A 55621-nucleotide genomic window follows, 5' to 3' on the forward strand; every position below is an offset into this window, starting at 1 on the left:
ATACGAGCGCCGCTCGTTCCGGACCTGGTTCGACCATGAGGGCGTACGGCACGCCTCGGCGGTCTTCGACGACGAGGGCGGAGCTTTCGTCGATGCGGTCTTCGCGTCTGCACTGCGTCCGCGCCGGGGCGGCCCGCGGTTCGTCGACGCCGACGAGAACGCACGAGCGGCGGACCTCACCGCCGACCCCCGCACGAACGAGCAGCTCTCCTACGTCCTGCTGCTGGATCTGATCCGCGCCGGCGCGCTCGCCGAACCGGAAGGCGTCTTCGGCACGCGCCAGGCCGGGCTGCGACTGGTGCAGACCGTCGACCGGCACGGCGATTCTGCCCCGATCGCGATCAGCGAGGACGGACTGACGGCGCTGCCGGCGGCCGTTGCAGAACGGCGGATCTGCGAGTCCGGCACCGTTCCCGTGACCGTAGACGAGTGCGGGAATCCCCTCGACGTCGGTCGCGAATCGCGGCTGTTCACGCCCCGGCAGCGCATCGGCCTCGCGATCCGCGACGGCGGATGCCGGTGGACCGGCTGCGATCGGCCCGCGTCATACTGCGAGGCGCATCACATCGACGAGTGGGCACGCGATAACGGACGCACCGACATCGACCGCGGGATCCTGCTCTGCCGCTTCCACCACATGCGGTTGCACCACGGCGGATGGCGGATCACCCGTATCGGGACGGACGACTTCGTGCTGCACGACCGCGGCGGTGAACGCACCACGCTCCGACCGCGGGTCCCCGTCCGCTACGCCTGGGGCGACGTGGATCCTCCTCCGAGGCGGTTCCACCCCGCCGCCTGACGCGCCCCGGCACCCAGCGATCCGACGGCCGGCTCAGACCTCGTCGAGCGCGTCGGGCGTGTCGACCGCGCCGCCGAAGCGACGGTCGCGGGAGAGGTAGATCCCGATCGCACGCCACAGCTCCTCGCGCGAGAAGTCCGGCCAGAGCGTGTCCAGGAAGACCATCTCCGCATACGCCGACTGCCAGAGCAGGAAGTTCGACGTGCGCTGCTCCCCCGAGCTGCGCAGGAAGAGATCGACGTCCGGCATGTCGGGGATGTACAGGTGCCGGCGGATCGCCTTCTCCGTGATCGCACTCGGGCGCATCCGCCCGGCCTTCACGTCCTCGGCGATCGCGCGCATCGCATCCACGAGCTCCACCCGGCCGCCGTAGTTGATGCACATGGTCAGCGTGAGCGTGTCGTTGCCGCGCGTCAGCTCCGACGCGTACTCCAGCTCCTTGATGACGGATCCCCACAGGCGCGGTTTGCGCCCCGCCCACCGGATCCGCACTCCCCACTCGTTGAGCTGATCGCGGCGCCGGTGCAGCACGTCGCGGTTGTACCCCATGAGGAAGCGCACCTCCTCCGGGGAGCGCGCCCAGTTCTCGGTCGAGAACGCGTACACGCTCAGGTGCTTGACGCCGGCCTGGATCGCCCCGGCCACGACATCGAGCAGCACTTCCTCCCCCGCCTTGTGCCCCTCGATGCGGTTGAGTCCGCGTCGGTTCGCCCATCGGCCGTTGCCGTCCATGACGATCGCCACGTGGTTCGGCACCGCCGGGAACGCAGGCGGTTGAACGCCGGTCCAGTCCAGCGGACGGTACGGGACGGCGTCCTTGTGCGTGTACGGCTTGGGGCTCAACGGTTTCCCTCCACGAGCGAGAGCGAGCGGATCCCCCGCTCGAGATGCCACTGGGCATAGGCGGCGATGACGCCGGACGCGGCCGCGGTCTCACGGTCGGACGCGGCGTCCACGCGCTCCCAGTCCCCGGCGAGAAGGGCGCGGAGCACCTCGATCGCCGTAGCCGGGATCCGCGGACTGCCGACGGGAGCGCACTCGTCGCAGACGATGCCCCCCATCTGCGCCACGAAGACCGTGTGCGCGCCGGGCTTCGCGCACCGGGCGCAGTCGCTGAACGACGGGGCCCAGCCCGACAGCGCCATGACGCGCAGCAGATACGAATCGAGGATGCTGCGGCTCGCGTGCTCGCCCCGGGCGAGGGCGCGCAGGCCCCCGACGAGCAGCAGATACTGCTCGGGCGTCGCCTCCGCGTCGTTGAGCCGGTCCGCCGTCTCGACCATGGCGTTCGCCGCCGTGTAGCGGTCGTAGTGCAGCGCGATGTCGGCGCCGTAGGAGCCGAGCGACTCCGCCTGCTGCACGATGTCGAGCGAGCGCCCCTGGTACAGCTGCACGTCCGCGACCATGAACGGCTCGAGGCGCGAGCCGAACTTCGACGAGGTGCGCCGCACCCCCTTGGCCACGGCCCGGACCTTGCCGTGCGCGCGCGACAGCATCGTGACGATCCGGTCCGCCTCACCGAGCTTGTGGGTGCGCAGGATCACCGCTTCGTCTCGGTAGGTGGGCATTCCTCGATCATCCCACTCCCGGGGACAATAGAGCTGTGACCGAACCGACCTTCACCATCCCGCTCTGGGCCGATCTGCTGGGCGTGGGCCTGGGCGGCGTGCAGGGCGCGATGTTCGCGAGCGGCTTCCGGGGCGAGCGCCGCCTGGACCTTCTCGGCGTGGCCATCATCGGCATCATGATCGGCATGGGCGGCGGACTCATCCGCGACATCCTGCTGGGGCAGCCGCCCGCATCCCTCCAAAGCAACGGGTATCTGCTCACCGCCGGCGGGGCAGCTCTCGTCGGAATGCTGCTGGCCGGGCTCTTCCAGCGGCTCAACGCCGTGGTCGTCGGGCTCGACGCTGTCGTGATCGGCATGTTCGGCGCCTTCGGGACGAGCAAGGCGATCGCGTTCGGTTTGCCGGAGGTCCCGGCGATCTTCATCGGGGTGTGCGCCGCCGCCGGCGGCGGAGTGCTGCGCGACGTGCTCATGGGCCTTCCGGTGTCGATCATGCACGTGGGTTCGCTGTACGCGGTCGCCGCAGGCGCGGGCTGCGCCTTCATCGTGATCGCGCACGGTCTGGGGATGGGGATCGTGCTCGCGGCCGTCATCGGGATCGTCGTGACCGCCGTGATCCGCGTCCTCGCCGTCGTCTTCGATCTGTCACTGCCGGAGCAGCGCGCCCTCTACCGTCGCCGTGTCGCGGCCGAGACGGGCATGATCCCGATCATCAAGCCCTGACCCGCGTCGCGACTCTCCGGGAGCAGCCCGAAAGACCAGGGCAGACGTCTGCGCCCCGGTCCCGGCAGATCTGCCGGGACCGGGGCGCAGGCGCAGTCACGCGGGCTGTGGCGCCGCGGACGTGTCCTCCGCACACGGGGTGACGGTGCGGAGAAGCGTGGTGGGGCCGCTCAGGCCGTGACGAGGTCGGCGTCGGCGGCGACCCGGGCGCGGATGGAGCGGTTCACGCAGGAGACGATGGCCTTGAGCGACGCCGTGGAGATGTCGCCGTCGATGCCGACGCCCCAGAGGCGCTGATCGCCGACCTGCAGCTCCACGTAGGCCGCAGCCTGCGCGTCGCCGCCGGTCGAGAGCGTGTGCTCGACGTAGTCGTACAGCGAGATGTCGAAGCCGCGCTCACTCAGCACCTCGATGAACGCCGCGACCGGACCGTTCCCCCGACCCTGTGCCTCCACGCGCTCCTCGTCGTCGCGCAGCACCACATCCAGGCTGACCTCGCCGGACATGTCGCTGTTCGTGCGGGTGCCGAGCAGCTCGAACCGGCCCCACTTCGCCTCGTCGGCGGACGCGGGCAGGTACTCGTCGGTGAAGATGTCCCAGATCTGCTCGCTCGTGACCTCGCCGCCCTCGGCGTCGGTCTTCGCCTGCACGACACCGGAGAACTCGATCTGCAGCTTGCGCGGCAGATCCAGCGCGTGGTCGGTCTTCAGCAGGTACGCGACACCGCCCTTGCCGGACTGCGAGTTGACGCGGATGACCGCCTCGTAGGAGCGGCCCAGATCCTTGGGGTCCACCGGCAGGTAGGGCACGCCCCACTCGATGTCGTCGACCGTGACGCCCTGCGCCTCGGCCTGCGCGGCCATCGCCTCGAAGCCCTTCTTGATCGCGTCCTGGTGCGAGCCGCTGAACGCCGTGAAGACGAGGTCGCCGGCCCAGGGGCTGCGCTCGGGCACGGGCAGCTGGTTGCAGTACTCGACCGTGCGCTTGACCTGGTCGATGTCGCTGAAGTCGATCTGGGGATCGATGCCCTGCGTGAACATGTTGATGCCCAGCGCGACCAGATCGACGTTGCCGGTGCGCTCGCCGTTGCCGAACAGGCATCCCTCGATGCGGTCGGCGCCGGCCATGTAGCCCAGCTCGGCGGCGGCGATCGCAGTGCCGCGGTCGTTGTGCGGGTGCAGCGAGAGGATCACGTTCTCGCGGTGGTTCAGGTGCCGGCTCATCCATTCGATCGAGTCGGCGTAGACGTTCGGCGTCGCCATCTCGACGGTCGCGGGCAGGTTGATGATGACCTTGCGTCCCGGGGTGGGTTCCAGGATCTCCAGCACCTCGTTGCACACCTCGACCGCGTACTCCAGCTCGGTGCCGGTGTAGCTCTCCGGCGAGTACTCGTAGTACACCTCGGTGTCGGGGATGCGCTTCTCGAACTCGCGGCACAGCCGGGCGCCCTCGAGGGCGATCTGCTTGACGCCCTCCCGATCCGAGCGGAACACGACCTCGCGCTGCAGCACGCTCGTGGAGTTGTAGAAGTGCACGATGGCCTGCTTCGCGCCGGCGATCGCCTCGTAGGTGCGCTCGATCAGGTGCTCGCGGCACTGCGTCAGGACCTGGATCGTGACGTCGTCGGGGATCAGGTTCTCGTCGATGAGCTGGCGCACGAAGTCGAAATCGGTCTGGCTCGCCGACGGGAAGCCGACCTCGATCTCCTTGTAGCCCATGCTGACGAGCAGCTCGAACATCACGCGCTTGCGCTCGGGCGACATCGGGTCGATGAGGGCCTGGTTGCCGTCGCGCAGGTCGACCGCGCACCAGCGCGGCGCCTCGGTGATGCGGGCCGACGGCCAGGTGCGGTCGGGCAGGTCGACGCGGATCTGCTCGTGGAACGGCCGGTACTTGTGGACCGGCATGGCGGTGGGGCGCTGATTGTTCTTCATGAGGGTGTGCTCTTCTCGTCGCTTCAAGTGTGGGGGCGGGCCAACACGAACACCGCGACGAGTGGGGCCCTCAGATACGGGACTCGTCGCGGCAGCTAAGAAGGAGCAGACCGCCTGCGCGCATGCGGCCATGCTAGCACGGCCTATCGGGTGCCCCTCCCGAGGCGTCACGCGGGGAGAGAAGGACCGAGGAACCTGCGACAATCGATGGACGCGGATCCGCGCGCGTGCGGACGGATCCGAGACGCCCGACTTTTATCGAGGAGCAGCCGTGCAGTACATCTCCACCCGCGGCGGCGGGGAGCCGAAGACCTACAGCGAGGCGCTCCTGGAGGGCCTCGCCATCGACGGCGGCCTGCTCGTGCCGGAGCGTCTTCCGGTGGTGGACGCCGCGACGCTGGAGTCCTGGCGCGGGCTCGGCTATGCGGAGCTCGCCACCGAGGTGCTGGGGCTCTTCGCCACCGACATCCCCCGCGACGACCTCGCCGCGCTGTGCGCCGCCGCCTACTCCCCCGAGGTCTTCGCGGCTCCGGTCCCGCTCACCCCGATCGCGGACGGGATCTCCCTCGTGGGTCTTTCCGAGGGGCCCACACTCGCGTTCAAGGACATGGCGATGCAGTTCCTCGGGCAGGCGCTCGAGTACGCGCTGGAGCGCACCGGCGGCGTGCTGAACATCGTCGGCGCGACCTCGGGCGACACCGGTTCCGCGGCCGAGCACGCGCTGCGCGGCAAGGACCGGATCAGTGTGTTCATGCTCTCGCCGCAGGGACGGATGAGCGCGTTCCAGCGTGCCCAGATGTACTCGCTGCAGGACGCGAACGTGCACAACATCGCGGTCGACGGCGTCTTCGACGACTGCCAGAACCTCGTCAAGGACCTCGCCGGCGATCTCGACTTCAAGAACGCGCAGCACCTCGGCGCCGTGAACTCCATCAACCTCGCCCGGATCACCGCCCAGGTCGTCTACTACTTCTGGGCCTGGCTGCGGGCCACCGACGCCGTCGCACCGTCCGAGCGGGCCGGCTTCGAGGTGTCGTTCGCCGTGCCGTCCGGGAACTTCGGGAACATCCTCTCCGGCTTCTTCGCCCGCGGGATGGGCCTGCCGATCCGCCGGCTCGTGCTCGCCGCGAACGAGAACAACGTGCTGGACGAGTTCTTCCGCACCGGGGTCTACCGTCCGCGCAGCGCGGCGCAGACGCTCGCGACATCCAGCCCGTCGATGGACATCTCCAAGGCGTCGAATCTGGAGCGCTTCATCTACGACCTCGTCGGCCGGGATGCGGAGCGCGTCCGCGCGGCGTGGAGCGATCTCGCATCGAGCGGCAGCTTCGACTTCACCGCGGATCTCGACCGCTTCGCCGACGAGTTCGGGATCGTCAGCGGCACCAGCACGCATGCCGACCGGCTCGCCACGATCCGCGCCGTACACGAGGAGACCGGCACGATCATCGATCCGCACACCGCGGACGGCGTGAAGGTCGCGCGGGAGTTCGTCGAGGACGGCGTGCCCATGCTCGTTCTGGAGACCGCGAAGCCCGAGAAGTTCGGGGAGACGATCACCGAGGCGCTCGGGATCGAGCTGCCGCTCTCCGCAGAGCTGCAGGCTCTGCTCGCCGCCCCGCAGCGCGTCACCGAGATCCCGAACGACGAGGCCGTGCTCCGCGAGATCATCGAGACGAGCGCTCTGCACTGATCCTCGCCGGGGCGGTCCGGAACCGGGAGCGACTCTCGGGCCGACGGGATCCCGCGGCGGCGGGCGCGGCGGATAGTCTGGCTCGCATGACGGCTCGATCGCGCGCCCGCCTGCTCGCCCTGCTCGGCGCCTTCGCGCTCATGCTGGCCCCTCTGCTCGCGGTCCCGGCCGCGCACGCCGACGCGAACGACTTCTCCTACGCCTCCTGGGACGCCCGGTACGACCTCGGTCGAGACCCCTCCGGCCGGGCGACCCTCGCGGTGACCGAGACCCTGGTGGCGGACTTCCCGGAGTTCGATCAGAACCACGGCATCATCCGCGGCCTGCCGACCTGGTACGACGGCGCACCGCTCGGCTTGCACATCGTCTCGATCACCGACGGCTCCGGTCGTGCGCTGCCGTACGACGACGGCGACACGGAGAACGGCGAACGCCAGATCCGGATCGGCGATCCCGACACCTTCCAGCACGGTCCCACCACCTACGTGATCCGCTACACGATGCGCGACGTCGTGCACCGTCCGACGGACCGCCGGATCGACGAGTGGTACTGGAATCTGCTGCCGTTGAGCTCGCAGCAGCCGATCGCCCGCTTCTCCGCCACCCTCGGCATCGCGCCGGAGCTGGCGTCGGCGAGCATCGCGGCGCCGTCCTGCTACATCGGGGCGATCGGATCCACCACGCCGTGCACGCTGTCCGCCGGCGCTGACGGCGCCTACTCCGTCTCCGCCGAGGACCTCCCCGCAGCGAGCGGCGTGACGGTGGCGTTCCCGATGCGCGCCGGCACCTTCGCCCCCGCGCCGGCCCGCCAGCCCGACCCGATGACCGACGTCGTGCCGTATCCGATCGCCGGAGCCGGAGTGATGCTCGCGATCGGCGGCCCGATCCTGGGGATCGCCCTGCTGCGGCGAAGGGGACGCCGAGGCGGACGCGGGATCGTGGTCGCCCAGTACGACGTGCCGGCGACGCTGCCGCCGCTGCTCGCCGCCGAGATCGAGGGACGCCGGTCCGTCGCGAACGCCGCGGAGATGGTGCACCTCGCCGTGCACAAGGCCCTGCGCATCGCCGACGGGGAGAGCAAGCCGGTGCTGGAGCTGAGGGATCCGACGATCGCCCCGGATCCGCTCGACGCAGCAGCGCTGCAGGCGCTGTTCCCCTCGCAGCCGGTCGGCACGACCCTCGCCCTCGCGGTGCCGGACGACGCCCTCGTCGGGCGCCTGGAGGCCCTGGATGCTTCCGCCCGCGCCGCCGCGTTCGACCGCGGACTGCTCGTGCGGCGCCGGGCGGCGCTCGCGATCGGACTGAGCGCCCTCGGAATCGTCGCGGGCCTCACCGCCGTCGCCCTCGCCGTGCCGGGTCTGGCGGTCGGCCGCCCGGCCGCGATCGCCACTTTCGTCGTCGCCATCGTGGCGACGGTCGTCGCGGTCGTGTCGCTCATCGTCTCGCTTCCGCGGCGCGCCGTGCTCACCCCGCAGGGCGCCGAGACCCGCGAGTACCTGCTCGGCGTGCGCGAGTACATCCGGCTCGCCGAGGCGGACCGGATCCGGATGCTGCAGTCGTATCGCGGCGCCGAACGCCGCGCGGACGGCAGCGTGGATGTCGTGGTGCTGTACGAGCGGCTTCTGCCGTACGCGATGCTCTTCGGCCTGGAACGCGAATGGGGCGAGGTGCTGACCGTGCAGTACGAGCGCGACGGCACCGTGCCCGGCTGGTACCCCGGCTATTCCGGAAGCAGCTTCGCCGGCTCGCTGTCCGGCATGAACAGCTCGCTCAGCGCCACCCCGACGCCCAGCTCTTCGTCGTCATCGTCGAGCGGATCCTTCGGCGGCGGTTCGTCGGGAGGGGGCGGCGGAGGCGGATCGTCCGGCGGATGGTGACGGGCGCCTAGGGGATCAGCGCGAGCTTGCCGCCCGGATGCTCCTCGGCGAGGAACCGGGTCGCCTCGACGGCGTCCGCGAGCGGATAGGTCCGCGCGAGCGGAACCACGAGGAGCCCTTCGTCAGCGAGCCGGACGAGTTCGCCGCGGATCCCGTCCCGGAACGCGGCGCTCGCCGGCTGCGAGCCGGCGATGCTGAGGAAGCCGTGCTCGGCGGCGCGCGCGGGGGCCGCGATCGTGACGATCCGGGCGCGGTCCGCGACGAGCGCGAGGGACACGTCCACCGCCTCGTCGGTGCCGACCGCATCGAGAGCCGCGTGCACCGGGAGATCGAGCGCCCGCACCCGGCCGAGGAGTCCCTCTCCGTACGCCACGGGGATCCCGGCGAAACGGCGCACGCGCTCGGCGCCCGCCGCGCTCGCGGTGCCGATCACCCGGATGCCGCGCAGCGCGGCGAGCTGCAGCACCATGACGCCGACCGCACCCGACGCGCCGTGCAGGAGGATCGTCTCCCCCGCGCGGGCCTGCACGCGCTCGAGCATCTCGGCGGCCGTCGTACCGGCGAGCAGCAGATTCGCCGCCTCCGCGTGCGACAGAGGGGCCGGTTTGCGGAACGCCTTCTCGGCAGGGAACGTGAGCGAGGTCGCATAGCCGCCCTGCACGCGGAACGCGATCACCTCGTCGCCGAGCCGTGCCTCGCCGGATCCGATCGTCGTGCCGGGACCGATCGCGGTGATCTCGCCCGAGATCTCGTAGCCGATCGGCACGGGGAGGGCGACACCCGCGCGAGGGGCCGCGACGTGCTTGCGGTCCGCCGGGTTCATCCCCGCGGCCCGCACGCGCACCGTGACCTCCCCCGGACCCGGTTCCGGCACCGTCGCGTCGACGAGACGCCACTGCTCCGGCGGACCCCAGGCCGGGGCGATCCACTGCCGCGCCGCGGAGTCCATGTCAGAAGCCCAGCCGGCCGAGCTGCTTCGGATCCCGCTGCCACTCCTTGGCGACCTTCACGTGCAGCCCGAGGAACACCCGGGTGCCGAGCAGCTCCTCGATTCCCGCGCGGGCGGTGGCGCCCACCTCGCGGAGCCGGGTGCCCTTGCGTCCGATGATGATCGCCTTCTGGCTGTCGCGCTCGACCACGATCGAGGCGTGGACGTCGGTCAGGTCCGAGTCCTCCCGGGGCGAGATGTCGTCCACGACGACCGCGATCGAGTGCGGCAGCTCGTCCCGGACGCCCTCGAGCGCGGCCTCTCGGATCATCTCGGCGATGCGGTCCTCCGTCGACTCGTCGGTGACGACGTCGTCCCCGTACAGCGACGGCCCCTCGGGCATCAGGGACAGCACCTCGTCCGCGAGCACGTCCAGCTGCACCCGCGTCAGCGCCGAGAGCGGGATCACCGCCGCCCAGTCCTCGCGCAGGGAGTCCACCTCCATGAGGCGCTCGGTGATCTCGTCGCGGTCGGCGACGTCGACCTTGGTCACGATCGCGACCTTCTTCGCCCGCGGGTAGCCGTCCAGCGAGGCCGCGATGCGGCGGTCGCCCGGACCGACCTTCTCGGTCGCCGGCACGCAGAAGCCGATCACGTCGACGTCGCCGAGCACCTGCTCGACGAGGTCGTTCAGCCGCTCGCCGAGGAGCGTCCTCGGGCGGTGGATCCCGGGGGTGTCGACGATCACGAGCTGCCCGTCGGGGCGGTTCACGATGCCGCGGATCGCGCGCCGGGTGGTCTGCGGCTTCTCGCTCGTGATCGCGATCTTCTCGCCGACGAGGGCGTTGGTGAGCGTCGACTTGCCCACGTTCGGGCGGCCGACGAACGTCACGAAGCCGCTGCGGTGCCCCGTCTCGTCCTTCGCTTCGCGCTCATCGCTCATCGTGGTTCTCCTTGCTGGACCGGTCGGATCCGTGCTGATCCTCCGCGAGCGGCTCCTCGGCCCGCTCGACGAAGACGTACTCGATGCCGCGCCCGCGTCCGCGCGAGGCGCCGCCGGTGAGGAGGAGCCCGCGCACGACGGCCGTCGCGCCGGGAGTGGGGATTCGGCCGAGCTCCTTGCCGAGGAGCCCGCCGATGGAGTCGACGTCGTCGTCCTCGAGCTCGACGCCGAACAGCTCCCCGACGTCCTCGAGGTCCATGCGGCCGCTCACGCGGTAGCGACCCGGCTCGAGCTCGACGACCTCGCTGCCGGGACGGTCGTACTCGTCCGAGATCTCGCCGACGAGCTCCTCGATGAGGTCTTCGAGCGTCACGAGGCCGGCGATGCCGCCGTGCTCGTCGATGACGATGCACACGTGCACGGCATCGCGCTTCATCTGCTGGAGCAGGGTCTCGGCCCGCATCGACTCGGGGACGAAGACGGCGGGGCGTGCGATCTGCCGCACGGACGCCGCCCGCCAGCTGAGGTCGTCGCGGTAGGCGAACTGCACCAGGTCCTTGAGGTAGAGCACGCCCACCACATCGTCGGCGTCGTCGTCGACCACCGGGATCCTCGAGACGCCGCGGCGGAGGAAGAGATCCATCGCCTCGGACGTCGTCGCCGCGGCATCGACGGTGACCATGTCGGTGCGCGGCACCATGACCGCACGCACGAACTGGTCCGTGAAGTCGAACACGGAGTGGATGAGCTCCCGGTCGTCGGCCTCGATGAGATCGTGCGAGGCGGCCTCATCGACCATGCTGAGCAGCTGCGTCTCGCTGGCGAAGGTGCTGCGACCCGCGCCCGGCGTCACGCGGCTGCCGAAGACCGCGAGGCCCTGCGCGATGGGACCGAGGATCACCCGAACCGCGCGGATCGTCGGCGCGCACGCCCGCAGCATCGCGTCGGCGTGCTGCCGGCCGAAGGAGCGCGGGCTGGCGCCGACGAGCACGAACGTGATGCCCGTCATGATGACCGCTGCGGCGAGCATCGCCCACCAGATCTGGTCGTCGAAGAGCAGCACGAGAGCGACCGTGACGAGCACGGCGGCCGCCGTCTCGACGAACACGCGCATGAACGCGACGGCGTTCGCGTGCGGCTCGGGATCCGCGGCGATCCGGGCGAGGGCCGACGCGTTGCGCCCCTCCGCGCCCATCTCTACGAGATCGGCACGGGAGGTCACCGAGAGCGCCGCGTCGATCGCCGCCATCAGCCCGCCGAAGGCGACCAGCAGGATCGCACCCGCGAGCAGCAGGAATGGAGTCATCGACCGTGGGAGCGCTCGTCGGCCGCGAAGCCGGCGATGAGCTCGCGCTGCAGGCCGAACATCTCCTTCTCGTCCTCGGGCTCGGCGTGGTCGAACCCGAGGAGATGCAGCAGACCGTGCGTGGTGAGCAGGATGAGCTCATCCATGAGGGTGTGCTTCGCGGTGGCGGCCTGGGTCTCCGCCACCTGGGGGCACAGCACGATGTCGCCGAGCAGCCCGGGCGGCGTCGGGCGGTCGATCGTGCCGGGGCGCAGCTCGTCCATCGGGAAGCTCAGCACGTCCGTGGGACCCGGCTCGTCCATCCACTGCACGTGCAGCGCCTCCATGGCGCCCTCGTCCACGAGCACGATCGCGACGTCCGCGTCCGCGCTGACGTTCAGCTCGGCCAGGTTGCGCTCGGTGAGGCGCAACAGCACCGTCTCGTCGATCGCGATGGCCGACTCGTTGTTGATCTCGATCATTTCAGGCCTCGTTTCGGCATGCGGTCTCGGGGGCCGGGGCGCTGCTGCCCCGCTCTGCGCTCCGCCCGGTTGGCGAACTCGGCGGCCTGCTCCCGCTCGGCGCGCACGGCGGTGCGCTGCTCGTCGTACTCGGTGTAGGCGTCGACGATGCGGCCGACCAGGGAATGCCGGACGACGTCGTCGCTGGTGAGCCGGGAGAAGTGGATGTCGTCGATGTCCTTCAGCACGCGGGTCACGACCCGGAGACCGGATGCGGCGGTGGGCAGGTCGATCTGGGTGATGTCCCCGGTGACGACCATGCGCGTGCCGAACCCGAGGCGGGTGAGGAACATCTTCATCTGCTCGGGCGTCGTGTTCTGCGCCTCGTCGAGCACGACGAAGGAGTCGTTGAGCGTGCGTCCGCGCATGTACGCCAGCGGCGCGACCTCGATCGTTCCGCTCGCCATCAGGCGGGGCACGATCTCCGGATCCATCATCTCGTTCAGCGCGTCGTAGAGCGGGCGCAGATACGGATCGATCTTGTCGGTGAGGGTGCCGGGGAGGAACCCCAGCCGCTCCCCCGCCTCGACCGCCGGGCGGGTGAGGATGATCCGCTCGACCTCCTTGCGCTGCAGCGCCTGGACGGCCTTCGCCATCGCGAGATAGGTCTTTCCGGTGCCCGCGGGGCCGATGCCGAACACGATCGTGTTCTCGTCGATCGCGTCGACGTACTCCTTCTGACCGAGGGTCTTCGGACGGATCACGCGTCCTCGGGTCGAGAGGATCGCCTCGCCGAGCACCTCGCTGGGTCGCACGCCCTCGCGCTCCAGCATGCGCGCCGACTGCGCCACATCACTCGGGGCGAGCGCATGGCCGGACCGCGTGAGCTCGATGAGCTCGTCGACGAGCTTCCGCGCCGCGCCGACCGCGCCGGGATCCCCGGTGAGGGTGACCTCGTTGCCCCGGACCAGCACGTCGACGGCGGGGTGCTCCTTCTCGAGCATGCGCAGCAGCCGGTCCTGCGGGCCGAGCAGCTGCACCATCGCGACGCCGTCCACCTCGATCCGCGCCGAGATGACGGATTCAGCCGTTTCGTCAGAAGCCAACGAGCTTGTTCTCCTCGAGATCGCCGAGCACATGGGCGTGCACGTGGAAGACGGACTGCGCGACGCTCGCGCCGTTGTTGAAGATGAGGCGGTACTCGCCGTTGGCGTGATCGACCGCGATCTGCTTGGCCGCGGCGACGATCTTCGCCAGCAGGGCGGGATCCCCCGCGGCGAGCTCGGTGACGTCGCGATACTGCTCGGACTTGGGGATCACGAGCACGTGCAGCGGCGCCTGCGGGTTGATGTCGCGGATCGCGAAGACGTCATCGGTCTCGAGCAGGATCTCGCCGGGGATCTCCCCGTTCAGGATGCGCGTGAAGATCGAGGGTTCGCTCATGCCATCAGTCTATCGGCGCGGTGCCGCGGGTCGGCGGACCTACCAGCGTCCGCGGGCCACGTTCAGCACCGCGAGCGCGGCCGGGCCGGCCGTCGACGTGCGCAGCACCGTGTCGCCGAGCAGCACCCGCTCGGCGCCCGCGGCGACGAGGCGCTCGATCTCCTCCGGCGCGACGCCGCCCTCCGGCCCGACGACGAGCACGATGTCGCGCTCGTCCGGCACGACGCGGGACAGCCGCTCCGAGGCGGAGGGATCCAGGATCAGCACCCGCTGGCCCCCGGCGCGACGCACGAGATCCGCCGTGGACTCGACGGCGACGACCTCGGGGATCCAGGAGCGGTGCGCCTGCTTCGCGGCCTCGCGGACGATGCTCGCCCAGCGCTCGCGGCCCTTGGCCGCCTTCGCGCCCTCCCAGCGCGACACGCTGCGCGTGGCCTGCCAGGGCACGATCCCGTCGACGCCGAGCTCACAGGCCGCCTGGACGGCGAGCTCGTCGCGATCGCCCTTCGCGAGCGCCTGCGCGAGCAGGATCCGCGGCGTCGGCAGCGGATCCTCGCGCCGGGCCAGAACCCGCACCTCGACGAGCGACGGCGCGGCCGCGACGACCTCGGCGTCCAGCCAGACGCCGGCGCCGTCACCGAGGGTGATCGGCTCGCCGACGCGCACCCGGCGCACCACCGCGGCGTGCTTGGCCTCGGCGCCAGTGAGGGCGATCGTGGTCCCCGGTCGGGCCGAGGTCGCCTCGGGCGTGACGAAGTGCAGCGCCATGTCCGTCAGCCGCGGAACCGGTCGCGCAGCTTGGAGAACAGGCCCTGATGGAACTCGGCGAGCCGTGGTGCCGGCGCCTTCGTGCGCTTGGCGAAGTCCTCGATGAGCTGACGCTGCTTGTGGTCGAGCTTCGTGGGGGTGAGCACCTGCACGCCCACCCGCAGGTCTCCGCGCTGCGTGCCCCGCAGCGGCGTGACCCCACGGCCCTTGATCGTGAGCACGTCGCCGGACTGCAGACCCTGGCGGATCTCCAGATCCACCGGGCCGTCGAGCGACTCGATCGTCGTCGTGGTGCCCAGGATCGCGTCGCTCATCGCGACCTCGAGGGTCGCGAGCAGGTCATCGCCCTCGCGGCTGAAGCGCGCGTGCGGCGTCACCGTGACCTCGACGTACAGATCGCCGTTCGGACCGCCCGCGCGGCCCACCTCACCGGAGCCGGGAAGCTGCAGGCGCAGACCGGTCTCGACGCCGGCGGGGATGTCGAGCCCGACCGTCCGGCGCGAACGCACCCGGCCCTGGCCGTTGCAGGTCTGGCACGGGAACGGGATCGTCGTGCCGAAGCCCTCGCACGACCCGCAGGGCGCGGTCGTGAGGACGTTGCCGAGCAGGCTCCGCACCTGCTGCTGCACGTGCCCGGATCCGCCGCAGATGTCGCAGGTCACGGGCGAGGTGCCGTCCGCGCAGCAGGAACCCTGACAGGTCTCGCACAGCACCGCGGTGTCGACCTCGATGTCGCGGTGCACACCGAACACGACGTCGCCGAGGTCGAGCGTCACCCGCACCAGGGCGTCCTGGCCGCGCTCCCGGCGCGAACGGGGCCGGGCGGACCGCGCCCCTCCGCCGCCGAAGAAGGTCTCGAAGATGTCCCCGAAGCCGCCGAACCCGCCGAATCCGCCGTTGCCGTTCTGGTCGCCGCCCATGTCGTAGCGGCGTCGCGAATCGGCGTCGCTGAGCACGTCGTAGGCGTGCGTGACCGACTTGAACCGCTCCGCGGCCTCCTCGCTCGGGTTCACGTCGGGGTGCAGCTGCCGGGCGAGCCGTCGATACGCCTTCTTGATCTCGTCCTCGCTCGCGTCGCGCGAGACGCCGAGGACCTCGTAGTGATCCGTCACCATCGCCTTTCCGGGCCGCCCTGCGGCGGCGTGTCTGTCGTGCGGCCGGTCACCGGCCGGACTCGTCCTCTTCGAGCAGCCGGGACAGGTAGCGGGCCACGGCCCGCGCCGCCGCGAGGTTGCTCTGGTAGTCCATGCGGGTCGGGCCCATCACGCCGACGCGTGCGGTCCCGGAGTGGGTGAGATAGTCGCTCGCGACGATCGAGGCCTCGCCGAGACCGAACGCGGCGTTCTCCGTGCCGATGCTCGCCGCGAGCCCGTGCTCGTCGACGCGCATCTCGCTCATCAGCCGCAGCAGCGTCACCTGCTCCTCGATCGCCTCGAGGAGCGGATGGATGCTGCCGCGGAAGTCGTGCTCGCGGCGTGCCAGCGTGGCGGCGCCCGCCATGACCAGGCGCTCCTGGCGGAACTCGGCGAGCTCTTCGGCCACCGCCCGCAGCAGCGCGGCCCGCGCGGCGTCGACACGGGGGCCGTACGAGGTCTCTCCCGCTGCCTGGACCCGCTCGGCGCCGCGGCGCACCGAGTGTCCGGTGAGCAGTTCGGTGATCGCCGCGCGGAGCATCCCGAGCTCGGACTCGTCGAGCTCGACCGGCAGCGGGACGATGCGCTGCGACACGCCGCCGGCGTCCGTCACGAGCACGATGAGCAGGCGGTTCGGGGCCAGCGCGACGAGCTCGACGTGCGTGACATGTGCGCGCGCGAAGGACGGATACTGCGCGAGGGCGACCTGCCCGGTCAGCCGGGTGAGCACGCGCACGGTGCGCACCATGAGGTCGTCGAGGTCGGCGGGGTCCGCGAGGAACGCGGTGATCGCGCTGCGCTGCGCCGCGGAGAGCGGCCGCACCTGCGCGAGGTGGTCGACGAAGACGCGATAGCCCTTGTCCGTCGGCACCCGCCCGGAGGAGGTGTGCGGCGCCGCGATGAGGTCCTCGTCCTCGAGCTGGGCCATGTCGTTGCGGATCGTCGCGGCGGACACGCCGAAGGCGTGCCGCTCCACGATCGACTTGCTGCCGACCGGCTCATTCGTCTCGACGTAGTCCTCGACGATGGCGCGGAGCACCTGGAGTCCCCGTTCTGAGACCATCGCCCCTCCTCACCGCTGGCACTCGTGCATCCTGAGTGCCAATCCTATCCTGCCGGGCCTCCCGGCGGGCTCAGGGACCGCGGACGCCTCCAGAACCGCGGGAGCGCCCGGGCCCGGAGGACGGGGACGCGGTTCTGCCTAGGATGGCGCCATGGACCACGACGCCGTGCGCACGCGGATCTCCACCGGCGAGCTCATCGGACGCCGCATCGACGGCGTCGACCGCCATCTCGGCATCCCGTACGCCGCACCGCCTTTCGGGCCCCGCCGCTTCCGCAGCCCCGAGCCGCCTGAGGCGTGGTCGGCGCCGCGCGATGCCTCGGCGTTCGGCCCGACCGCTCCGCAGCTGCCCTACGCCGGGGCGACGGCCGAGATCCTCGGCAGCCTCCGCATCGACGGCGACGACATCCTCACCGCGAACGTATGGGCCCCGGTCGGCGCCCGTTCCGCACCGGTCGTGCTGTGGATCCACGGCGGCGCGCTGGAGCGGGGAACGGCGGCGCTGTCCCTCTATGACGGCACCGCGTTCGCCCGCGACGGGATCGTGTTCGTCAGCATCAACTACCGGCTGGGATCTGAAGGCTTCTCGGTGCTCGACGGGGCGCCGCGCAACCTGGGGCTCCAGGACGCGGCGGCGGCCCTCCGCTGGGTGCACGAGGAGATCGCCGCGTTCGGGGGCGACCCGGATCGAATCACCCTCATGGGCGAGTCCGCCGGCGGGGCGCTCGTCGCCGCACTGCTCTCCCGCGCCGACACCCGCGCCCTCGTGTGCGGCGGGATCATCCAGTCCGGTCCGCTGCTGGCGTCGTCCCCGGCGCGCGGCGGCAGAGTGACCCGGCAGCTCGCCGCACGTCTCGGAGTGCCCGCCACCGCGGAGGCGTTCACCGCCCTCGCTCCGGACGCGCTCCTCGAGGCGCGGCACGCCCAGTCCGCCGGATCCTCGCCGCTCGGCGGCGCACCGGGGTTCGCCCTCGTGATCGACGAGGAGACCCTGCCGAGCTCGCCGCACGAGGCGCTGCGGGACGCCGATGTGCCGATCCTGATCGGCACCAACACCGACGAGTACCGGCTCTGGTTCCCGCCGGAGGCGCTCGCCGCCATCCGTCCGGCGAAGCTGCTCCTCGCCCGGCTCGCGCTGCGCATCCCGGCGGCGGCGGTCCGCGCCGTGCGGACGGATCACCCGGGCGCGAGCACCGGCGAGGTGTTCGGCCAGCTCGCGACCGACCTGCTGCTCCGCGCGCCCGCCACCCGGGCCGCACAGGCGCGGTCCGGCACGGCGACCCACCTCTACGAGTTCTCGTGGCCGAGTGCCGTGCGCGACCTCCGCGCCGCCCATGCCCTCGAGATCCCGTTCGTCTTCGACGTGCTCGCAGACCCCGAATCCCTCCGGATCGCCGGCGCCGACGCACCGCAGTCCCTCGCCACGGCGATGCACGACGCCTGGGTGCGGTTCATCCACGACGGCGATCCCGGCTGGCCCGCCTACGGCGCGCAGCGGACGGCGGCGCTGTTCGCCGGTTCCGGCGGCGATCCCGTGGTCGGCCCGCAGCGCCGCACCGTCGTGGTGGATCTGCTGCCGACGCCCCGGGCCTGAGCTCCGAGACGATCGACCGGTCCCCGGTCAGTCCGTCAGCGCCCGCACCACGGCGTCGGCGAGCAGGCGCCCGCGCCGGGTGAGGACGAGCGTCCCCCGCAGAGCCGCCCCTGCATCGACCAGGCCGTCGGCGATGAGCCCCGCGACCCGGGTCCTCGCCTCAGGAGCGAGGTCGTCCAGAGGCAGGCCCTCGGCCATCCGCGAGCGGAGCAGGATCCGCTCCAGCTGGGCCGCCTCCGCGTCGGGACGCTCGGTGCCGGCCGCCGGGGACTCCCCCGTCGCGAGTCGCTGCGCGTAGGCGGCAGGATGCTTCACGTTCCACCAGCGGAGCCCGGCGACGTGGCTGTGCGCACCGGGACCGAAGCCCCACCAGTCGGTGCCGCGCCAGTACGCCATGTTGTGGCGGGAGCGCCGGTCGCCGCCGCCCTTCTCCGAGCCGGCGTCCCCCGTGCTCCGCCGGGCCCAGTTGCTCACCTCGTACCAGTCGAATCCCGCGTCCGCCAGTGCGGTGTCGGCGAGCTCGTACATGTCGGCCTGCAGGTCGTCGTCCGGCGCGGGCACCTCGCCGCGGCGGATCTGACGCGCGAGCTTCGTGCCGTCCTCGATGATCAGCGCATAGGCGGAGATGTGATCGGGACGCAGGTCCACCGCGGTCTCGAGCGAGGCGCGCCAGTCCTCCAGCGACTCCCCCGGCGCCCCGTAGATGAGATCGACGCTGACCGCGAGCCCGGCGGCGCGCGCCGCCTCGACCGCGGTGCGCACGTTCTCCGGCCGGTGCGTGCGGTCGAGCGCCGCCAGCACGTGAGGCACGGCGGACTGCATGCCGATCGACATCCGGGTGACGCCCGCGGCGGCGAGCTCCTCGGCGACCGACGGGGTGACGGTGTCGGGATTGGCCTCCACGGTGACCTCGGCGCCGTCGACGATGCCGAACGCGTCGATCGCGGCGCCGAGCATGCGCCCGAGATCGCCCGCCGGCAGCAGGGTCGGCGTGCCGCCACCGAAGAACACGGTGCTCAGCGGACGCAGCGGGGCGTGCTCGGAGAGCACCGCACGCGCCAGCCCGATCTCCCCGATCAGCGTGTCGGCGTAGGCGTCCTGACGTGCGCCGCGCAGCTCGGACGCGGTGTACGTGTTGAAGTCGCAGTAGCCGCAGCGCACGCGGCAGAACGGCACGTGCAGGTACGCGGAGAACGGCGTGGCGGGATCGATCGACAGGTCGGCGGGCAGGCGTCCGTCCGCCGGTGCCGGATCCCCGAGCGGGAGCGGTCCGGCCATCAGAGTCGGACCATCAGACGGGAGTCGCGTACAGCGGCGAGATCGCCCGTAGGTAGCGCGCGAACAGCTCACGGCGACGGCGCTTCACGAGATACGGCACCGTTCGATACAGGAAGCTGTTCGGCCGATCGAAGGCGCGCACGGTGAACCACACCTCGTCGGCGTCGTTCCACTCGATGTCGAAGGACTCCTCGCCGCTCACGACGGAGCCGTCGACCGTGCCGAGCACGAAGCCGATCCGGTGCGTCTGCTCGGTCACCGAGATCACCCGCAGCTCGGCGTCGGCGCGCATGCCGCCGACGCGGCCGTGTAGCTTCAGGGTCATGCCGGGACCCGCCCACGGCGTGCCGTCCTCGTCGTAGCGCGGCTCGACCTCGGCGTGGCTCGGCGCGATCGGGTTGCCCTCCGCGTCGAAGCTGACACCGGCGTACCCGGGGCTGGAGGCGGGGCGCACATCCGTCAGCTGCAGGCCCGCCGCGCGCTGCGCCGTCCACGACAGCAGCGCGTCACCGGCCGTGCGGAACCGCTCCTCGCCGCTTCCGAGCCGCCAGGACTCCTCGGCCGGGATGCTGCGCTCCGGCGGATACTGCATCAGGTCGGGCGCGTGGGTCGCCCCCACGGCGGCATAGTCCACCGTTCCTTCTCGGAATGTCCCGCGACGCATGACAACCAGACTACTGGCCGGGCCCGACGGACTCACCCAGGTTCTCCCAAGGCTGGGATGCTGTTCGCACGGGCGCGCGCGTCGTCCCCGTTCCCGGAACGGTCGGATCTCGCCGCGGGAGGGCGGTCGTCACCGAGTCGCAGCGCAGAGGCGGCCGCCCCGAGGACCAGCCCGGCCACGCCCGCGACGGACAGCGGCTCGCCCAGCACGATCAGGGCTGCGACGGCGGTGGCTGCCGGGATCACGCTGAACAGGATCGACGCGGCATCCGCGCCGACGCCACGGACGAGCGCCGAGTACAGCACGGTGCCACCCAGGCCGATCGCGACGATGCCGCCGAGGAGCGACCAGGACGCGAGGCCGGCGGGTGGACGCGCGGGTTCGGTCAGCGCGAGCGCCCCCGCGACCGGGGTGGAGACGACGACTCCGATCAGTGTGAACATCGCGGGATGGACCCGGTGCAGGGACCGCCCCTGCCAGAGCGCCCCGAGCGAGACCGCGAGCAGCGACCCGCCCACGGCGAGGATCGTCGGCCCGATCCGCGGATCCGCGAGCACGGTCGGCAGGCAGGCGACGATCACGGCCGCGGCTCCCAGCGCGGTCGACAGCAGCGCCCGGCGGGAGGCCCGCCGTCGCAGGATCCACCGGGAGAGGAGCGCGGTGACGACGGGATTCATGGCGATCACGAGCGCGGTGAACCCCGCGCCGACGCCGTGCCCGAGCGCCCAGTAGGTGCCGACGAACTGCCCCGCCTGCGAGAGCAGCCCCGCACCGGCCGCGGCGGCCAGCAGGCGGCCGCGCGGGACGGGTGTGCGCAGCAGCGCGCAGACCACGAGCAGCACCAGGACGGAGAGGGCGAAGCGCAGCAGGAGCAGCAGGAAAGGACTCGTCGCGCGCAGGGCGAGCGAGGTCAGCGCGTAGTTCACGGCGTAGAGGGTCACCATGGTGCACGCCGAGAGGGCGATCGTCGATCTGGTCATGCGGTCAGGTTCGCCGTTCGTCGAGCCGGTCGGCGCATTCCATCACGAATCCTGATGGATGATCCTGTCCTGCATTCTGCTGTCGCAGGATGGATCCATGAGCAGCATGGAGATCTCGGAGCTGCGCAGCCTCATCGCCGTCGCGGCCTTCGCCGGTGTCGGCCGTGCGGCGGCCGCGCTGCACCTCTCCCAGCCCACGGTCTCGGCGCACCTGCGCCGCCTCGAGGGCACGCTCGGGCTGCCTCTCGTCGAGCGCCGCGGACGCAGCATCGCGTTCACCGTCGCCGGGGAGTCGCTCGTGCGCGATGCGCATCGCATCGTCGCGCTGCACGACGAGGCGCTCGACCGGATCGTCGGGACTCCGGGCGGCGACATCGTGGTCGCGTCGACCGACATGGCCAACGCCTCGGTCCTGCGGACGGTCACCCGCGTCCTCGCCGAACGCCACCCCGAGCGGAGAGTCCGGTTCCGGTTCCACCGCACCGACAGCCTGCGCCGTTTCGTCCGTGCGCACACGGCCGACGTCGTCCTCGGCTATGGCGATCTGGGTCCGGGGCGCATCGACATCGGCGCCGTCCCGCTCGCCTGGTTCGGCGCGGCGGGCGCCCCCGCCGACGCCGGGCTCGTCGTGTTCTCGCCGCCGTGCACCCTGCGCGATGCGATCCTCGCGACGACGGCGGGAGAGTCGCGCACGGTCGTGCGCGAGTGCCTCGACCTCTCGAGCGTCCTCGCGACCGTGCGCTCCGGGGCGGGCATCACCGCTCTGCCCGCCTTTCACCGGACCGAGTCGCAGCTCCGCGAGCTCGATCTGCCGGCTCCCCCGCCGCTGCCGCTGACGATGGTCGCGTCGGGCCGCATCCCCGCCGATACCCGGAACGCCCTGATCGAGGCGCGCCGACGCGCGGTCGCGAGTGTCTGAGGCTGCCGCCTACTTCTTGTCCTTGCCCTCGACGTCGCCGGAGAGCGCCGCGATGAACGCCTCCTGGGGGACCTCGACGCGGCCGACCATCTTCATGCGCTTCTTGCCCTCCTTCTGCTTCTCGAGGAGCTTGCGCTTGCGGGTGATGTCACCGCCGTAGCACTTGGCGAGCACGTCCTTGCGGATCGCGCGGATCGTCTCGCGGGCGATGATGCGCGCGCCGATCGCGGCCTGGATCGGCACCTCGAACTGCTGGCGCGGGATGAGCTTGCGCAGCCGCTCGGCCATCATCGTGCCGTAGGCGTAGGCCTTGTCCCGATGCACGATCGAGCTGAACGCGTCGACCTTCTCGCCCTGCAGCAGGATGTCGACCTTGACCAGGTCGGCCTCCTGGGATCCGCTGGGCTCGTAGTCGAGCGAGGCGTAGCCCTGGGTCTTCGACTTGAGCTGGTCGAAGAAGTCGAACACGATCTCGCCGAGCGGCATGTTGTAGCGCAGCTCGACGCGCTCCTCGGAGAAGTACTCCATGCCCAGCAGCGAGCCGCGTCGCGACTGGCACAGCTCCATGACGGTTCCGACGTAGTCCTTCGGCAGCAGGATCGCGGCCTTGACCATCGGCTCCGAGACGGATCCGATCCGCCCGTCCGGGTACTCGCTCGGATTGGTCACCGTCACCGTCTCGCCGGTGTCGCTCGTGAGCACCTCGTAGATCACGCTCGGCGCCGTCGTGATGAGGTCGAGGCCGAACTCGCGGCTGAGGCGCTCGGTGATGATCTCCAGGTGCAGCAGTCCGAGGAAGCCGCAGCGGAAGCCGAAGCCGAGCGCGACCGAGGTCTCCGGCTCGTACTGCAGCGACGCGTCGGAGAGCTTGAGCTTGTCCAGCGCCTCGCGCAGTTCGGCGTAGTCGCTGCCGTCGATCGGGTAGATGCCGCTGAAGACCATCGGCTTGGGGTCGGTGTAGCCGGCGAGAGCCTCGGCCGCGGGCTTGCGGGCGTGGGTGATCGTGTCGCCGACCTTGGACTGGCGCACGTCCTTCACACCGGTGATGAGGTAGCCCACCTCGCCGACGCCCAGGCCCTTGGAGGGCACGGGCTCGGGACTGGAGACGCCGATCTCGAGGAGTTCGTGGTTGGCGCCGGTGGACATCATCTGGATCCGCTCGCGCGGGGCGAGCTTGCCGTCGACCATCCGGACGTAGGTCACCACGCCACGATAGGCGTCGTAGACGGAGTCGAAGATCATCGCGCGGGCCGGGGCGTCGGCGTCGCCGATCGGGGCCGGGATCTCCTGCACCAGCCGGTCGAGCAGGTCCTCGACGCCGGCGCCCGTCTTGCCGGACACGCGCAGCACGTCGTCGGGGCTGCCCCCGATGAGGTCGGCGAGCTCCTTCGCGTACTTCTCCGGCTCGGCCGCCGGGAGATCGATCTTGTTCAGGACCGGGATGATCGTGAGGTCGTTCTCGAGCGCGAGGTAGAGGTTCGCGAGCGTCTGCGCCTCGATGCCCTGCGCCGCGTCGACGAGGAGGATCGCGCCCTCGCAGGCGGCGAGCGAACGCGACACCTCGTAGGTGAAGTCGACGTGTCCCGGCGTGTCGATCATGTTGAGGGCGAACGTCTCGCCGTCGATCTGCCAGGGCATGCGCACGGCCTGGCTCTTGATCGTGATGCCGCGCTCGCGCTCGATGTCCATCCGGTCCAGGTACTGCGCGCGCATGTCGCGGTCGGAGACCACACCGGTGATCTGGAGCATCCGGTCGGCCAGGGTCGACTTGCCGTGGTCGATGTGGGCGATGATGCAGAAGTTGCGGATCTGCTGCGGGGGCGTGGCAGCCGGCTGCAGCGGAGTGAGGGCGCGAGGTGACATGGGGTCCTGAACGATGCGGGGTCCGGCGGGCGGATCGGGCTTTCCCGGAGCGAACCGGGTATCCCATCGATTCTACGGGAGCGCCGGGACGCCCGCGGTGGCCGTTCCCCTCCGCGGACGGGACACGGCGGGTGGCGCGTCCGATATACGGGCGAGCGTGCGGCCGGTGATAGTCTCGCGAGGTTGCCGCGATCCGGAACCGGGTCTCAGAGTCGGCAACACTCCGTCCCGCGAAGCGCGGACGGAGCACCGCGTCACCGGTCTCGGGTGGTGTTGAATGACATCGACCCAGCGCTGCGTCGGAGATCCCGTGCGGCGTCTGTGACAAGAGAGAGAACACCATCTTGATCAAGTTCCTGCTGCGCCGAACCCTCGGCTGGCTTCTCATGATCGTGGTGGCGACCAACGTCACGTACTTCCTCGCATGGGCCTTCCTGGATCCACGCAGCAACTACATCGGACGTCGCCCTCCGCTGAGCGAAGACCAGATCAACCGCCTCCTCGAACCCCGCAACCTCAGCGACACCGTGCCGTTGCTGCAGCGCTGGTGGCACTGGTTCACGGACATCCTGCTGCACTGGAACTGGGGCGTGAGCCCGGTCGGCCAGTCGGTGAACGCGCAGATCGCGTACCGCATGTGGGTCTCCGGAGAGCTCGTGCTCGGCGCGACGATCATCGCCGCCGTCCTCGGCATCGGGCTCGGCGTCTACACGGCGTCCCGGCAGTACAAGCTCGCGGACCGCGTGTGGCAGGGCATCTCGATCGTCACCATGAACATCCCGATCGTCGTGGCGGCGCTCGTCATCGTGCTCGGCGCGATCGCGATCAACGACGCCCTCGGCTTCCGGCTGTTCTACGTCACCGGCGCCAGCAGCGACGGGGTGACCGGGTTCTTCCCCGTGCTGATCGACACGCTGCAGCACCTGGTCCTGCCGACCATCGCCCTCGTGTTCATCGGCTACTCCAGCTACCACTTCCTGCAGCGCTCCCTGCTGCTGGACAACATCAAGGCCGACTACGTGCGCACGGCGCGCGCGAAGGGCCTCACCAAGCAGCAGGCCATCCGCAAGCACGCGCTGCGCACCTCGATGATCCCGGTCGCGACCCAGCTCGCGTTCAACATCCCCGCGGTCTTCACGGGCGCCGTGCTGACCGAGACGATCTTCGCGTGGAACGGCATGGGCCGGTACTTCGTGCAGACCATCGGAACCAACGACGTGCACGGTGTGGTGGCGATCGCCGCCTTCACCGCTGTGCTCACGGCGATCGGCGCCATCCTCGCCGACATCGCCGTGGTGATCCTCGACCCACGAGTGAGGGTGAGCTGACATGACCTCCGCAACCGTCCAGCCCCCGGTCGGGCCCGACACGACCGCCGCGCGCATCCCGCGCAAGCGCATCGGCACGTTCCGGCTCTACTACCGCCGATTCGTGCGCAACCGCCCCGCCGTCGCGGGCGTGTTCATCTTCGCGCTCCTCGTGCTGTTCGCGGTCTTCGGCCCGCTCGTCGCGCGCTTCAGCTTCAGCGAGCTCGACTTCCTCTCCCTCGGCACCCCGCCGGACGGCACGCACTGGTTCGGCACCGCGGCGGACGGCGGCGACCTGTTCGCCCAGACGACCGTCGGGCTGCAGCGCTCGCTGATGATCGCCCTGACGGTCTCCATCGGCACGACCGTCATCTCCGCCGTCGTCGGCACGGCTGCGGCCTACTTCCGCGGCACGACCGAGCGGATCATCCTGCTGATCATCCACTTCCTCATGGTGGTGCCGACGTTCCTGATCCTCTCGCTGGTCTCCTCCAGCGCGGGCGGCGACTGGCGCGTGATCTCGCTCGCGATGATCTTCATCAGCTGGTTCGTGCCTGCCCGCGTCATCTGGACGCTGTCGCTGTCGCTGCGCGAGCGCGAGTACGTGCACGCCGCGCGCTACATGGGCGTTCCCGGCATGACGATCGTGCTGCGCCATCTGCTGCCGAACATCGGCTCGCTGCTCGTGATCAACTTCACCCTCGGCGTCGTCGGCGCGGTCATCACCGAGACCGGGCTGTCCTTCATCGGCTTCGGCGTGAAGATCCCCGACGTCTCGCTCGGATCCCTCATCGGGATCGGCGCGAACTCGCTCGCGAGCGCCCCGTGGACCTTCTACTTCCCCGCCGCCGCGCTGACGCTGCTCACCGTCTCGATGGCGCTCATCGCCGACGGCCTGCGCGACGCGCTCGATCCCACCTCGGCGGCGGGAGGCCGCGCATGACCGCTCCTCTTCTCTCCGTCCGCGATCTGCACGTCAGCTTCGCCTCCGAATCCGGACGCGTCGACGCCGTCCGCGGCGTCTCCTTCGACCTCGAGCCGGGCCGCACGCTCAGCATCGTCGGCGAGTCCGGCTCCGGGAAGTCCGTCACCTCCCTCGCGATCATGGGGCTGCTCGACGAGAACGCCAAGGTCACCGGGTCGATCATGTTCGACGGGATCGAGCTCGTCGGCAAGAGCGACAAGGAGCTCTCCGCGCTGCGCGGCAACGGCATCGCGATGATCTTCCAGGATCCGCTCACCTCGCTCACCCCGGTGTTCACCGTGGGCGACCAGCTCATCGAGGCGCTGACGGTGCATCGCAGCATGTCGAACGCGGACGCCACGGCGCGCGCGATCGAGCTGCTCCGCCTGGTCGGCATCCCGAGCCCGGAGCGGCGCCTGAAGTCATTCCCGCACGAGTTCTCCGGCGGCATGCGCCAGCGCGTCGTGATCGCGATCGCGATGGCGAACAACCCCAAGCTGATCATCGCCGACGAGCCCACGACGGCGCTCGACGTGACGATCCAGGCACAGATCCTCGATCTCATCGCCACGGCGCAGCGGGAGACCGGCGCTGCGGTCATCATGATCACGCACGACATGGGCGTGGTCGCGAAGACCGCCGACGACGTGCTGGTGATGTACGCGGGCAAGCCCGTGGAGCAGGCGCCGGTGCGCGAGCTGTTCCACGAGACCCGGATGCCGTACTCCATCGGGCTGCTCGGTGCGATCCCGCGCGTCGACAAGGCCGAGAAGCAGCCGCTGGTGCCGATCAAGGGCAATCCCCCGCTGCTGATCAACCTCCCCGACGAGTGCCCGTTCGTGGCGCGCTGCCCGATCGCCACCGAGGCGTGCCGCGCGAAGGAGCCCGAGCTGCGCGCCATCGCGACGAGCGAGGGCGGCGACCACCGGGTCGCGTGCGTGCGCGCCGACGAGATCGAGAACGGCCTCATCGGCGGCGTGCCGGTGTACCCCGTCCCCGAGCTGCCCACGAGCGCCCTGGACCGCGTGCCGCGCGAGGCGCGCGCGGTGACGCTCGACGTCCGCAACATGCAGAAGACGTTCCCACTCACCAAGGGCGCGTTCCTCAAGCGCAAGGTCGGCGAGGTGCACGCCGTCAAGGGGCTGACCTTCGACGTCCGCGAGGGCGAGACGATGGCCATCGTCGGCGAGTCCGGCTGCGGCAAGACCACGACCCTGCTGCAGATCATGGATCTGGCGAAGCAGTCCGACGGCGAGATCACGATCGCCGGCACCAAGGTGTCGGAGCTGCACGGCGGCAAGGCCGAGCGCACCGTCCGCCGCGACCTGCAGATCGTCTTCCAGGACCCGATGGGCGCCCTCGATCCGCGCCTGACCGTCGCCGACGTGATCGCCGAGCCGCTGCGCGCGATCGGCGTGCCGCGTGCGGAGGCGGATCTCAGGGTGGACGAGCTCATGGATCTCGTGGGTCTCGACCCTGCGCACGCCAGCCGCTTCCCCGGGGCGTTCTCGGGCGGCCAGCGCCAGCGCATCGGCATCGCCCGGGCGCTCGCCACGAACCCGAAGATCGTCGTCCTGGACGAACCGGTCTCCGCGCTGGACGTGTCCATCCAGGCCGGCGTGATCAACCTGCTCGACGAGCTCAAGGTGAAGCTCGGGCTGTCCTATCTGTTCGTCGCGCACGACCTCTCCGTGGTCCGCCACATCGCCGACCGCGTCGGGGTCATGTACCTCGGCGAGTTCGTCGAGCACGGCGACGTGGACGAGATCTTCGACGACCCGCAGCACCCGTACACGCAGGCGCTGCTGTCGGCGATCCCGGTGCCGGATCCGGACATCGAGCGCACCCGGGAGCGCATCGTCCTCCAGGGCGATCTGCCGAGTCCCGCCGACCGCCGCACCGGCTGCTCGTTCACGTCGCGCTGCCCGCTGTACAAGATGCTCCCGGAGGAGCAGCGCACCCGGTGCGAGACCGTGGCTCCGGCCCTGCACGGCACGGACGCGCACGCGAACGCCTGCCACTGGCGCTGAATCCGCCCGCGTCCGTTGAACTCGAAACGGTAACGGTTGCCTCGATGTGCCGGGAAGTTCCGGTTCACGCAGGTTAACTGTCCCCTGTCCCCAAAAAGCCGAAAGGCATTCGAAGGAGAACCATGAAAAGGCAGCACAAGCTGTGGGGCGTCATCGCCCTCAGCGGGGCGCTGGCAATCGCCATCAGCGGTTGCTCGGCGACCGGAGGATCGACCGGCGGCAGCACCGACAAGCCGGCGGAGACCAAGACCGCGGACTACAATCCGCAGCCGCGCGAGAACCTCAAGCAGGGCGGCGAAGCGCACTTCTGGATCAGCGAAGTTCCGGCGCAGATGAACTTCATGAACGGTGACGGCACCGCCGACACCTCGCGTCTGGCTGCGTGGTACACCCCCCAGGTGTTCCTCATGGACCCGGACGGCACCGTCAAGGCGAACCCGAACTACCTCGACAAGTGGGACACCACGGTCAAGGACGGCAAGACGGTCGTCACGATGAAGATCAACGAGAAGGCCGTCTGGAACGACGGCTCGCCGATCGACTGGACCGCCTTCGAAGCCACGTGGAAGGCCAACAACGGCACCAACGAGGCCTACAAGGCCAGCGCGACCGACGGGTACAAGGACATCGAGTCCGTCACGAAGGGCGACACGGACAAGGACGTCATCGTCACGTTCGACCGCGAGTTCGCCTGGCCGTCGATGCCCTTCCTCACCGGCATCCTGAACCCGCACGTCAACACCCCGGAGATCTACAACGAGGGGTACAACGGCAACGCGCACCCCGAGTGGGGCGCCGGCCCGTACAAGATCACCAACTTCGACGTGAACGGCCAGAAGGTCACCCTCGAGCCGAACGACAAGTGGTGGGGCGACAAGCCGCTGCTCGACAAGGTCACCTTCACGGGCATGGACCGCGCCGCATCGCTGAACGCCTTCAAGAACGGCGAGATCGACCAGGTCGAGACCGCCTCGGCCGACGCGATCAAGCAGGTGAAGGACGTCAAGGACGCCGTCATCTACCGCGCTCAGCAGACCGCCAAGACCGTCATCCAGCTCGACGGCTCCAAGCCGCAGCTGAAGGACCCGAAGGTGCGCCAGGCGTTCTTCATGGCGATCGACATCGACCAGCAGAAGAAGGTCGCCTGGAACGGTCTCGACTACACCGAGCCGTCCGCCGGCTCGCTGATCCTCTACCCCTTCCAGAAGGGCTACGAGGACTCCTTCAAGGCCGCCGGCCTGAAGTTCGACGCCGCCGGCGCCAAGAAGCTCCTGGACGACGCCGGCTGGAAGGCCGGCTCGGACGGCGTGCGCGAGAAGGACGGCGTCAAGCTGACCGTCACCTACCCGGTGTTCAGCGACAGCCCCGTCCAGGCAGCCCTCGCCAAGTCGCTGCAGCAGCAGGAGAAGGCCGTCGGCATCGACCTGAAGATCGACACGCGTGCGCCGTCGAACTTCTCGAACGACGTCGCCACGAAGAACTGGGACGCCCTCGGCCTCCGGTTCACCGACTCCGACCCGTTCGGCCCGGCCTGGTTCTGCCAGATGTACTGCTCGGACAGCAGCCTGAACCTGTCCAGCACCGGCACCAGCGCGATCGACGACAAGATCAAGAAGGACGTCGAGTCGCAGACCACCGCCGAGGCGTGGACCGCCGCAGCGATGAAGCTCGAGCCGGAGATCATCAAGGAGACCTGGGGCGTCATCCCGCTCTACAACGGTCCCTCGATCCAGGTCGCGAAGAAGGGCCTCGCCAACCTGACCCCGGAGACCTACGTCGGTCTCGACCTCTACCGGGTCGGCCCGGTGGAGAACGTGGGCTGGGAGAAGTAAGCACCCGCGGTACCGGAGCGGGGTCGGTGGTTCGCCACCGGCCCCGCTTCTGCGTGCGCGGGCGGGGACCACTCCCCTCAGCGCCGCCTAGACTGGCGCCCATGTCCCGCCTCGCCGAAGCCCCGCCGGCGTCCGTGGTCTTCGTGCACGGGATCCGCACGTCGGCGACCATGTGGCGCGCACAGGAGCAGTACCTCGCGGAGCGCGGCACCGCGTTCGTCGCCGTGGATCTGCCCGGGCACGGCACGCGCATGGACGAGCGCTTCACGCTCGCGGAGGCGCTGCGCACCGTCGACGAGGCGGTGCGCGGAGCCGAGGGCCGGGTGCTCCTGGTGGGCCACTCGATGGGCGGGCTGCTCTGCACCGCGTACGCCGGGGCGGAGGCGCCGCCCCCGATCGCCGGTCTCGTCGCCGCGTCGTGCACCGCGCTGCCCCGCGGCGCCGGACTCGCCGCGTACCGGGTGCTGGCCGGCGCGCTCAACGCGATGCCCGATCGCGGGATGTGGCTGAGCCGCCAGGTGCTGGATGCGACCCTCCCCGCCTCGACGCGGGACGACTTCGGCGCCGGCGGTTTCGCGATGGATGCCCAGGACGAGGCGCTGCGCGCGCTGGCGGCGCTGGACCTGGTCTCCGCTGTGCCCCGGATCCGGGTGCCGACCTGGTTCGTGAACGGTCAGTTCGACCAGCTCCGCACCCACGAAACCCTCTACCGCAGGCTCGCCCCCGACGCGGAGTTCATCATCGTGCCGCGGACCACCCATCTCGTCACGGCGATGCGCCCGCGCGTGTTCAACGCGGTGCTGGAACTGGCGCTGACGACGCTGGAGACGTCGTCCTGACCGCATAGGTCATCACGGCGCCCACGAGCGACAGCACCGCCGCCGCACCGAACAGCAGCCAGAATCCGCCGACGAGGGCGACGAGGCCGGCGCCGAGGAGCGGGCCGAGGAGCTGCCCGAGCTGCGCCGACACGTTGACGAGTCCGAGGTCGCGGGCGTGGTCGTCCGGATCCGTCAGCAGATCGGTCGCGAAGGCGAGGCTCACGGCCATGTAGGCGCCATAGCCGGCGCCCATGATCGCCGCCGCGACGGAGGTCATCACGAGCGACGGGCTGACGAGGATCACGACGCCGGAGATCGCCTGCACCACGGCGGACACGGCGGTGAGCGTGCGCCGGCGGCGCAGCGGATTCGCGGCGGCGCGGTCGGACAGCATGCCGGCGACGATCGAGGCGATCACCACGAACACCGTGTAGATGACGATGAGCAGCAGCAGGTCGTCCTGCGCCTCCGCGGAGGGGACCTGCACGCCGTACAGCAGGAAGAACAGCAGCAGCGAGGTGCCGAACGCGTTGCCGACGTTGACGACGAGCCGGCTGACCAGCAGCCAGAGGAAGTCCCGGTCCCGCCAGGAGGCGCGGCGGGAGGCCGAACGCCGGGCAGGCGCCGCGAACTCGTGCGCGGGGGCGTCCGGCAGCAGCACGGCGGTGCCGACGCCGACCACCGCGATGATCGCCGCCAGCAGCAGATACGCGGGCCAGATCTCCAGTCCCAGGAGCACCACGGCGCCCACGCCGACGACGATCCCGACGGCCTGCGCCGAGCTCGCGGCGGCCGAGGCCGAGCCGCGCTGGACCGTCAGCTGATCCGCGATCATCGCCGTGAGCGCCGCCATCGCGACCGAGACGCCCACCGAGACGACGATCCAGGCCCCGCCGACGGCGACCGGTCCCGTGGCGAGACCGGTGAGCACGAGGCCCACGGCGGCGAGCAGGGATCCGCCGATCGCCCAGGGGCGCCGGCGTCCCCAGCGCGAGCGGGTGCGGTCGGACCAGCGGCCCGACACGGGACCCGCGATGATGCCGACCAGCCCGCCCACCGAGAGCACGATGCCGGCCCAGACGACACCGGCGATCCAGTCGTGCCCCTGGCTGTTCGTGTCCAGCTGCAACGGCAGCAGCAGCTGGATCGGCGTGAGCTGGACGGTCCAGATCGCCAGCCAGGCGAGGGTGAACAGTGTCATCCAGAGCGGACCGACCCGCTTCGCCGTCGTGTCCGCGTGCCGTCCGTTCACGATCGTGCCTCCTCGATGAGCGCGCGATACCAGGCGTAGGAGGCCTTCGGGGTGCGCTGCCCCGTCGCCATGTCGACGTGGACGAGACCGAACCGCTGGGTGTAGCCGTCCGCCCACTCGAAGTTGTCCAGCAGCGACCACACCGTGTACGCGTCGACCCTCACCCCGGCGCGCACGGCGTCGAGGACGGCCGCCAGGTGCCCGTGCAGGTACGCGATCCGGTCGCCGTCGTGGAGCGGACCGGCGACGTGGTCGGGCTCGGGGAACGACGCCCCGTTCTCGGCGATGACCACGGGCGGCAGCGCCGCACCGTAGCGCTGCTTCGCGTCGACGAGGAAGGCGGTGAGCGCCTCCGGAACGATCGGCCACAGCGGCCCGAACCCGGTCACCGGCGCTCCGGGCGTCGGGACCACCTCGAAGGGCACGGGACCGTCCGCGGCGGCGACGGTCGTCGGGTTGTAGTAGTTGACTCCGTAGACGTCGCAGGGAGCGCTGATGAGGGCGAGGTCGCCGTCCTGCACCGGAAGGGCCGGGATGCTCGGATCCAGGTCGGGGTACCGGCCGAGCAGCACCGGATCCGCGTACATGCGGTTGTGCAGCAGGTCGTAGAGGTGCGCCGCCTGCAGATCCGCGTCCGAACCGGAGGCGGGGAGCACCTGCGTGTGGTTGTTGACGATGCCGACCGTCGTGGCGCCGCGGCCGCGGAGGATCCGCACGGCGTATCCGTGCGCGAGCAGCTGATGATGCACGGTCGGGAGGGCGTCGAAGAGCAGGGTCCGTCCTGGCGCGAGCTCGCCGATCGCATAGCCCTGCAGCGTGGTCGAGACGGGTTCGTTGATCGTGTACCACTGCCGCACGCGGTCGCCGAGGGTGTCGGCCACCACCTCGACGTACTGCGCGAAGCGTTCGGCCGTGCTGCGGTTCAGCCACCCGCCCTGGGCCTCCAGGCGGGACGGCAGGTCCCAGTGATAGAGCGTGGGCGTCGGCGTGATCCCGGCGTCGAGGAGGCGGTCGACGAGGCGGTCGTAGTACGCGAGGCCCTGCGGGTTGGGGCGCCCCTCCGGCAGCACCCGCACCCAGGAGAGGGAGAACCGGTACTGGTCCACGCCGAGGTGCGCGAGCAAGGCCACATCCTCCGCGACCCGGTGGTAGCTGTCGGGACCGGGATCCGCCGTGCTGCCGTCGCGGATCCGCCCCGGGATGTCGACGAAGTCGTCCCAGATCGATCGCGATCGTCCGTCCTCGGTTCTCGCCCCTTCGATCTGGAAGGCCGCAGTCGCGGCCGAGAACTCCAGACGGCGCAGCAGCGCACGATCGAGCGGGGGCATGCCGGAGGCAGCGGGTGCGGGCATGGACGACTCCTTCGGGTCCTCCGCCAGCATGCACCATGCCCTCGCCGCCTCACGCGCGCGACGCGCCCCGATCCGCGCGATCCCGCACCCGATGCGTCGGTTCGGCGCCGGTGCGGATCCCTGATAAGATCGGTGATTGGCTTGCGTGTCAGGTCCCACCCCTGCACGCTGCCGGAGGCGCCCCTCTACCGCCAGGCCGGCACGACCATCCATCACTCGAACGAAGGTTCCATCCGTGGCGAACATCAAGTCGCAGATCAAGCGCAACAAGACCAACGAGAAGGCGCACGAGCGCAACAAGGCCGTCAAGAGCGAGCTGAAGACCGCCGTCCGCAACACCCGCAAGGCGATCGCCGGTGGCGACAAGGCCGCCGCCGAGGCCGCCCTGAAGACGGCGACCAAGAAGCTCGACAAGGCCGTCAGCAAGGGTGTCATCCACTCCAACCAGGCCGCGAACCGCAAGTCGTCGATCGCGAAGCAGGTCGCCGCTCTCTGAGCCGGACCCGATCCTGACGAAGGCCCGTTCCCGCTGGGAGCGGGCCTTCGTCGTCTCCCGCGGTCTTGGTCGCCGGAGCGTCCCGCCCCGCAACTCCGCAGGATGATGACGACTCCGAAGGACGGAGCAGTCGGAATCATCCTGCGGAATGGCAGACGTCCTGCAAAGTTGCCGGGCCCGCGACGCACATGCGGATCCAGGACCGTGCGGATCCGCGTCAGCGCGCGGTCTCGCCGTAGGGCGCCCGCGTGGCGATCACGGTGATCATGCGCTCCAGCGCGAAGATCGGGTCGCGCGCCGCCCCCTTGACGTCGGCGTCGGCGCGCGCGGTCGCCTGGATGGCGAGACCGAGCGTGCGCTCGTTCCACCCGCTGAGATCACGGCGCGCCCGGTCGACCTGCCAGTCCTTCATGCCGAGGCGCGCGGCGAGGGCCGCGTTCGACTCCCGCGACCCGGCGACGCGCGCCATCGACCGCAGCTTCATGGCGAACGCCGCCACCATCGGCACCGGATCCGCTCCCGACGCCAGCGCGTGCCGGAGTGCCACCAGCGCCTCGCCGAGGCGGCCGGCGATGGCTGTGTCGGCGACGACGAAGGCCGAGACCTCGACCCGCCCGCCGTAGTAGCGCTCGACGAGCTCAGGGGTGACGTCGCCCTGCACGTCGGTGATGAGCTGCTGACAGGCGGCGGCGAGCTCCGTGACGTCGTCGGAAAAGGCCGAGACCAGCGCCCGCAGCGCCTGCGGTGCGATGCGCCGGCCTGCCGCGCGGAACTCCCCGGCCGCGAAGTCGGCCTTCTCGTCGTCGCGCTTGATGGCGGGGCAGGCGATCTCGATCCCGCCGCCCGTGCCGGCGCGGATCGCGTCGAGCAGCTTCTTGCCGCGCACGGTCGCACCGGTGTGGCGGAGCACGACCGTCGCCCCCTCCTGAGGATGCTCGAGGTAGGACACCGCCTCGGCGAGGAACGCATCGCTGCAGCGTTCCACCCCCGACACCCGCAGCAGGCGCGGCTCTCCGAAGAGCGACGGGGATGCGAGGCCCAGCAGGCTCCCCGATTCGTAGTCGTCGGCACGCAGATCGCTGACCTCGAGCGCCGGATCCTCGGCCCGCAGGTACGCGCGGACCCCCGCGATCGCCCGCTCGGCGCAGATCTCCTCGGGCCCGGAGACGAGCACGATCGGGGCAGGACGAGGCTCGCGCCAGGACACCTGCGGGATGTTCGTCGCCTTGCCCCCGCGTCGGGCGGAGGAGGACGAACGCGGTGCGGACATTCTCCCAGCGTACCGGCGGCGACGGACGTTCACGGCGCCCTGGCCGTCGACGGCGGCGTCGCTCTCGGCCCCTCGACCGGCGCCGGCCGTTCGCTCCACACGCGCAGCCCCTCCCCGCCCTGGGAGACGAGGATCGTGCCCCGCTCGTCCGTGCGCAGGATCGGCGCGCGCAACGCGCGCAGCATGTCGATGGTGACGGCCCGCGGGTGACCGTAGTCGTTTCCCGCACTGACGGAGATCAGCGCGAGCGCAGGATCCAGATCCGCGTAGAGCTGCGGATCCTGATCCGCGCTGCCGTGGTGCGCGACCTTCACGACGGTCGCATGCCGAGGATGCGCGATCCGCCTCAGCATGCCCTGCGAGAGGGCGGAGAGGTCGGCGAGGAACAGCGACCGCGGGACTCCTCCCCCGGCGACCTCGAGGATCACCCCCGCATCGTTCCCCGGCGGGAACACCCTGTCGTCCCGGCGGGGCCACAGCACCCGCCAGTCCGCCGCGCCCAGCCGCCCGGTCATCCCGGCCGATGCCTGCACGAGCCGCGCTCCCCCGCGCCGGAGACGCTCGAGCTGCGCCCGGTGCGCGGCCGTGTCGACCGGTCCGTGCAGCACGACATCGGCGCGGCCCACGAGCACGTCGGAGGCGCCCGCATGATCGTGGTCGAAGTGCGTGAGCACGAGCGCGTCCAGCCGTCCCACGCCGAGATCGGAGAGGCAGCGCCGCAGCGGCTCGGGATCGGGCCCGGTGTCGATGAGCAGTGCGTGCGTCTCGCTGCGCACCACCACGGCGTCCGCTAACCTGAACGGTATGCACACACCGCCGACCACTCGCCCCCGGGCTGTGCTCTACCTCCGCCTGTCCCGGAAAACCGAGGCTTCCACCTCCATCGTCCGGCAAAACGAGGAGCTTCTGGCGCTCGCCGAACGTGAGGACTGGGACGTGGTCCTGACCCTGACCGACGACGGGAAGAGTGGCGGCAAGCAGCGCGAGAAGGCGCAGCACGCCCTCGCCATGCTCCACGGAGGGGAAGTAGACATCCTAGCCGTCTACGCCGTAGACAGGTGGTCGCGGATGGGCATCGGGGAGGCGGGTCCCATCATCGCCGCCGTGGATGCCAGCGGTGGGCGCTTCGTCGCGGCGCGCGAGTCCATCGACTCCGGCGCGGACCCCGACTACTGGAAACTTCGCCTGGCGTTCTCCCTGGACACCGCCGAGAAGGAACGGCGCAACACCATCGCGCGCGTAGCCTCCTCGCAGCGCTACCTCAAGGAGGCAGGGTACTGGGCAGGCGGTCGCGTCCCGTTCGGCTACGCCGCCGTAGCCCACCCTGAGAACCCGAGCAAGCGCACCCTGGTGGTCCGCGAGCGGGAGGCGGAGGTGGTCCGGGAGCTGGCCCGCCGCCTGGCCGACGGCGAGCTACCCAGCCGCCTGGCAATGGAGCTGACGGACCGGGGCATCCCCACGGCAACCTCTGGCTTTCGGCGCGCGGAGACACTGACCATCGCGGGGCGGCCTATCCCCGCCGACCTGGACACCGAGGACCGCGGCTACTGGCACACCCAGAGCATCCAGACCATCATGACCGGCGACACGCTCCTAGGCCGACGCCACGAGTGGGTCGTATCCCGGACCCGAGACGACAGCGGCATGATGCGGGAGAAGAAGACCGCGCTTCGCACCATGCGCGACGAGACGGGAGCACCTCGCCAGTGGTGGCCCGCCATCCTCACCCCCGCCGAGCTGGAAGCCGTCCGCGCCCACGTCAACAACCCCGACGACCGCGGGAAGTACCGCCCGCGCCTCCAGCAGCGCCAGAAGGCCACCCGCCTGCTCTCCGGCCTCGCCGTGTGCGCATCGTGCGGTCACACGCTCTACGCCATCACCCGGCGCACGAGGGACGGACAGACGCCCCGCACGGACTACCGCTGCAACGCCAACACGTCCCTGTGCCGCGAGAAGGCCACCGTGGGCGCTGACCTCCTTGAGGCGTTCGTCATCGCCCACCACCTGGCGGAGTTCGGCGACCTGGAGGTGTTGGCGGAGACCACCAAGACCGACGCACTGGCCGCCCACGAGGCTGCCCTGGCCGACGTGCTGGCAGCGATCCGGGAGGCTACGGCGCTCCTGGCCGAGGACGCCACCCCCGAGCGCTTCACGGCCCTCCAGGCCCTCCAGGCACGGCGCGATGGGCTTCTGGACAGCCCACCCCCGACCGAGACCGTACACACGCGCACAGGGCGCACCCACGCGCAGGAGTGGGAGCTGGCGGCATCCACCGGCGACATGCCCTACCAGCGCGAGCTACTCCACCAGCACTACGCCGCGGTGCGCGTGCGCAAGGGCCGCGACGCCATCGAGACGCGCATCTCCCTCGTGGAGCACGTCGTCCGAGACCGCTCCATGGGCGATGACGAGGACCTCTACACCATGGTGTAAACGCCGCTGGCGACCACGGCGACCTCCGCGGCCCGCTGAGGAGTGGGCCTAGCGACGCCGGATTGCGCCGGTGGTGATGCCCATAACGATCCGGTCACGTCCGAAAGGCTCCTTCCGAGCGATAGCATGGGCCAGCGTGGCGAAGTGACGGAAGTTTCGTCATTTCCCTATCCGGCTTCTAGGGTCTCTCTCTCTCAAGGCTGGATAGAGATATGACGAAACATCCGTCACTTCGTCATATCCCCACACCTACCCGACCCCAGTACCGGAGGACTACTCAGCATGCCCAAAAGGCCCCCCACCATCTGCTCCCCAGCACCTTCTTGTGCGGTTGTCCGCCTCTCACACCCGCCGCACCCGTAATGCCCAACATGCAGGTTGAGGACGCGGCCAGGGACCACGTCTACCACCTCCGGACCCGGGATCTGCCCTTGCACACCCACGGCCCGAGCAACTACGTGCTGACCCCGCTCCTCACCAAGCTGGACCAGGCCGTGGCCGCCGTGCTGGAGCATCTGACCGACGTAGGCGGCGGAGTCGAGGGCATCACCTATACCCACGCCATCCTCACGGACTACGCTATGCGCCTCCCGGGAGGCGGCTTGATCGGCTCCGGAGGAGAGTCGCCCGCGCTGGACATCTCACGCGAGGTGCTCAACTTCGAGTCCCTCGCACGCCCCGAGGCCCCCACGCCGATTTCATGATGTGGGGGCTTCGGCCCACCCGAGTTGCGTAAGGATCCTTCCGGATGTATCCTTCTATACATGACCTCCGCAGCGCCCACCCTCGCCTATGACCTCGCCACCGGCATGACCATCTATGTGAACGGCTCCGAGGCCGTCACGGTGGCCGAGGTCACACGCCGAGACTCCCGCTGGGTCGCCAACGGCGTCGTCTACTTCACGGCCACGAACGGCCATCGCTACGGCCTGGGCCGCCTGGAGGCGCTCCGCTTCGCCACGGCAACCCTGGAAGCCGCACGGGCGAACATGGACCGCGCCTACGACGCCAAGGGGCGCGCTGCCCGCGACCTCAAGCGCGCCAGGAGCGCCTCCTCCCCCGAGGCACTCCGGCAGGCACGCGCCGACTTCAACGCCGCATCCCGCGCCCTGGCCCACGCCGAGGCTGCCTTCCGCGACTGGGAGCGCCGAGCCGCAGCGCGGCGGGCAGCCAAGGAAGTGGGGGCGCACTTTCAGGTGATCTACGGCGGCGGTCCGTCCAATCTCGCGACGTCGCGCTGAACTCTGCCCACCCCACGCAAGGAGCCTTTCGTGTACAATCTCATCCCCTTCCCGACCCACACTTCCACCGTCCCCGTGCCGCTCCACCGCGACGCCGACGACGACCGCCTGGAGGAGCCGCGCTCGCGCGTCGCCTTCGCCCCGCGTCCGGCGCTCCGCGACCCGATGGAGCCCGGATCCCTCTTCCGCCTGCACTTCGGCGACGGCATGAACGCGCAGGGCCAGGCCCTCGCCACCGCCCGCCAGGTCTTCTCCGAAAGGACCGCAGCATGACCACCGCCGCTCCTGCCCGCCCCGCCGTCCTCACGTTCGGCGACCTGCCCCGTCGGGAGCAGCTCCTCCACTATCTCCGCTGGGATCAGGAGCGACTGGAGCGCTGCCGAGCCGGGTACGTCCGCGACATGAGCCGAGGGCACAGCCGGGAGATGCGCTGGAAGCACGACCCGGAGAAAGCCGCCCGACGTGTCTACCACTACGAGGCCCGCGTGCAGAGGCACCGCGACGAGCTGGCCGACGACCTCCTAGCCCGCCTGACCCCCAGCACCGCCGACCCGCTGGAGGACGCCCGCTGGGAGGCGCTGACCGCCGAGCGCGACGCACTGGCCGCCCAGCTCTCCGCCGTCGAGCAGCTCGCCGAGCGCTGGGGCCTCCAGCGGGACCGCTACCGCGAACAGGGCGCATACTCCGCCGCGGGCTTCCTTGTCCGTATCACCACCCAACTCCGAGAGGCCATCGCATGAGCACCAACATCTACCCCTACGAGCATGCCGCCAAGGTCGCCGCACAGCGCGCCCGCGGCCAGCAGCTCGCCGCCGCCGTCGAGACCTTCCGCGAGACCTGGCACCAGGCCGACGCCCAGGGCCGCGCCGGGTCCCGCGTGAAGGCTGGCCTCCGAGCCGTCCTCCTGCCCGTCCTGGTCGAGCGCGACACCCTCCGCGAGGAGCGGGACGCGGCGCTGGCCAAGCTCGCACAGGTGGACCAGCTCGCGACAGAGCACGAGCAGCTCGCCCGGGCCTACACCACCTACGGTGCCCACTCGCTCGCCGCCAGCCATCAGTCCGCCGCGCGCTACCTCCGAAGGGCTATCGCATGACCCGCCGCCAGCCCCAGACCTTCTACACCTCCGACCTCCACCTGGGCCACGACAAGGTCGCCCGCCTCCGCGGCTTCGAGGAGACCCACGGCCACGACGCCGCGCTGGCCATGCGCTGGCGGCTCACCGTCCAGCCCCAGGACACCGTCTATGTCCTGGGCGACGTGACCGGCACGAGCGCCACGGCCCGCGTGGAGGCAGCCCTAGACCTCCTCCGTCTTCTCCCGGGCCGCAAGCACCTGATCGCGGGCAACCACGACCCGGTCCACCCGATGCACCGGCGCAGCTTCGCCCGCTGGATGCCCGCCTACCTGGAGGTCTTCGACACCGTCGCGCCCTTCCTCCGGCGTCGCATCGGCGGCCACGAGGTGGCCCTGTCGCACTTCCCCTACGCCTCCTACGGCGAGGGGCCGCACCGCGGCGGGGCCGAGGCGAGCCGTCATGACCAGTGGCGGCTCCCGGACCTGGGCCTCCCGCTCCTCCACGGCCACACCCACCAGCCCGAGCGTGAGCACGTAGACGAGGCCTGGGAGCGCGCCCTGCGCCCCTCCCGCGGTATCCACGTCGGCGTAGACGCCTGGGGCCTTGCCCCCGCACCGCAGGAGGCCATCATCTCGATCCTGGACGGCTGGGCCAAGGCATGAGCGAGTGCCTGGCCTGCCGCCTGGAGCAAGCCACCACCGGACGCCCCGCTTGCCACCTGTGCGCATCTCCCACCACCGAAAGGACCCCCGCATGACCAATTTCCCCGTCACCCTCTCCTCCACCGCCGCGCCCGTGCTCGCCTGGGCCGATGAGTCCACCATCGAGCACGCCGCGCTCCAGCAGCTCCGCGACGTCTCGCAGCTCCCGGGCCTCCACGGGCTCCGAGTGATGCCCGATGTCCACTTCGGCAAGGGGGCCACCGTCGGCTCCGTCATCGCCATGGAGCAGGCCCTCGCCCCCGCTGCCGTCGGCGTGGACATCGGATGCGGTGTAAACGCCGTCAAGACCTCGCTGCACCTGGAGGACCTGACCGCCACCGACCTGGCCAAGCTCCGCTCGCGCTTCGAGGCCGTCGTGCCCGTCGGCTTCGCGGCGCACAGCCCTCAGCGCGACTCCCGCGAGAACCTGCCCACCCGCTTCGCCACGGCGGCCTACGGCCTCATGGGCCGCTTCAAGGACCTGCACGCGCCGGTCTCCGAGATGGAGGGCCGCGCCGCCGCCTCCCTGGGCACCCTGGGCAACGGGAACCACTTCATCGAGCTGACCAAGGACGACGAGGACGCCATCTGGATCACGCTGCACTCCGGCAGCCGTGGCATCGGAAACCAGCTCGCCCAGCGCCACATGGAGGTGGCCCGCAGCCTCCCGGCGAACGCCGACCTTCCCGACCACCTCCGCGAGCTGTCCCTGTTCTACAAGGGCACGCCGGAGATGGACGCCTACCTGCATGACCTCCGCTGGGCGCAGGAGTACGCCATGCACTCGCGCACGATCATGATGGCCCTGGTCAAGCGTGAGCTGAGCGACCACTTCGAGCGGGCCATCGGGCTGGACGGCAAGGCGGGCGTCTCGTTCGCCGACGAAATCAACTGCCACCACAACTACGTCTCTGAGGAGGTCATCGACGGCAAGCCCATGATCGTGACCCGTAAGGGGGCCATCTCCGCGCGCTCCGGCGAGCTGGCGCTGATCCCGGGCAGCATGGCCACCGGCTCCTACATCGTCCGCGGCCTGGGCAACCCGCAGAGCTTCTACAGCGCCTCCCACGGGGCTGGACGGAAGATGTCCCGGACCAAGGCCCGGAAGACGTATACCGCCGCCGACGTGGCCCGCACCATGCAGGGCATCGAGGCGCGCACCGACGAGGGCGTGGTGGACGAGATTTCGCTGGCCTACAAGGACCTGGACTCCGTCATCGCCGCCCAGAAGGACCTAGTCCAGCCGGTGGCGCGACTCCAGACCATCCTGTGCGTGAAGGGCTGACCTGTATGGTGGTAGACATGACCAGCCCCCAGGACCTCGCCGCTCGCGCCCGAGCCTTCGCCGATCGGTGGCGCGACAACCCGCAGAACGGCGACACCATCTACGCCCTCTACTTCATGGAGGGCGAGGGGGCCGAGCGCCACGAGGAAAGCGTGGAGGTGTCGGCATCGCTTCTGGATGACATGGCCGACGCTATCGAGGCCGCCTACCGGATGGGCTACAGCGACGGCTTCAAGGACGGGCGCAAGGTCCAGGAGGCCAGCGCATGACCGACGCAGTCGCCGAGGCCATCGCCGAGCTGGAGTCCACCGGCGAGACCGTGGCCAAGCTCAAGGCCGCACTCCGGCAGGCTCGCGTCGCTCAGCGCGTCGCCATCAACAAGGCAGCCTCCGCGGGGCTGTCCGAGGTCGCCATAGCCCAGCACGCGGGCGTCACCAGGATGACCGTCCGCGCCGACCTGGGCAAGTAGCGACTCCCCCGAGGCCCCCAGCTCCATCTCCGGCGCTGGGGGCCTTTCGCCGTTTCTGGGCAGCCCACCGGCCCCAGGCGCACTCCTCCTCGACACCAACGAGAGGAAACACCATGACCGACCGCCTCAACCGCCTGATCCTGACCGACAAGGACGGAGACACGCTCCGCATCGAGCGCGCCACCGAGCCCGACAACGGGGCCGCCTTCCTGGTCACCAGCACCAGCGGGGTCTTCCTCACCGCTGAGCAGGCCCGCCAGCTCATCGACCGCCTGGAGCCGGTCGCCGCGCCGCCGCGCACTGCGCTGGACGTCTTCAAGGACTTCCCGCTGGGCCAGGCTTTCCTCCGCAACGACCGCAGCGGCCGCGACCGCCGCGTGAAGGTCTCCACGACGCACTACGTCACTACCCGCCAGCGCGCGGGCGAGCCGACCATCTACGAGGCGGCCCGGTTCTTCGAGGGCCAGCCGGAGAACATCATCGAGGCGGTCACCGCGTGAGCGCACTGGCCGAGCGCCCCGAACCGCCGCAGCCTGGCTCCCTCGCCTCCAGCCCGCTGGACAAGGCGCTGTCTGCCATGCAGAGCGACCCGTGCGACCCGACCAAGGAGACGCCCGCGGACTACTTCGCCCGCATCGTCACGGCGCGCTCCCTGAACGCCGCCCGTGGCGAGGGCCTGAGCGTCCACGCCGCCGTCGGGGCCATCGGTCGCCAGCTCGTGGCCGTCGCGGCGCTTCTCCCGGTGCTGCCCTCTCCGGAGGAGCTGGAGGCCGAGCTGGCCGACCTCGCGGCGCTTCCCGAGACCCGGGAAGGCGGCGCGTGATGGCCCCGACGTTCCGTCTCTTCGCGGTGGACTCCGACGGCGTCGCCGTGGTGATCGCCTACAGGCTCGCCATGGATCGCGATGGCTGGGTCCGCGTCGTCATCCTCTGAGCGCTCTGGGCAGCCAGGCCCACTTATATGTGAGGGAGAAATCCTTCGATCCCGCCGACTGGGCGCGCTGATACGGATAGCGGCCCAGCGCGGGACCTTCTCCCGCACCTTTGGCCAGTAGCTCAGCAGGCAGAGCACCCGATTGTTAATCGGGCGCGCGTTGGTTCGATCCCAGCCTGGCCAGCCACGCCGCGAGACTTGCGGTCCTTCACCGGCCTCCCCTCGCGGCATCTGCATCTGTAGCTCAGTCGGTTAGAGCTGCCGCCTCTTAAGCGGAAGGTCCCAGGTTCAAGTCCTGGCAGATGCACGTAGGGGGAGGTCGCCGGTTCAAATCCGGCCCTCTCGGACCCAAGCGCCGAGAGGTAGCTCAGCATGGCAGAGCGCCCCCGTTGCCAATAGGCCCCGCCCCCGGTCGAGTCATCAGCTCCCAGGGCCGGGGCCTCCAACTTCCACCCCACCCCTCGTGTTCGAGAGCCACCCCCATCTCCACGAGGGCCGCCCCCATCCCGCGCTCACCACCCGGGCATGGGGGCTTTGTCGTACCCACGAGGAGATGCCATGGCCTGGGACACGAGCACCCGCAAGGAGGAGCTGCCCTACGACTGGCAGACCCGGCGCATCCGCGTGCTTCGCCGTGATGGCTACAGATGCCAGGCGCGCGACAGCCAGGGCCGCCTGTGCGGACATCCTGCAAACCAGGTTGACCACATCGAGCGCGGCAGCAACCACGACGAGGACAACCTGCAATCGCTGTGCCGCTGGCACCACGCCCAGAAGTCCAGCGCCGAGGGCCACGAAGCGCAGCGCCCAAAGCTCAAGCAAGCTCGCGAGCCCGAGCCGCATCCCGCATTTCGACGGTAGTTCGGCCACGGCTCCCCGGCGTGTTCCGGCGCAGAAAAGTTATCGGCGTGTCGGCTTGACAACTACCGCCCCGGGGGGGTGACTCCCTCCCCGCCCCCACTCAGGCCCCCGGAGCGCCATAGCTTCTCGCGGTGCGCGCAAGTCCCAGGGTTTACACGCTGTGAGCTTCCCCAGAACAACTACCCACTCCCTAAAGGACTCCCTATGGCTGAGCGTACCCATGGGCTACGCGGCACGTACCGCCACGGCTGCCGGTGCGCCCTTTGCCGCGCCGCTCAAACGGCATACATGCGCGAGTACCAGCGCAGACGGGCCGCAGCCGGGACGAGCTGGAACAGCGTGAACCGCGAGCTGCACAATGCGCACAACGCCGCCACCCGTGCGACCAACTCCGCACGCTCCGAGGCCGCCATCCTCGCCGCCCGCGCGCGGCTCCGCCCAGACAACCTCAAGCGCTGCCAGGAGTGCAAGGCGCGTCTGCCGCTCTCCGACTTCGGCGACCGCGCCATGGAGCCGGACGGCCTACGCCACACGTGCAAGCCCTGTGACGCCAAGCGCGGCAACACCGCCCGCCTGATCCGCGCCGCCCTCCCATCCTGGGAGGAGCGCGAGCTGTGGGCATGCATCTACTGTGACCACCCCTGGGAGCACGTTGACCACGTCATCCCCCGTGCCCTGGGCGGTGCCGACGACCCCCACAACCTTGTCCCGGCGTGCGCCGAGTGCAACCTGAGCAAGAACGATACGCCCGTCCTGGACTGGATCGCCTCCCGGCGCTAGTCCCTGTTTACACGCCCAAGGAGGTGCTGCCATGCCCGGACCTGTCCCTCAGATCGCCCACCAGCGCGAGCGAGACACCAAGCGCCGCCAGGGTGGCAGCGTCGCCCTGATCGATGACGGGGAGCTTCGCGGCCCTGCGTTCCCCTTCGACATCATCCCCACGCCGCACCCCGCGACCGTCGAGTGGTGGGAGACCTGGCGACGGGCGCCGCAGGCGTCGATCTTCCAGCCCACCGACTGGCAGACGCTCAAGCGCGCCGTGCGCCTCCAGGAGGACACGATGACCGCCGTCCGCGCCTCCGCCGCCGCCATCTCCGAGCTTCGCCTGATCGAGGAGCGTCTCGGCGCGACCGTCGTGGACCGCCTCCGCGCCAAGCTCACCATCGTGCAGCCCTCCCCGGTCGAGCCGCTCGCCCCGGTCACGCCAATCTCCGCCGCTGGCGGCCTGGCTGACCGCATGCGCCGCCCTGCCGCGCCCGCCCCTGCTCCTGTAGAGGACACGCCACCCTTCTGACCCCGGCCCTCTCAACGACGAGAGGACCTCCATGGACCCCAGAAGCCCCGCCGTTACGTCGGTCGAGGAGTTCCCCTTCAAGGCCGACGGCTCCCCCGCCATCCCGACCCTCGGTGTGGCCGTGGTCGAGCACATCGAGCGCTACCTGCTCCAGCCCGACGGCGACGCCGCGGGCGAGCCCTTCCAGCTCACCATCGAGCAACTCAACTTCGTGATGTGGTTCTACGCCATCGACAAGGAGGGCCGCTTCATCCACCGGCGCGCCATCCTCCGGCGTGCCAAGGGATGGGGCAAGAGCCCGTTCCTCGGCGCGCTCGCGCTCACCGAGCTGACCGGCCCCGTGCGCTTCGGCGGCTGGGACGCCTTCGGTCGCCCCGTCGCGGTCCCCCACCCGATGCCGTGGATTGTGATCGCGGGCGTCTCGGCCACCCAGACCGAGAACACCATGGCCGCCATCCGCGCCATGGCGGAGGGTACGGACTTCTTCGAGGACTTCGGTCTGGACGAGCACTCCATCGGCATGACCCGCATCCTCCTGCCGACGGGCGGCAAGATCGTGCCCGTCACGGCCAACGCCGCCACCCAGGAGGGCGCGCGCCCCACGTTCACGATCATGGACGAGACCCACCATTGGACCGAGTCCAACGGAGGGGCCAAGCTCGCCCGCGTCCTCCGGCGCAACCTCGCGAAGGTGAACGGGCGCGCCATCGAGACGACGAACGCACACGCGCCGGGGCAGGACTCCGTCGCCGAACGCTCCTATCTCGCCTGGCTCGCGATCCGAGAGGGCCGCACGGTCGCCGGAGACAACGGCATCATGTACGACTCCCGCGAGGCTCCCGGAGACATCGACCTGGCAGACCAGGACGCCGTCCTCCACGGCCTCCGGTGCGCCTACGGGGATGCCGTCTGGGTGGACCTGGACCGCATCCTGGCGGAGGTCTACGATCCCGACACGCCCCCGGAAGAGGCCCGCCGCTTCTACCTCAACCAAATCGTCGCCGCCGCAGACTCCTGGATTGCCCCGGATGAGTGGCACGCCAACCGCAGCGACACCACGCCGCAGCTCAAGCTCGGGGACCCGAACAAGCCGACCGGCTATCAGTCCGGCGACACGGTCACCCTGGGCTTCGACGGCTCGCTGACCGACGACTCCACGGCCCTTGTGGCCGTCCGCGTATCCGACGGCGCGCCCTTCCTCCTGGCCATCTGGGAGAAGCCCGAGGGGCCAACCGGCGTCGGCTGGGCAGTCCCCAAGGAGGACGTCCGAGAGGCCGTCGCCTTCGCCTTCTCCCACCTGGATGTCGTCGCCATGTTCAGCGACGTTGCCTACTGGGAGACAGACGTGGACGCCTGGCGCGACGAGTACGCCGAGCGCCTCCTGGTCAAGGCCACCACGCGCCACGCCATCGGCTGGGACATGCGAGGCCACCAGATGGACACCACGCGCGCCGTAGAGGCGCTGCACCGCTCCATCACCGACCATGAGCTGCCCTGGACCGCCCACGAGCTTCTCGCGGGATCCAGCGCCGGTCTCCAGGGGCACGAAATCCTCACCCGCCATGTCCTGAACGGACGCCGCCGCATCAACCGGTGGGGCGTCTACTTCGGCAAGGAGACCCGCGAGTCGCCCAAGAAGGTGGACGCCCTCGCTGCCCTCGTGCTCGCCCGTCTGGCCCGCTCCCGCGTCCTCGCGGACGGCATCCTCAACCGCCGCCGTAAGCGCGTCGGAACGCTCATCGGCTTCTAGCCTCCCCGCTCACCTGACGCCCTCGCTGCCATACCCGTAAGCCCTCCCAGAGGCCATGTGACAGCGAGGGCTTCCCTGTCCCTCCTGAAAGGCGGCTGCATGGCCATCACCACCAAGCTCGCTGAGGAGCTGGACAACAAGCTCCATCGCGACCTTCGCCCCGGCGACCGCCTGGGCCGCGTCAAGCGCTACCTGGAAGGCGACCACGACGACGCCTACATGCCCCGCGGGGCCAAGGCCGAGTTCCGCCACCTCGCCAAGCGCGCCGTCACCAACTGGCTCCCCCTGGTCTCCGAGACCTTCGCTCGAGACCTGTTCGTGGAGGGCTACCGGACGCCCCGGAACGACCAGGACGAGAAGGCCTGGAAGCACTGGCAGCGCAACGGCCTGGACGCCCGCCAGTCCATCGCCATCCGCGGCGCACTGGAGCACGGCGCGAGCTACGTCCTGGTGCTCCCCGGCGACAACGGCCCGGTCATCAAGCCCCTCTCCCCGCTCCGGTCCATGGCCTGGTATCTGGACGATGACGACGAGTGGCCCGAGCTGGCCGTCCGCCGTCTCGGCAAGACGAAGGACGGCAAGGGCCGCCTCTTCGAGGTCTACCAGGGCGACGAGGTCGCCACCTTCGAGCGCTCTGGCGAGGGCCGCTACCGCCTGGTCAGCAACGAGTCGCACGGCCTGGGACATGTCCCGTGGGTCCGCTTCCGCGACCGCCTGGACGGGCAGGCCAAGGGCCTCATCGCGCCGCTGATCCCCCTCCAGGACCGTGTAAACGAGGTGAGCTTCGCCACGCTCATCGCCATCCAGTACGCCTCCTTCCGGCAGCGGTGGGCGACCGGCCTTGCCATCCCGGTGGACGAGGACCCCGACTCCCCGACGTTCGGGCAGCCGGTCGAGACCTTCGACGCCGCCGTGAACCGGCTATGGATCAGCGACTCCCCCGAGGCCAAGTTCGGCGACTTCGCACAGACCGAACTCTCCGGGCACCACACCGCCTACGAGGCCGCCGTGAAGACCCTTGCGGCCATCGGCCAGATGTCCCCCAACGTCATGATGGGCGACCTGGTCAACGTGTCCGGCGAGGCCCTTCTGAACATGCAGCACAGCACGCGGCGCAAGCGCTCCGAGCTGGAGACCATCTTCGGCGAGAGCTGGGAGCAGGTCTTCCGCCTCGCCGCACGCGCCAACGGCGACCCCGAGCCCTCCGAGGATGCACAGGTCCGCTGGCGCGATGCTGACGGCACCAACCTGGCCGCCACCGTGGACGCCCTGGGCAAGATGACCCAGATGCTCAAGGTCCCGGCTGAGGCGCTCTGGGAGAAGGTCCCCGGGATCACCGAGCAGGACATCCAGCGGTGGAAGGAGCTGGCCGCGGTCGATCCGCTGGACGCCCTCACCGAGGAAATCCGCCGACAGACCGCCACGCCGCCGCCCGTGCCCGCCCCTGTCCCCGAGCAGGTCCCCGTCCCGACCCCCTGACCGTTAGGAGGGCCTCATGGCCGCACCCGACTATGAGGCCCTCGCTAACGCACACATGCGCTCCCAGGTAGCGCACGCGGGCACCGTTCAGGCGGCGCTCGCTCGCCTCTGGGACGAGACGATTGACCCCGCCGACATCCCAGGGTCCTTCCTCCGCTTCCGAGCACGCGCGGCCATCTACATCGGCGCAGGCCGGATCCAGTCCGACCGAGTCGCCGACACCTACATGCGCGCCATCAAGGATCTGGCAGGACTAGACGCTCCGGTGCTAGTCCCCGTCGAGGCCCTGCCCGCTGGCCGCATCGAGGCGTCCCTGTCCGCAGCGTCGAGCAAGGCCCTGGCCCGAGCTTCCGCTACCACGGACAACGCCGAGGACCTCGCGCTGGCCAAGGAGGCCATGCTGGGATCCGCCAAGCGGCAGATCATCAACGCCTCCCGCGCCCGCGTCATCGAGTCCACACGGCGCGACCCTCAGCTAGGCCGCCGGGCGCGTGTCGGCGACGGGAACCCATGCGCCTTCTGCTCCATGCTCATCAGCCGCGGGCCGGTCTACTCGGCCATCTCGGCGCACTTCGCCGCGCATGACAAGTGTGGCTGCAACGCCCGTCCCGTCACGCCCGGCGACAACGGATGGAGCCCCGAGGCGCGCCGCTACCGCGACGCCTGGGACGCCGACACGCGCGCTGCCATGCGCGCCTACTTCGAGCAGCAGGGCCTCGCGGTCCCTGAGCGCTACTTCGCGCGCGAGGGCGAGGAGTCCTTCCGCACCCTCATGCGCCTACGCGCCAACGACAAGCAGAACGCCCGACGCCGCAAGGCGCGCGCCGAGCAGCTCGGTCTAGCCGCGTAACCACACCCCCAATCAGGCCCTACGGCACCCGCCGCGGGGCCTTTCTCATGCCCAGGCAAGGCCCTGGGCATCCCACCGTCCAAGGAGACGCAACCCCCATGCCCGACGCCCAGAACCCCGCCGACGAGACGGATCCCGCAGAGCAGCCCAAGGCGGCAGCCGAGCAGACCCACCCGTGGGGCGACAACTTCGACCCGGAGACCGCGTATCGCGCGCTGACCTCTGCCCGGGAAGCCGAGAAGGCCGCCAAGACCAAGCTGGCCGCCTTCGAGAAGGCCGAGCAGGACAAGGCCGACGCCGAGCTGTCCGAGCTGGAGAAGCTCCGCAAGGAGTTCGCCGAGCTGACCGCCGAGAAGACCGCGCTTGCCCGCACGGCGCAGCTCAACGAGCTGGGCCTGGACAAGGCGCTGCACGGCTTCATCTCCGGCGAGACCCCCGAGGCCATCGCCGAGCAGGTCACGGCCCTCAAGACGGCCATGGGCGCAGTCACCCCCGCCGCGGAGGACGACCCGGCCCCCGAGTCCACGACGACCCGGCCCCGGCCCAAGCTCACCCCCGGTCAGGGCGGCGACGACCCCGACGAGCTGGACCTCTCGGCCATCGCCGAGGCCGTCCGCTAAAGCACCTCCTCCCCTCCATCCCTTCGTCCTGAAAGGACACCTCCATGGCCACTTCCACCGGTCACACCTTCGACTACGACGCCGCGCAGGTCGCGACGGTCGCCGCAAAGCTCGTGCAGCAGGACGGCTACCTGTCGGCCCTGGTGTCGCACAACTACCAGGACGAGTTCCTGGCCCCGGGCACGGCGGGACGCCCGATCAAGATCAAGTACCCGACGGTGCTCCTGCCGCGCGAGCGCAACATCGATGACGTCACCAGCAACATCGAGCTCGACGCCATCGTGGAGACGGGGACGACCCTGAACCTGGACAAGAAGATGGTGTACAGCGCCGTCCCGCTGTCCGAGGCCGACCTGAACCTGAACCTCCAGGACTTCGCAGGCCAGGTGCTCCGCCCGCAGGCCCGCGGCATCGCCGAGGACATCGAGGACCGCGTCGCCACCAAGCTCCTGAGCGTGCCCAAGGCCACGGGCCTCCCGGCGTACAGCGCCAGCGACCCGGTCAAGTACTTCCTGGCTATCCGGAAGAAGCTCCGCGACAACGGCGTGCCGCTGGAGGGCCTCAACATGGCCGTCGGTACGCAGGTCTACATGGACCTGCTCGCGGCCAAGGTCATCCAGGACGCTTCGCAGTCCGGCAGCACCGCGGCGCTCCGTGAGGGCAACGTGGGCAAGGTCGCGGGCTTCACCATCGTGGAGCACACGCGCCTGGCGGAGAAGGAGGTCATCGCCCTCCACCGCGACGCCGTCACGCTCGTGACCCGCGCTCCCGCCGTGCCGCAGGGCGCGAGCTTCGGAACGTCGGTCACCGAGGGCGGCTATAACCTCCGCTACCTCCGCGACTACGACGCCATGAAGACCGTGGACCGCTCCATCCTCGCCACCTTCGTGGGCGTGGGCTTCCTGCCCACCTTCAAGCGGAACGTCAACAAGACGACCCGCGCCGTCACCTTCACCGAGCTGGAGAACGGCGGCATCGTTCACGTCCCGGACGTGACCGCGGCTCCGTAAGCGACGGCCTGAGCAAGGGGGCTTCCCATCACAGGGAGGCCCCCTTTCCCGTGCCCGCCAACCGACCCTCTGGAGCCTCGCATGCCCGCACCTCTCCCTCCCTCGCTGGAGGACCTCGCGCTCCGTATGGGGCTGGAGGACATCGACCTGGACGAGGACGGCAACCGCGCCCGCCTCCAGGCCGCCCTGGACGACGCAACCGCCCTCGCCCTCGCCGAGGTCTCCGCGGCCCTCGCAGACCGCTGGGCAGTCGCCGCCCCTGCCGTCATCCACGTGGTCATCCGCAGCGCTGCACGTCGCGCCTACGAGAACCCCCGCGGCATCGCCCAGGAGACTCTGGGCGAGCACACCGTGGGCCTCACGGACACCTCCGGGGCCTACCTGACCGCCCGCGAGCTGGGCATCATCCGAAAGGCCGCCACGGGCCGCGCTGGCGGCTACGTCGGCAGCATCCGCACCCCGAGCGCCTACGGCATCCCTGCCGAGCGCGCGACGGTCTACGTGTCCGTGGACGGCAGCCGTAGCGTCCCCTGGCTGGACGTGGAGCCGTAGTGCTGTCCACCACTCGCGCCCGCGCGGACCGCCTCCGCATCGTCCGCGGGACACTCGGCACCGACTCCTACGGCGAGCCGACCGGCACCTGGACCTTCGACCTGTCCACCGCTGTCCCGCTCCCCCGCGCCCGACTGGCCAAGCCGTCCCTGACTGTCCAGGAAGTCGAGGGTGTCCACCTGGGCGAGCACGACGCCGCCCTGCTCATCCTCCGGCGCTTCACCGACCTCGCCGGGACGTTCCTGGTCCTGGACCGCGATGGCCGCGCATGGCGCGCCGTCTCTGACCCCGTGACCCGCGACTCCCTCGCGTCCGGCGTCCTTACCGCCGTCCATATGACTCGAAATGAGGTGCGCCCCTGAGCAACTTCAAGATCACCCTGGCCCCCGACGGCATCCGGCAAGTCCTGAACAGCCCCGGAGTCCGCGCCGAAACCGCCGCCTACGCCGACACCATGGCGGGCCGCCTGGCAGGCCGAGTCAAGGCGCACGACGGCATCGCCCCGATCACACGCGACCAGCACATGTCCCATGACCGCCAGCAGGAGGGCGTAACGATCGCGCACCCGGGTGGTGTCGGCCTTGAGGCCGCCCACGGCTACCTCCGCAAGGCCGCGCGGGACGTGGGCCTTCGTCCCAAGGTCCGCGCATGACGTCAACCGCCATCCGCTTCCCGGACCCGCAGCGAGCCACGCGGGACGCCCTCCGTGCTGTCCTCCCCGCCTACGGCCTGGACGCTTCCGTGTCCATGTCCCGGCCCGAGACCGCCACCGGCGTCCCGCTGTCCCGCCCCCACATCCGCGTCCGTTCCGACTCGGCCTACCGGACGTCCAGGGTCTCCGCCGAGGCGGACATCCGCCTCACCATCTTCGCCAAGGACGAGGGAGCCGCAATGGCTCTCGCCGCCGACGTGGAGGCCGCCCTGCTTGCCGAGGTCACGACCTCCGACCTCCTGGGCTTCCGTTCGCTCTCCGGCCCTACACCCGGCGCGGACTTCGAGATGACCCAGGGCACGGGCACCGGGACCGGCGAGCCCATCGCCCTTCTCACCCTCTCTGCGCGGCTTCGTCCGCACCACCTCCTCCGAAAGGACTAGCCAATGGCTGGAAACTCCAACAACACCGCCCAGTGGGCCGGTGCAGACGTCTTCATTTCCCGCACTCCGGCAATCGCCGGCCCCACCGACCTGGTCTCCCCCTGGCCCGCAGGCTGGGACATCGTCGGCCTCCTGGACGGCGAGGAGGGCTTCACCGAGAAGCGCGAGGACGAGACCTCCGAGCGGTTCGCCTGGGGCGGCGTGCTCGTGCGCCGCAGCAAGTCCAAGCACAAGCGCACCATCCGCTTCGTCGCGCTGGAGGACAACCGAACGACCTTCGGCCTGGTCAACCCGGGCAGCGTCCGCACGTCGCTGAACGGCACCCGGCGTAGCACGGTCAAGGTCCCCTCCGCGGGCGACCGCTTCTCCATCGGCTTCGAGACCCGCGACGGCTCGCGCGTCAAGCGCCGCATCGTCCAGGCCGCCGAGGTCCAGGAGGTCGCGGAAATCAAGGAGTCCGAGACCGAGCCGACCGTCTACGACATCACCGTGGTCATCTTCCCGGACGCGGACGGCGTGCTCTACACCGACATCGAGACCGACCCGGAGGGCACCGTCACGCCCGCCTGGAAGGCGACCACGGCCTACGCCCTGAACGCGACGGTTGCGCTCTCGGGCGGCGCGATCCTCCAGGCCACCACGGCGGGCACGTCGGCAGCTTCGGCTCCGGCGGCTCCGGCGATCAACGCGACCGTCACCGACGGCACCGTGACCTGGAAGCGCATCGCGTAACCACCCCTCCAAGAGGGCAGAGATCCGCGCGGGGTCTCTGCCCTCTTCGCTGTGCCCACCCGCGCCCCCCTCCACACCCTTCCCTCCCCACCCGCGCTAAGGAGCGTTTACACATCATGGCCGCACGCAAGACCGCTAACCCCATCGCCGCCGAGGCAGTCCACGCCCTCATCGAGTTCAGCTACGACGGCGAGACCTACGCCGTCACCCCGACGAACGACTGGACGCTGGACGCTCTGGAGGCCTTCGAGGATGGCAAGGTCCTGACCCTGCTCCGCGAGGTCCTCGCCGAGGACGGCTACTCCAAGTTCCGCCAGAGCCACAACGCCGTGGCCGACATCCAGGGCTTCATGGCCGCTCTGCAGAAGGCCCAGGGCATCGCGGGAAACTGACCCAGCTCGCCGCCCATCTCCGATACCGACGTGACGCCGTAGAAGCCGACCTCCAGCGCTTCTACGGCGTCCCGCTGTCGGGGCTGTGGACGGGCGAGCTGTCCCTACGCCGCCTCTCAGTCCTGGTCGAGCAGCTCCCGCCAGAGGCGGCACTCATGCGCTCCGGCCTCCCCAAGAGCGCCTTCGGATACGGCGTGGCCGAGTTCCTCCTCATGGACCTCTTCCACGCCTTCACCGGCAAGCCCCACCCGAACCGCCCCGAGGCCGAGACCCGAGCCGAGCGCTACCAGAAGCTCCGTGAGCGTCTGGAGGCCCAGCGGGCACGCCTGTCCCCCTAGGAGGCTCCATGTCCGCGAACGTCGGATACGCCACGCTCAACATCATCCCGTCCGCCAAGGACTTCGGGCGCAACCTCACCAAGGAGGTCACCCCGGCCCTGGACTCCGCGGGGAAGACGGGTGGATCCGCCCTCGCCGACGGCGTCTCCAAGGCCTTCGGCTTCGCCACCACGTTCGTCCTGGGCTCCATCGCGGCCATCGGCGGCGGCATCCTCGGCCTGGCCGTCCATGGCGGCTTCTCGCGCGCGCTCAAGCTGGACGAGGCCCGGACCAAGCTCACGGCCCTGAACTACACCACGGACCAGTCGCGCGCGATCACCGAGAACGCGCTGGCATCCGTGAAGGGTACGGCCTTCGGACTGGACTCGGCCGTGTCGTCCGCCGTCGGCCTCCTGGCAGCGGGCATCCAGCCCGGTGAGCAGCTCCAGGGCGTCCTCACGACCATCTCCAATACGGCGGCCCTCGCCGGGACCTCCATGGACGAAATGGGGTCGATCTTCGGCAAGGTGGCCGCCAACGGCAAGGTCACCACCGAGGAGATGAACCAGCTTGCCGACCGGGGCGTGCCCATCTGGCAGTACCTCGGCGAGAGCATCGGCGTGAACAACTCCGAGCTTCGCAAGATGATCGAGACCGGCCAGGTCACGGCGGACATGTTCTTCAACGGACTCGGCCCCGCCGTCGAGGGTGTCGCCGTCAAGATGGGGACCTCCTTTAAGGGGATGCTGGCGAACGCCAAGGCCTCCCTGGGCCGCCTGGGCGCTCTCTTTGCCGGTCCCATCCTGGAGTCGAGCAAGGGCCTCCTGGGCGTCTTCACCGACCTCTCCGACCGGCTGGGGACCTACCTTGCCCCGTACGCCGCAGCGTTCGGCGCAGCGCTCGCAGGCATCGACTGGGCCACCGTCGCCGCCCAGGTGGGCGAGCTGGCCAAGAAGGCCTTCGACCTGGTCACGACCTTCTCCCCAGGCGTCGCCCTCTTCAACGCGCTCAAGCCGGTACTCCCGCAGCTCACCGCAGCGCTCATCCCGCTGGGCCAGGCTCTCTCCTCGGCGCTCGTGGCCCTCCTGCCGTCACTCCTGCCGCTCCTGGAGACGCTGACCAACCTCCTGGTCGCCGTGCTGCCCGTGGTCACCAATCTGGCCGTCGGCATCATCAACATGGTCACCGCCGTCATCCAGTGGGGCGTGGCCAACAAGGACATCGTCGGCACCCTCGCCACTGTGGGCGGCGTGATCGCTGGCGTTGTCGTCGGCGTCAAGGCGTTCAAGG

General features: G+C 70.3%; 60 protein-coding genes and 2 tRNA genes (2 of these 62 cut by a window edge). 42 read left to right on the forward strand and 20 right to left on the reverse strand.

Annotation, left to right across the window (positions count from 1 at the left end):
- Nucleotides 1-802 carry the 3' portion of an HNH endonuclease signature motif containing protein gene (locus WFJ01_RS05235; protein ID WP_336628400.1) on the forward strand. 662 nt of this gene lie to the left of the window's left edge, so only the last 802 of its 1464 coding nucleotides appear in the window; its start codon lies off the left edge, out of view; it ends in the stop codon at nt 800-802.
- A 33-nt stretch (nt 803-835) separates the two neighbouring features.
- Here the strand turns inward: WFJ01_RS05235 and WFJ01_RS05240 are convergent, their stop codons facing one another.
- Together WFJ01_RS05240 and recO are read right to left on the reverse strand one after the other, a co-directional pair.
- Nucleotides 836-1645, reverse strand: coding sequence for an isoprenyl transferase (locus tag WFJ01_RS05240; protein WP_251440962.1), 810 nt, complete (start codon nt 1643-1645; stop codon nt 836-838).
- On the reverse strand, nt 1642-2370 hold the full coding sequence (gene recO / locus WFJ01_RS05245; RefSeq protein ID WP_251440963.1) for a DNA repair protein RecO: 729 nt from the start codon (nt 2368-2370) through the stop codon (nt 1642-1644). Before recO ends, WFJ01_RS05240 begins: the two co-directional genes overlap by 4 nt.
- A 35-nt stretch (nt 2371-2405) precedes the next feature.
- Between recO and WFJ01_RS05250 the strand changes: the two genes are divergently transcribed.
- Nucleotides 2406-3092, forward strand: a complete 687-nt coding sequence (locus tag WFJ01_RS05250; protein ID WP_251440977.1) for a trimeric intracellular cation channel family protein — start codon at nt 2406-2408, stop codon at nt 3090-3092.
- Between the two features lie 170 nt (nt 3093-3262).
- On the opposite strand, the gene leuA is transcribed toward WFJ01_RS05250, so the two are convergent.
- Entirely contained in the window at nt 3263-5026 is a 1764-nt protein-coding gene (leuA, locus tag WFJ01_RS05255; protein WP_336628401.1) for a 2-isopropylmalate synthase, read from the reverse strand.
- Between the two features lie 271 nt (nt 5027-5297).
- Here leuA and thrC point away from each other — a divergent pair, with 271 nt between their 5' ends.
- Together thrC and WFJ01_RS05265 are read left to right on the forward strand one after the other, a co-directional pair.
- Nucleotides 5298-6719 carry a threonine synthase gene (thrC, locus tag WFJ01_RS05260; protein ID WP_336628402.1) on the forward strand — a complete coding sequence of 474 codons (1422 nt, stop codon included), beginning with the start codon at nt 5298-5300 and terminating at the stop codon, nt 6717-6719.
- Between the two features lie 86 nt (nt 6720-6805).
- Nucleotides 6806-8596, forward strand: coding sequence for a DUF2207 family protein (locus WFJ01_RS05265; protein WP_336628403.1), 1791 nt, complete (start codon nt 6806-6808; stop codon nt 8594-8596).
- Nucleotides 8597-8603: 7 nt separating this feature from the next.
- On the opposite strand, the gene WFJ01_RS05270 is transcribed toward WFJ01_RS05265, so the two are convergent.
- The 9 genes from WFJ01_RS05270 to hrcA are packed head-to-tail and all read right to left on the reverse strand — an operon-like array spanning nt 8604 to nt 16620.
- Complete coding sequence (locus WFJ01_RS05270; protein ID WP_336628404.1) at nt 8604-9545, reverse strand: NADP-dependent oxidoreductase; 942 nt, start codon at nt 9543-9545, stop codon at nt 8604-8606.
- Nucleotide 9546: 1 nt separating this feature from the next.
- Entirely contained in the window at nt 9547-10467 is a 921-nt protein-coding gene (gene era / locus WFJ01_RS05275; RefSeq protein ID WP_336628405.1) for a GTPase Era, read from the reverse strand.
- The gene (locus WFJ01_RS05280) at nt 10457-11773 is read right to left on the reverse strand and encodes a hemolysin family protein (protein ID WP_295032940.1); all 1317 of its coding nucleotides are present in this window, start codon (nt 11771-11773) and stop codon (nt 10457-10459) included. Before WFJ01_RS05280 ends, era begins: the two co-directional genes overlap by 11 nt.
- Nucleotides 11770-12234 (reverse strand): rRNA maturation RNase YbeY, encoded by a 465-nt coding sequence (gene ybeY / locus WFJ01_RS05285; protein WP_251441092.1) that lies wholly within the window; start codon nt 12232-12234, stop codon nt 11770-11772. Before ybeY ends, WFJ01_RS05280 begins: the two co-directional genes overlap by 4 nt.
- The gene (locus WFJ01_RS05290; RefSeq protein WP_251442375.1) at nt 12231-13256 is read right to left on the reverse strand and encodes a PhoH family protein; all 1026 of its coding nucleotides are present in this window, start codon (nt 13254-13256) and stop codon (nt 12231-12233) included. Before WFJ01_RS05290 ends, ybeY begins: the two co-directional genes overlap by 4 nt.
- A gap of 52 nt (nt 13257-13308) precedes the next feature.
- On the reverse strand, nt 13309-13656 hold the full coding sequence (locus tag WFJ01_RS05295) for an HIT domain-containing protein (RefSeq protein WP_251441107.1): 348 nt from the start codon (nt 13654-13656) through the stop codon (nt 13309-13311).
- Nucleotides 13657-13695: 39 nt separating this feature from the next.
- Nucleotides 13696-14424 carry a 16S rRNA (uracil(1498)-N(3))-methyltransferase gene (locus WFJ01_RS05300; RefSeq protein ID WP_336628406.1) on the reverse strand — a complete coding sequence of 243 codons (729 nt, stop codon included), beginning with the start codon at nt 14422-14424 and terminating at the stop codon, nt 13696-13698.
- Between the two features lie 5 nt (nt 14425-14429).
- Nucleotides 14430-15536, reverse strand: coding sequence for a molecular chaperone DnaJ (gene dnaJ / locus WFJ01_RS05305; RefSeq protein WP_336628610.1), 1107 nt, complete (start codon nt 15534-15536; stop codon nt 14430-14432).
- Nucleotides 15537-15585: 49 nt separating this feature from the next.
- The gene (gene hrcA / locus WFJ01_RS05310; RefSeq protein WP_251441135.1) at nt 15586-16620 is read right to left on the reverse strand and encodes a heat-inducible transcriptional repressor HrcA; all 1035 of its coding nucleotides are present in this window, start codon (nt 16618-16620) and stop codon (nt 15586-15588) included.
- 151 nt (nt 16621-16771) lie between these two features.
- Here hrcA and WFJ01_RS05315 point away from each other — a divergent pair, with 151 nt between their 5' ends.
- A complete protein-coding gene (locus WFJ01_RS05315) occupies nt 16772-18214 on the forward strand; it encodes a carboxylesterase/lipase family protein (protein ID WP_336628407.1) in 1443 nt (480 codons plus the stop codon).
- A gap of 27 nt (nt 18215-18241) precedes the next feature.
- Here WFJ01_RS05315 and hemW read toward each other — a convergent pair whose 3' ends face one another.
- The 3 genes from hemW to WFJ01_RS05330 are packed head-to-tail and all read right to left on the reverse strand — an operon-like array spanning nt 18242 to nt 21136.
- Nucleotides 18242-19492 (reverse strand): radical SAM family heme chaperone HemW, encoded by a 1251-nt coding sequence (gene hemW, locus WFJ01_RS05320; RefSeq protein ID WP_336628408.1) that lies wholly within the window; start codon nt 19490-19492, stop codon nt 18242-18244.
- Nucleotides 19493-19505: 13 nt separating this feature from the next.
- Nucleotides 19506-20156 (reverse strand): DUF1990 family protein, encoded by a 651-nt coding sequence (locus WFJ01_RS05325; RefSeq protein WP_251441199.1) that lies wholly within the window; start codon nt 20154-20156, stop codon nt 19506-19508.
- 32 nt (nt 20157-20188) lie between these two features.
- Nucleotides 20189-21136: a DMT family transporter gene (locus tag WFJ01_RS05330; protein WP_336628409.1), complete on the reverse strand. Its 948-nt coding sequence runs from the start codon at nt 21134-21136 to the stop codon at nt 20189-20191.
- Nucleotides 21137-21233: 97 nt separating this feature from the next.
- Here WFJ01_RS05330 and WFJ01_RS05335 point away from each other — a divergent pair, with 97 nt between their 5' ends.
- Nucleotides 21234-22055: a LysR family transcriptional regulator gene (locus WFJ01_RS05335; RefSeq protein ID WP_336628410.1), complete on the forward strand. Its 822-nt coding sequence runs from the start codon at nt 21234-21236 to the stop codon at nt 22053-22055.
- Between the two features lie 9 nt (nt 22056-22064).
- On the opposite strand, the gene lepA is transcribed toward WFJ01_RS05335, so the two are convergent.
- Nucleotides 22065-23918 carry a translation elongation factor 4 gene (gene lepA, locus WFJ01_RS05340; RefSeq protein ID WP_336628411.1) on the reverse strand — a complete coding sequence of 618 codons (1854 nt, stop codon included), beginning with the start codon at nt 23916-23918 and terminating at the stop codon, nt 22065-22067.
- 344 nt (nt 23919-24262) lie between these two features.
- On the opposite strand from lepA, the gene WFJ01_RS05345 reads away from it, so the two are divergent.
- The 5 genes from WFJ01_RS05345 to WFJ01_RS05365 all read left to right on the forward strand — a co-directional run bounded on the left by WFJ01_RS05345 (nt 24263) and on the right by WFJ01_RS05365 (nt 30890).
- Entirely contained in the window at nt 24263-25246 is a 984-nt protein-coding gene (locus WFJ01_RS05345; protein WP_251441354.1) for an ABC transporter permease, read from the forward strand.
- A gap of 1 nt (nt 25247) precedes the next feature.
- Entirely contained in the window at nt 25248-26168 is a 921-nt protein-coding gene (locus WFJ01_RS05350) for an ABC transporter permease (protein WP_251441357.1), read from the forward strand.
- On the forward strand, nt 26165-28219 hold the full coding sequence (locus tag WFJ01_RS05355; RefSeq protein ID WP_336628412.1) for an ABC transporter ATP-binding protein: 2055 nt from the start codon (nt 26165-26167) through the stop codon (nt 28217-28219). Before WFJ01_RS05350 ends, WFJ01_RS05355 begins: the two co-directional genes overlap by 4 nt.
- Nucleotides 28220-28341: 122 nt before the next feature.
- Nucleotides 28342-30051, forward strand: coding sequence for an ABC transporter family substrate-binding protein (locus tag WFJ01_RS05360; RefSeq protein ID WP_251441371.1), 1710 nt, complete (start codon nt 28342-28344; stop codon nt 30049-30051).
- Between the two features lie 101 nt (nt 30052-30152).
- A complete protein-coding gene (locus WFJ01_RS05365; protein ID WP_336628413.1) occupies nt 30153-30890 on the forward strand; it encodes an alpha/beta fold hydrolase in 738 nt (245 codons plus the stop codon).
- Here WFJ01_RS05365 and WFJ01_RS05370 read toward each other — a convergent pair.
- Nucleotides 30841-32124, reverse strand: a complete 1284-nt coding sequence (locus WFJ01_RS05370) for an MFS transporter (RefSeq protein WP_336628414.1) — start codon at nt 32122-32124, stop codon at nt 30841-30843. The genes WFJ01_RS05365 and WFJ01_RS05370 overlap by 50 nt on opposite strands.
- Nucleotides 32121-33476, reverse strand: coding sequence for a GH1 family beta-glucosidase (locus WFJ01_RS05375; RefSeq protein WP_336628415.1), 1356 nt, complete (start codon nt 33474-33476; stop codon nt 32121-32123). Before WFJ01_RS05375 ends, WFJ01_RS05370 begins: the two co-directional genes overlap by 4 nt.
- A gap of 235 nt (nt 33477-33711) precedes the next feature.
- On the opposite strand from WFJ01_RS05375, the gene rpsT reads away from it, so the two are divergent.
- Nucleotides 33712-33972 (forward strand): 30S ribosomal protein S20, encoded by a 261-nt coding sequence (gene rpsT / locus WFJ01_RS05380; RefSeq protein WP_251441545.1) that lies wholly within the window; start codon nt 33712-33714, stop codon nt 33970-33972.
- Nucleotides 33973-34189: 217 nt separating this feature from the next.
- On the opposite strand, the gene holA is transcribed toward rpsT, so the two are convergent.
- Together holA and WFJ01_RS05390 are read right to left on the reverse strand one after the other, a co-directional pair.
- Nucleotides 34190-35242 (reverse strand): DNA polymerase III subunit delta, encoded by a 1053-nt coding sequence (gene holA / locus WFJ01_RS05385; RefSeq protein WP_336628416.1) that lies wholly within the window; start codon nt 35240-35242, stop codon nt 34190-34192.
- Between the two features lie 29 nt (nt 35243-35271).
- On the reverse strand, nt 35272-36066 hold the full coding sequence (locus WFJ01_RS05390) for a ComEC/Rec2 family competence protein (RefSeq protein ID WP_442928020.1): 795 nt from the start codon (nt 36064-36066) through the stop codon (nt 35272-35274).
- Here WFJ01_RS05390 and WFJ01_RS05395 point away from each other — a divergent pair.
- From WFJ01_RS05395 to WFJ01_RS05540, 30 genes are all read left to right on the forward strand, one after another.
- The gene (locus WFJ01_RS05395; RefSeq protein WP_336628418.1) at nt 36047-37675 is read left to right on the forward strand and encodes a recombinase family protein; all 1629 of its coding nucleotides are present in this window, start codon (nt 36047-36049) and stop codon (nt 37673-37675) included. The genes WFJ01_RS05390 and WFJ01_RS05395 overlap by 20 nt on opposite strands.
- Before the next feature lie 371 nt (nt 37676-38046).
- Nucleotides 38047-38379, forward strand: coding sequence for a hypothetical protein (locus tag WFJ01_RS05400; protein ID WP_336628419.1), 333 nt, complete (start codon nt 38047-38049; stop codon nt 38377-38379).
- A gap of 60 nt (nt 38380-38439) precedes the next feature.
- Nucleotides 38440-38916: a hypothetical protein gene (locus WFJ01_RS05405; RefSeq protein ID WP_336628420.1), complete on the forward strand. Its 477-nt coding sequence runs from the start codon at nt 38440-38442 to the stop codon at nt 38914-38916.
- A gap of 30 nt (nt 38917-38946) precedes the next feature.
- Nucleotides 38947-39189 carry a hypothetical protein gene (locus WFJ01_RS05410; protein WP_336628421.1) on the forward strand — a complete coding sequence of 81 codons (243 nt, stop codon included), beginning with the start codon at nt 38947-38949 and terminating at the stop codon, nt 39187-39189.
- A complete protein-coding gene (locus WFJ01_RS05415; protein ID WP_336628422.1) occupies nt 39186-39656 on the forward strand; it encodes a hypothetical protein in 471 nt (156 codons plus the stop codon). The genes WFJ01_RS05410 and WFJ01_RS05415 overlap by 4 nt, the downstream gene beginning before the upstream one ends.
- Nucleotides 39653-40009, forward strand: coding sequence for a hypothetical protein (locus WFJ01_RS05420; protein WP_336628423.1), 357 nt, complete (start codon nt 39653-39655; stop codon nt 40007-40009). The genes WFJ01_RS05415 and WFJ01_RS05420 overlap by 4 nt, the downstream gene beginning before the upstream one ends.
- Entirely contained in the window at nt 40006-40653 is a 648-nt protein-coding gene (locus tag WFJ01_RS05425) for a metallophosphoesterase (RefSeq protein ID WP_336628424.1), read from the forward strand. Before WFJ01_RS05420 ends, WFJ01_RS05425 begins: the two co-directional genes overlap by 4 nt.
- A 91-nt stretch (nt 40654-40744) precedes the next feature.
- Complete coding sequence (locus tag WFJ01_RS05430; protein ID WP_336628425.1) at nt 40745-41977, forward strand: RtcB family protein; 1233 nt, start codon at nt 40745-40747, stop codon at nt 41975-41977.
- A gap of 17 nt (nt 41978-41994) precedes the next feature.
- Nucleotides 41995-42246 (forward strand): hypothetical protein, encoded by a 252-nt coding sequence (locus WFJ01_RS05435; protein ID WP_336628426.1) that lies wholly within the window; start codon nt 41995-41997, stop codon nt 42244-42246.
- A complete protein-coding gene (locus tag WFJ01_RS05440) occupies nt 42243-42446 on the forward strand; it encodes a hypothetical protein (RefSeq protein WP_336628427.1) in 204 nt (67 codons plus the stop codon). The genes WFJ01_RS05435 and WFJ01_RS05440 overlap by 4 nt, the downstream gene beginning before the upstream one ends.
- Before the next feature lie 113 nt (nt 42447-42559).
- A complete protein-coding gene (locus WFJ01_RS05445; protein ID WP_336628428.1) occupies nt 42560-42946 on the forward strand; it encodes a hypothetical protein in 387 nt (128 codons plus the stop codon).
- Nucleotides 42943-43269, forward strand: a complete 327-nt coding sequence (locus WFJ01_RS05450; RefSeq protein WP_336628429.1) for a hypothetical protein — start codon at nt 42943-42945, stop codon at nt 43267-43269. Before WFJ01_RS05445 ends, WFJ01_RS05450 begins: the two co-directional genes overlap by 4 nt.
- A 221-nt stretch (nt 43270-43490) precedes the next feature.
- Nucleotides 43491-43566, forward strand: a tRNA-Asn gene (locus WFJ01_RS05455).
- A 46-nt stretch (nt 43567-43612) separates the two neighbouring features.
- A tRNA-Lys gene (locus tag WFJ01_RS05460) sits at nt 43613-43686 on the forward strand.
- Nucleotides 43687-43937: 251 nt separating this feature from the next.
- Nucleotides 43938-44240 (forward strand): HNH endonuclease, encoded by a 303-nt coding sequence (locus WFJ01_RS05465; protein WP_336628430.1) that lies wholly within the window; start codon nt 43938-43940, stop codon nt 44238-44240.
- A 288-nt stretch (nt 44241-44528) separates the two neighbouring features.
- Nucleotides 44529-45020, forward strand: a complete 492-nt coding sequence (locus tag WFJ01_RS05470) for an HNH endonuclease (RefSeq protein WP_336628431.1) — start codon at nt 44529-44531, stop codon at nt 45018-45020.
- 31 nt (nt 45021-45051) lie between these two features.
- Nucleotides 45052-45534: a phage terminase small subunit gene (locus WFJ01_RS05475; RefSeq protein ID WP_336628432.1), complete on the forward strand. Its 483-nt coding sequence runs from the start codon at nt 45052-45054 to the stop codon at nt 45532-45534.
- Between the two features lie 31 nt (nt 45535-45565).
- Entirely contained in the window at nt 45566-47284 is a 1719-nt protein-coding gene (locus tag WFJ01_RS05480) for a hypothetical protein (protein ID WP_336628433.1), read from the forward strand.
- Nucleotides 47285-47383: 99 nt separating this feature from the next.
- A complete protein-coding gene (locus tag WFJ01_RS05485; RefSeq protein WP_336628434.1) occupies nt 47384-48763 on the forward strand; it encodes a phage portal protein in 1380 nt (459 codons plus the stop codon).
- Nucleotides 48764-48779: 16 nt separating this feature from the next.
- On the forward strand, nt 48780-49613 hold the full coding sequence (locus WFJ01_RS05490) for a VG15 protein (protein ID WP_336628435.1): 834 nt from the start codon (nt 48780-48782) through the stop codon (nt 49611-49613).
- Between the two features lie 98 nt (nt 49614-49711).
- A complete protein-coding gene (locus tag WFJ01_RS05495; protein WP_336628436.1) occupies nt 49712-50233 on the forward strand; it encodes a hypothetical protein in 522 nt (173 codons plus the stop codon).
- A 44-nt stretch (nt 50234-50277) separates the two neighbouring features.
- Complete coding sequence (locus WFJ01_RS05500) at nt 50278-51243, forward strand: P22 phage major capsid protein family protein (protein WP_336628437.1); 966 nt, start codon at nt 50278-50280, stop codon at nt 51241-51243.
- Between the two features lie 81 nt (nt 51244-51324).
- A complete protein-coding gene (locus WFJ01_RS05505; protein ID WP_336628438.1) occupies nt 51325-51795 on the forward strand; it encodes a hypothetical protein in 471 nt (156 codons plus the stop codon).
- The gene (locus WFJ01_RS05510; RefSeq protein ID WP_336628439.1) at nt 51795-52157 is read left to right on the forward strand and encodes a hypothetical protein; all 363 of its coding nucleotides are present in this window, start codon (nt 51795-51797) and stop codon (nt 52155-52157) included. The genes WFJ01_RS05505 and WFJ01_RS05510 overlap by 1 nt, the downstream gene beginning before the upstream one ends.
- A gap of 92 nt (nt 52158-52249) precedes the next feature.
- Entirely contained in the window at nt 52250-52447 is a 198-nt protein-coding gene (locus tag WFJ01_RS05515; RefSeq protein WP_336628440.1) for a hypothetical protein, read from the forward strand.
- Nucleotides 52444-52890, forward strand: coding sequence for a hypothetical protein (locus WFJ01_RS05520; RefSeq protein ID WP_336628441.1), 447 nt, complete (start codon nt 52444-52446; stop codon nt 52888-52890). Before WFJ01_RS05515 ends, WFJ01_RS05520 begins: the two co-directional genes overlap by 4 nt.
- 3 nt (nt 52891-52893) lie before the next feature.
- Entirely contained in the window at nt 52894-53622 is a 729-nt protein-coding gene (locus WFJ01_RS05525) for a phage tail tube protein (protein WP_336628442.1), read from the forward strand.
- A gap of 116 nt (nt 53623-53738) precedes the next feature.
- Nucleotides 53739-54014 (forward strand): hypothetical protein, encoded by a 276-nt coding sequence (locus WFJ01_RS05530; RefSeq protein WP_336628443.1) that lies wholly within the window; start codon nt 53739-53741, stop codon nt 54012-54014.
- Nucleotides 54015-54169: 155 nt separating this feature from the next.
- A complete protein-coding gene (locus WFJ01_RS05535) occupies nt 54170-54352 on the forward strand; it encodes a hypothetical protein (protein WP_336628444.1) in 183 nt (60 codons plus the stop codon).
- 8 nt (nt 54353-54360) lie between these two features.
- Nucleotides 54361-55621, forward strand: the start of a protein-coding gene (locus WFJ01_RS05540; protein WP_336628445.1) for a phage tail protein. The gene runs 1616 nt beyond the window's last position; the window shows 1261 of its 2877 coding nt (coding positions 1-1261); its start codon is at nt 54361-54363; the stop codon falls past the right edge of the window.

Origin of the sequence: Microbacterium sp. MMO-35 (assembly GCF_037147555.1) — a bacterium.
Classification (GTDB): Bacteria; Actinomycetota; Actinomycetes; order Actinomycetales; family Microbacteriaceae; genus Microbacterium.

Bases quoted from the DNA above. Each gene is read 5' to 3' on its own strand.
- WFJ01_RS05405 (WP_336628420.1), top strand. From the start codon at position 38,440: ATGACCTCCGCAGCGCCCACCCTCGCCTATGACCTCGCCACCGGCATG.
- ybeY (WP_251441092.1), bottom strand. From the start codon at position 12,234: ATGATCGAGATCAACAACGAGTCGGCCATCGCGATCGACGAGACGGTG.
- WFJ01_RS05480 (WP_336628433.1), top strand. From the start codon at position 45,566: ATGGACCCCAGAAGCCCCGCCGTTACGTCGGTCGAGGAGTTCCCCTTC.
- WFJ01_RS05445 (WP_336628428.1), top strand. From the start codon at position 42,560: ATGACCGACCGCCTCAACCGCCTGATCCTGACCGACAAGGACGGAGAC.
- WFJ01_RS05365 (WP_336628413.1), top strand. From the start codon at position 30,153: ATGTCCCGCCTCGCCGAAGCCCCGCCGGCGTCCGTGGTCTTCGTGCAC.
- WFJ01_RS05495 (WP_336628436.1), top strand. From the start codon at position 49,712: ATGCCCGACGCCCAGAACCCCGCCGACGAGACGGATCCCGCAGAGCAG.
- WFJ01_RS05375 (WP_336628415.1), bottom strand. From the start codon at position 33,476: ATGCCCGCACCCGCTGCCTCCGGCATGCCCCCGCTCGATCGTGCGCTG.
- lepA (WP_336628411.1), bottom strand. From the start codon at position 23,918: ATGTCACCTCGCGCCCTCACTCCGCTGCAGCCGGCTGCCACGCCCCCG.
- WFJ01_RS05270 (WP_336628404.1), bottom strand. From the start codon at position 9,545: ATGGACTCCGCGGCGCGGCAGTGGATCGCCCCGGCCTGGGGTCCGCCG.
- WFJ01_RS05435 (WP_336628426.1), top strand. From the start codon at position 41,995: ATGACCAGCCCCCAGGACCTCGCCGCTCGCGCCCGAGCCTTCGCCGAT.
- WFJ01_RS05465 (WP_336628430.1), top strand. From the start codon at position 43,938: ATGGCCTGGGACACGAGCACCCGCAAGGAGGAGCTGCCCTACGACTGG.
- WFJ01_RS05420 (WP_336628423.1), top strand. From the start codon at position 39,653: ATGAGCACCAACATCTACCCCTACGAGCATGCCGCCAAGGTCGCCGCA.
- WFJ01_RS05280 (WP_295032940.1), bottom strand. From the start codon at position 11,773: ATGACTCCATTCCTGCTGCTCGCGGGTGCGATCCTGCTGGTCGCCTTC.
- WFJ01_RS05440 (WP_336628427.1), top strand. From the start codon at position 42,243: ATGACCGACGCAGTCGCCGAGGCCATCGCCGAGCTGGAGTCCACCGGC.
- WFJ01_RS05290 (WP_251442375.1), bottom strand. From the start codon at position 13,256: ATGGTGCAGCTGCTCGGCCCGCAGGACCGGCTGCTGCGCATGCTCGAG.
- WFJ01_RS05470 (WP_336628431.1), top strand. From the start codon at position 44,529: ATGCGCGAGTACCAGCGCAGACGGGCCGCAGCCGGGACGAGCTGGAAC.
- WFJ01_RS05330 (WP_336628409.1), bottom strand. From the start codon at position 21,136: ATGACCAGATCGACGATCGCCCTCTCGGCGTGCACCATGGTGACCCTC.
- WFJ01_RS05355 (WP_336628412.1), top strand. From the start codon at position 26,165: ATGACCGCTCCTCTTCTCTCCGTCCGCGATCTGCACGTCAGCTTCGCC.
- WFJ01_RS05415 (WP_336628422.1), top strand. From the start codon at position 39,186: ATGACCACCGCCGCTCCTGCCCGCCCCGCCGTCCTCACGTTCGGCGAC.
- WFJ01_RS05335 (WP_336628410.1), top strand. From the start codon at position 21,234: ATGAGCAGCATGGAGATCTCGGAGCTGCGCAGCCTCATCGCCGTCGCG.
- hrcA (WP_251441135.1), bottom strand. From the start codon at position 16,620: ATGGTCTCAGAACGGGGACTCCAGGTGCTCCGCGCCATCGTCGAGGAC.
- leuA (WP_336628401.1), bottom strand. From the start codon at position 5,026: ATGAAGAACAATCAGCGCCCCACCGCCATGCCGGTCCACAAGTACCGG.
- WFJ01_RS05490 (WP_336628435.1), top strand. From the start codon at position 48,780: ATGGCCGCACCCGACTATGAGGCCCTCGCTAACGCACACATGCGCTCC.
- WFJ01_RS05515 (WP_336628440.1), top strand. From the start codon at position 52,250: ATGGCGGGCCGCCTGGCAGGCCGAGTCAAGGCGCACGACGGCATCGCC.
- WFJ01_RS05425 (WP_336628424.1), top strand. From the start codon at position 40,006: ATGACCCGCCGCCAGCCCCAGACCTTCTACACCTCCGACCTCCACCTG.
- WFJ01_RS05325 (WP_251441199.1), bottom strand. From the start codon at position 20,156: ATGCGTCGCGGGACATTCCGAGAAGGAACGGTGGACTATGCCGCCGTG.
- WFJ01_RS05505 (WP_336628438.1), top strand. From the start codon at position 51,325: ATGCCCGCACCTCTCCCTCCCTCGCTGGAGGACCTCGCGCTCCGTATG.
- WFJ01_RS05315 (WP_336628407.1), top strand. From the start codon at position 16,772: ATGGACCACGACGCCGTGCGCACGCGGATCTCCACCGGCGAGCTCATC.
- WFJ01_RS05500 (WP_336628437.1), top strand. From the start codon at position 50,278: ATGGCCACTTCCACCGGTCACACCTTCGACTACGACGCCGCGCAGGTC.
- WFJ01_RS05535 (WP_336628444.1), top strand. From the start codon at position 54,170: ATGCGCTCCGGCCTCCCCAAGAGCGCCTTCGGATACGGCGTGGCCGAG.
- recO (WP_251440963.1), bottom strand. From the start codon at position 2,370: ATGCCCACCTACCGAGACGAAGCGGTGATCCTGCGCACCCACAAGCTC.
- WFJ01_RS05475 (WP_336628432.1), top strand. From the start codon at position 45,052: ATGCCCGGACCTGTCCCTCAGATCGCCCACCAGCGCGAGCGAGACACC.
- WFJ01_RS05360 (WP_251441371.1), top strand. From the start codon at position 28,342: ATGAAAAGGCAGCACAAGCTGTGGGGCGTCATCGCCCTCAGCGGGGCG.
- WFJ01_RS05525 (WP_336628442.1), top strand. From the start codon at position 52,894: ATGGCTGGAAACTCCAACAACACCGCCCAGTGGGCCGGTGCAGACGTC.
- holA (WP_336628416.1), bottom strand. From the start codon at position 35,242: ATGTCCGCACCGCGTTCGTCCTCCTCCGCCCGACGCGGGGGCAAGGCG.
- WFJ01_RS05350 (WP_251441357.1), top strand. From the start codon at position 25,248: ATGACCTCCGCAACCGTCCAGCCCCCGGTCGGGCCCGACACGACCGCC.
- WFJ01_RS05395 (WP_336628418.1), top strand. From the start codon at position 36,047: ATGCACACACCGCCGACCACTCGCCCCCGGGCTGTGCTCTACCTCCGC.
- WFJ01_RS05430 (WP_336628425.1), top strand. From the start codon at position 40,745: ATGACCAATTTCCCCGTCACCCTCTCCTCCACCGCCGCGCCCGTGCTC.
- WFJ01_RS05295 (WP_251441107.1), bottom strand. From the start codon at position 13,656: ATGAGCGAACCCTCGATCTTCACGCGCATCCTGAACGGGGAGATCCCC.
- WFJ01_RS05530 (WP_336628443.1), top strand. From the start codon at position 53,739: ATGGCCGCACGCAAGACCGCTAACCCCATCGCCGCCGAGGCAGTCCAC.
- era (WP_336628405.1), bottom strand. From the start codon at position 10,467: ATGAGCGATGAGCGCGAAGCGAAGGACGAGACGGGGCACCGCAGCGGC.
- hemW (WP_336628408.1), bottom strand. From the start codon at position 19,492: ATGGCCGGACCGCTCCCGCTCGGGGATCCGGCACCGGCGGACGGACGC.
- WFJ01_RS05485 (WP_336628434.1), top strand. From the start codon at position 47,384: ATGGCCATCACCACCAAGCTCGCTGAGGAGCTGGACAACAAGCTCCAT.
- WFJ01_RS05520 (WP_336628441.1), top strand. From the start codon at position 52,444: ATGACGTCAACCGCCATCCGCTTCCCGGACCCGCAGCGAGCCACGCGG.
- WFJ01_RS05400 (WP_336628419.1), top strand. From the start codon at position 38,047: ATGCAGGTTGAGGACGCGGCCAGGGACCACGTCTACCACCTCCGGACC.
- WFJ01_RS05265 (WP_336628403.1), top strand. From the start codon at position 6,806: ATGACGGCTCGATCGCGCGCCCGCCTGCTCGCCCTGCTCGGCGCCTTC.
- WFJ01_RS05300 (WP_336628406.1), bottom strand. From the start codon at position 14,424: ATGGCGCTGCACTTCGTCACGCCCGAGGCGACCTCGGCCCGACCGGGG.